Source organism: Frankia sp. Mgl5 (assembly GCF_023242985.1).
GTDB lineage: Bacteria > Actinomycetota > Actinomycetes > Frankiales > Frankiaceae > Parafrankia > Parafrankia soli.
This window is the reverse complement of the sequence record NZ_JALKFY010000811.1, coordinates 1-57671: the sequence shown is the minus strand read 5'-3', so window position 1 is coordinate 57671 and position 57671 is coordinate 1. Positions and strand designations below refer to the sequence as shown.

General features: G+C 73.2%; 29 protein-coding genes. 9 read left to right on the top strand and 20 right to left on the bottom strand.

What is annotated here, in order from left to right; all coding sequences use genetic code 11:
- Positions 1-262 precede the first annotated feature (262 nt).
- Positions 263-1033 (top strand): BTAD domain-containing putative transcriptional regulator, encoded by a 771-nt coding sequence (locus tag MXD62_RS31220; RefSeq protein ID WP_368862479.1) that lies wholly within the window; start codon positions 263-265, stop codon positions 1031-1033.
- Positions 1034-1093: 60 nt separating this feature from the next.
- On the opposite strand, the gene MXD62_RS31215 is transcribed toward MXD62_RS31220, so the two are convergent.
- The 7 genes from MXD62_RS31215 to MXD62_RS31190 all read right to left on the bottom strand — a co-directional run bounded on the left by MXD62_RS31215 (position 1094) and on the right by MXD62_RS31190 (position 12270).
- Positions 1094-4111, bottom strand: a complete 3018-nt coding sequence (locus MXD62_RS31215) for a LuxR family transcriptional regulator (protein ID WP_248832954.1) — start codon at positions 4109-4111, stop codon at positions 1094-1096.
- A complete protein-coding gene (locus MXD62_RS31210) occupies positions 4108-6117 on the bottom strand; it encodes an ABC transporter ATP-binding protein (protein WP_248832953.1) in 2010 nt (669 codons plus the stop codon). Before MXD62_RS31210 ends, MXD62_RS31215 begins: the two co-directional genes overlap by 4 nt.
- Positions 6114-6998, bottom strand: coding sequence for an ABC transporter permease (locus tag MXD62_RS31205; protein WP_248832952.1), 885 nt, complete (start codon positions 6996-6998; stop codon positions 6114-6116). The genes MXD62_RS31210 and MXD62_RS31205 overlap by 4 nt, the downstream gene beginning before the upstream one ends.
- 81 nt (positions 6999-7079) lie before the next feature.
- On the bottom strand, positions 7080-8126 hold the full coding sequence (locus MXD62_RS31200) for an ABC transporter permease (RefSeq protein ID WP_285224259.1): 1047 nt from the start codon (positions 8124-8126) through the stop codon (positions 7080-7082).
- A gap of 2 nt (positions 8127-8128) precedes the next feature.
- Positions 8129-9787 carry an ABC transporter substrate-binding protein gene (locus tag MXD62_RS31195; protein WP_248832951.1) on the bottom strand — a complete coding sequence of 553 codons (1659 nt, stop codon included), beginning with the start codon at positions 9785-9787 and terminating at the stop codon, positions 8129-8131.
- 439 nt (positions 9788-10226) lie between these two features.
- Positions 10227-10355, bottom strand: coding sequence for a putative leader peptide (locus MXD62_RS41075; protein ID WP_368862478.1), 129 nt, complete (start codon positions 10353-10355; stop codon positions 10227-10229).
- 382 nt (positions 10356-10737) lie between these two features.
- Positions 10738-12270 carry an MFS transporter gene (locus tag MXD62_RS31190; protein ID WP_248832950.1) on the bottom strand — a complete coding sequence of 511 codons (1533 nt, stop codon included), beginning with the start codon at positions 12268-12270 and terminating at the stop codon, positions 10738-10740.
- Positions 12271-12457: 187 nt separating this feature from the next.
- Here MXD62_RS31190 and MXD62_RS31185 point away from each other — a divergent pair, with 187 nt between their 5' ends.
- A complete protein-coding gene (locus MXD62_RS31185) occupies positions 12458-13300 on the top strand; it encodes a TetR/AcrR family transcriptional regulator (protein WP_248832949.1) in 843 nt (280 codons plus the stop codon).
- Here MXD62_RS31185 and MXD62_RS31180 read toward each other — a convergent pair.
- From MXD62_RS31180 to MXD62_RS31155, 5 genes are all read right to left on the bottom strand, one after another.
- Entirely contained in the window at positions 13225-13680 is a 456-nt protein-coding gene (locus tag MXD62_RS31180; protein ID WP_248832948.1) for a nuclear transport factor 2 family protein, read from the bottom strand. The genes MXD62_RS31185 and MXD62_RS31180 overlap by 76 nt on opposite strands.
- A gap of 31 nt (positions 13681-13711) precedes the next feature.
- Positions 13712-14125, bottom strand: a complete 414-nt coding sequence (locus MXD62_RS31175; RefSeq protein ID WP_248832947.1) for an ester cyclase — start codon at positions 14123-14125, stop codon at positions 13712-13714.
- A 91-nt stretch (positions 14126-14216) separates the two neighbouring features.
- Positions 14217-14993, bottom strand: a complete 777-nt coding sequence (locus MXD62_RS31170; RefSeq protein ID WP_248832946.1) for an SDR family oxidoreductase — start codon at positions 14991-14993, stop codon at positions 14217-14219.
- Positions 14994-15299: 306 nt separating this feature from the next.
- Complete coding sequence (locus MXD62_RS31160) at positions 15300-27434, bottom strand: type I polyketide synthase (RefSeq protein ID WP_285224258.1); 12135 nt, start codon at positions 27432-27434, stop codon at positions 15300-15302.
- A gap of 101 nt (positions 27435-27535) precedes the next feature.
- On the bottom strand, positions 27536-37711 hold the full coding sequence (locus MXD62_RS31155; protein WP_248832945.1) for a type I polyketide synthase: 10176 nt from the start codon (positions 37709-37711) through the stop codon (positions 27536-27538).
- 404 nt (positions 37712-38115) lie between these two features.
- Here MXD62_RS31155 and MXD62_RS31150 point away from each other — a divergent pair, with 404 nt between their 5' ends.
- Together MXD62_RS31150 and MXD62_RS31145 are read left to right on the top strand one after the other, a co-directional pair.
- Positions 38116-39276: an LLM class flavin-dependent oxidoreductase gene (locus MXD62_RS31150; RefSeq protein ID WP_248832944.1), complete on the top strand. Its 1161-nt coding sequence runs from the start codon at positions 38116-38118 to the stop codon at positions 39274-39276.
- Positions 39273-40130, top strand: coding sequence for an alpha/beta fold hydrolase (locus MXD62_RS31145; protein ID WP_248832943.1), 858 nt, complete (start codon positions 39273-39275; stop codon positions 40128-40130). The genes MXD62_RS31150 and MXD62_RS31145 overlap by 4 nt, the downstream gene beginning before the upstream one ends.
- Positions 40131-40329: 199 nt before the next feature.
- On the opposite strand, the gene MXD62_RS31140 is transcribed toward MXD62_RS31145, so the two are convergent.
- On the bottom strand, positions 40330-41790 hold the full coding sequence (locus MXD62_RS31140) for a carboxyl transferase domain-containing protein (RefSeq protein WP_248832942.1): 1461 nt from the start codon (positions 41788-41790) through the stop codon (positions 40330-40332).
- 234 nt (positions 41791-42024) lie between these two features.
- Positions 42025-42699, bottom strand: coding sequence for a TetR/AcrR family transcriptional regulator (locus MXD62_RS31135; RefSeq protein WP_248832941.1), 675 nt, complete (start codon positions 42697-42699; stop codon positions 42025-42027).
- A gap of 120 nt (positions 42700-42819) precedes the next feature.
- On the opposite strand from MXD62_RS31135, the gene MXD62_RS31130 reads away from it, so the two are divergent.
- Positions 42820-44352, top strand: coding sequence for a DHA2 family efflux MFS transporter permease subunit (locus tag MXD62_RS31130; protein WP_248832940.1), 1533 nt, complete (start codon positions 42820-42822; stop codon positions 44350-44352).
- The gene (locus MXD62_RS31125; RefSeq protein ID WP_248832939.1) at positions 44349-45209 is read left to right on the top strand and encodes an SDR family NAD(P)-dependent oxidoreductase; all 861 of its coding nucleotides are present in this window, start codon (positions 44349-44351) and stop codon (positions 45207-45209) included. Before MXD62_RS31130 ends, MXD62_RS31125 begins: the two co-directional genes overlap by 4 nt.
- Before the next feature lie 58 nt (positions 45210-45267).
- Here MXD62_RS31125 and MXD62_RS31120 read toward each other — a convergent pair whose 3' ends face one another.
- Positions 45268-46809, bottom strand: coding sequence for an MFS transporter (locus MXD62_RS31120; protein WP_248832938.1), 1542 nt, complete (start codon positions 46807-46809; stop codon positions 45268-45270).
- A gap of 130 nt (positions 46810-46939) precedes the next feature.
- Between MXD62_RS31120 and MXD62_RS31115 the strand changes: the two genes are divergently transcribed.
- The gene (locus MXD62_RS31115) at positions 46940-47377 is read left to right on the top strand and encodes a MarR family winged helix-turn-helix transcriptional regulator (protein ID WP_248832937.1); all 438 of its coding nucleotides are present in this window, start codon (positions 46940-46942) and stop codon (positions 47375-47377) included.
- Between the two features lie 345 nt (positions 47378-47722).
- Here MXD62_RS31115 and MXD62_RS31110 read toward each other — a convergent pair whose 3' ends face one another.
- From MXD62_RS31110 to MXD62_RS31100, 3 genes are all read right to left on the bottom strand, one after another.
- Entirely contained in the window at positions 47723-49348 is a 1626-nt protein-coding gene (locus tag MXD62_RS31110; RefSeq protein ID WP_248832936.1) for an SPFH domain-containing protein, read from the bottom strand.
- Positions 49345-50316: a TIR domain-containing protein gene (locus MXD62_RS31105; RefSeq protein WP_248832935.1), complete on the bottom strand. Its 972-nt coding sequence runs from the start codon at positions 50314-50316 to the stop codon at positions 49345-49347. The genes MXD62_RS31110 and MXD62_RS31105 overlap by 4 nt, the downstream gene beginning before the upstream one ends.
- A 401-nt stretch (positions 50317-50717) precedes the next feature.
- Complete coding sequence (locus MXD62_RS31100) at positions 50718-52604, bottom strand: BTAD domain-containing putative transcriptional regulator (RefSeq protein WP_248832934.1); 1887 nt, start codon at positions 52602-52604, stop codon at positions 50718-50720.
- A gap of 128 nt (positions 52605-52732) precedes the next feature.
- Between MXD62_RS31100 and MXD62_RS31095 the strand changes: the two genes are divergently transcribed.
- Positions 52733-53611, top strand: coding sequence for an alpha/beta fold hydrolase (locus MXD62_RS31095; RefSeq protein ID WP_248832933.1), 879 nt, complete (start codon positions 52733-52735; stop codon positions 53609-53611).
- Between the two features lie 245 nt (positions 53612-53856).
- Entirely contained in the window at positions 53857-54660 is an 804-nt protein-coding gene (locus MXD62_RS31090) for a hotdog domain-containing protein (RefSeq protein ID WP_248832932.1), read from the top strand.
- A 26-nt stretch (positions 54661-54686) separates the two neighbouring features.
- On the opposite strand, the gene helR is transcribed toward MXD62_RS31090, so the two are convergent.
- Positions 54687-56834 (bottom strand): RNA polymerase recycling motor ATPase HelR, encoded by a 2148-nt coding sequence (gene helR, locus MXD62_RS31085; protein ID WP_248832931.1) that lies wholly within the window; start codon positions 56832-56834, stop codon positions 54687-54689.
- A 366-nt stretch (positions 56835-57200) separates the two neighbouring features.
- Positions 57201-57671 (bottom strand): TCP-1/cpn60 chaperonin family protein (locus tag MXD62_RS31080; protein ID WP_285224257.1); only part of this gene is annotated, 471 nt, incomplete at its 5' end.

Below are 57671 nucleotides of genomic sequence, written 5' to 3'. Positions count from 1 at the left end.
GGATCTCATCCGGACCGGAGCCGCCCGTCCGTCCGTTACTCGCCTGTGTCTGGTCGGCGCGTTGGACGTGCGAACTACGAGAATCTTCGCATATGCAGAACCGGCCGGGAGTGAGACGGTTCTGGTGTGCCCACCCCACCCCGGGCAGCCGGGGCCGGGGCGGGGCTGTCCGGCCGCCGGATGCGGCCGAGGCGCGGACGTCCGGTGCAGTCGGGCCAGGCCGTCCGCGTTGTCACGTCTACTCAGTCTGTGGGGCGTGCTCGTGCGGTACGAAATCCTTGGCCCTCTCCGGGTGATGAACGGCGATCAACGGGTGAACCTGAGCGCTCCCAAGGTGACAGTGCTGCTGGCTGCCTTACTGGCTCGCCCCCGGCAGGTGGTCGCCAGCGACCTGCTGATCACGGAGATCTGGAAGGACGATCCCCCGCGGCGCGCGACGGCGACGTTGCAGGTCTACGTCTCCCAACTCCGCAAGCTGCTCACCTGCCCGCTGAGCCGGGAGTGCCCGATCATCACCCGTTCGCCGGGCTATCTGCTGCTCGTCGAGCCCGAGGCCGTCGATCTGCACCTGTTCGAGCGGAGGATGGCGGACGGGCGCCAGCATGCCCGCGCCGGTCACCACCGGCAGGCGGCCGATCTGTTCGCGTCCGCCCTCACGGTCTGGCGCGGCAACGCGCTCGGCGACCTGCGTGAGGGCCCGATCGTGGACGCGTTCGTCACCCGGCTGGAGGAGTCACGGCTGGAGTGCATCGAGATGATGATGGAGGCGGGCCTGCGTAGCGGCTGCCATCGGGAGCTCGTGGGCCAGCTGTTCGAGCTGACCCTGGAACATCCGATGCGGGAGTCCTTCTACCGGCAGCTCATGATCGCTCTCTACCGGTCGGAACGGCAGGCCGACGCGCTGCGTGTCTACCAGCGAGCCCGTCAGATCCTCGCGGACGAGCTCGGTATCGAGCCCGGGCGGCCGCTGCGGGAGATCCAACGCGGGATCCTGGCCGACGACGACCGCTTCGTACTGTCCTCCACCGGCTGACCGGCTGACCGGACGCGGGCGGCGCGTACGTGCCGCCCGCGCGCCGGGCAACGGGTCCGGTCAGCGTGGACCGGCCCCGTTCACCAGCATCATCAGCGCCATCCGGGAGGACACTCCGAGCTTGCGGTAGATCCGAGTCAGGTGCGCGTCGATGGTGCGCGGGCTCAGATGCAGGTCGTAGGCGATCTGACGGCTCGTCTTCCCGCCGACCGCCGCCGTCGCGATCTCGCGTTCGCGTGGGGTGAGGCCGCCGAGCACATTGCCGGTGCCGGTGGACGTGTGTTCGTCCAGCCTGCGCAGTTCGGCGAGAGCCTGTCGGCCGAGGCGGTTCGCGCCGCACCGGCGGGCCAGCTCCGTCGCGGCGGTGAACAGTCGGCCGGCGTCCTCGTGCCGGCCGGCCGCCGCCAGGCACCTGCCGGCCTGGAACAGCAGGTAGGTGCGCAGCGAGAGCATGCCCGCGTCGGCGAACAGGTCGGCCGCCTGCTCGTACAGCCGCCCCGCGGACGCGGGGTCAGCGGTCCCGCGCAGTACGTGGGCCCGGGCCGCCACCGCGTGCCCGCGCTGGTAGCCCAGTCCCAGGCGATCGGCGGCGAGCTCGGCCCTGGTCGCCCACCGCTGGGCGGCCGGGCCGTCCCCGAGCCGCTCGGCGGCGGCGGTGAGCGCCTCGAACGCCATGGGATGGAGGACAGGCGACAGCAGGTCGAGCGCCGGCCCGCCGCCCGTGTCGAGGATGAGGGCGGTGGTGCGGCGCGGATCGGCGCCGTCGGTCGCGGCGGCGTACGCGGTCCAGATCGCCGCCACGTCGCCCCACCAGGAGCGGCGCGGCGGCGGCTGGGCGGTGGCCCGTTCGACGGCCGCCGCCTCCGCGAGCGCGGCGGCCCGGCGGCTGCCGTGGCCGTCGATCCAGACTCCGGCCAGCGCCTCGAGGGCCTCGGCGAGGCTCGTGTGGTGGCCGCGGCTGGTGTTGCGGATGAGGTGCTGCATCTCGGCCGCCGTCCGGCGAGCCTCCGGCAGTCGGCCGACTCGCTGGTAGACCGCGCTGAGCCCACCGAGCAGCAGTGGCAGGGCGTCGCCTCGCCCGGAGCCGCGGGCGAGCGCGGTCCCGCGGCTGAAGTGGCGCTCGGCGTCGAGCTGGCGGCCGAGGATCGAGTCCGCCCAGCCGAGCAGGGCCAGATGCTCGGGATGGCCAGCGAGGGCGGCGTCCGGCAGCCTGTCGGCCATCGCGATGCAGCGGGTCACCGTGACCGCGGCCGCCTCCACATCGCCGCCGAACGCCTCGACGACCCCGCGCAACGCCAACGCCCCCACCTCGGCGGTGCGGTCGCCCTGCTCGTGGGTGAGCCGCAGCAGCGGGCCCATGTCCTCCGGGCTGGGCGGCGTGCCGTCGAGCAGCCCCAGCATGGCCCGGGTGAGCAGCAGCGTGATGACGGCCGGCCGGGCCTGCGGCCGGACCAGCCGGTCGACGGAGGGCATCGGCCCGGCGGTGGACGGTGGCGGGCCTCCGATCGCCGCGTCGATCTCCGTGGTCAGGATCGCCCGGCCGTCGGCGTGGCGGCCGATGGCATAGGCCAGCATCGCGCAGCGGCTGGCGACGTTCGCCCGGTCCGTCGGTGGCCGGGCGACGGCCAGCCGCAGGGTCCGGTGGATCTGGGCGAGGCTGTCGGAGAGCATGCCCGCCGCGCCGAACGCCCGGGCCAGACTGAGCGACAGCTCGCCGCGCAGGACGTCGACCTGGTCCGGATCGCCGGCGTCGGCGAGGGCGAGGATGCGCAGCGCCAGCCGCAGCCAGCGCACCGCGTCGCGCGGCGAGGACGCCGCCGACTCCTTCGCCGCCAGCGCGAGCAGATGCACCTCGTCCAGCCCGGAGTCCTGCGGGTAGCGCTCGATGTGCGTGGCCAGGACGGCCGGCGGCGCGCCGGACAGGCCCAGGACGGAGGCCGCCCTGCGATGCGCCTCCCGCCGCCAGCCCGGGTCCAGCGTCGGGTACAGCAGGCGGGCGAGCAGCGGGTGGCGCAGGCGGTACGCGGCGGCACCGTCACTGGTCGGCCGGAGCAGATCGTGCGCGGTGAGCGTCGCGACCGCGGTGGCGGCCGCGTCGATCTCCAGCGCGGCGACGGCCGCGAGCGTGTCGACGTCGAACGGCTCGCCGAGCACCACGGCCGCCCAGCTGACACGGCGGCAGTCATCGCCCAGGCCGGCGAGCTCCGCCAGCACCGGGCCGACGAGCTCGCGGGGCGGGTCGTCGTGGTCCGAGGCCTGGTCGGTGTCGGTGGCGTGGTCCGCGTCCGCGTCCGCGCCGGCACCGGTGCTGCCGGCGGCCGGCGGCAGCGGTGGCCGATCCGCCGGCCGGACCTGGCGGGCAAGGCCCACCAGGTAGTGCGGATTACCCTCGCTCGCCCGGTACAGCTCCCGCAGCAGGCTGTCGTCCGCGGCCAGCCCGGTGAGGCGTGCCGCCTGGTCGAGGGTGAGGGGCGGGAGCGTGATGCGTTCGACCGTCCCCAGCGTCACGCCGTTGGCCAGCGTGTCGAGGAGCCGGGGCGGGCTCTGCCGCGGCCGGTGTGCCACCACGAGGAGCAGGCGGGCGTCCACCGGCCACCGGATCAGATGGTCGACGAGAGCGAGGGACGACTCGTCCGCCCAGTGCAGGTCGTCGACGACCAGGACGAGACCGTCCCCGGCGGCCCGCCCGAGCAGCAGCCGGGCCGCGTCGAGCAGCGCGCCGTCGACGGTCGGCGCGTCGGCGAGCAGCGCCGCCAGCAGCGCGCCGGGTGGGCGGCCCTCGTCGTCGCGCGCTGACGCCGCCAGCCTGGCGGACGTCAGCAGCTTGCTGAACACGCCGAAACCCGTCATGCGGCCGGCGTTGGCGCAGCGGCCCGTCGCCACCGGCAGCCCGCGCCGCGACGCCTGCCGGGTCAGCTCGCCGAGCAGGCGCGTCTTGCCCATGCCCGGTTCGCCGCGGATCTCGATGACACGCCCGTGTCCCTCCGCCAGAGCGTCGAGAGCCGCCAGCAGCCGGCGTCGTTCCTTCGGACGGACCGTCGGAGGTCGGCGGCTGGAGGTCGGCGGTGTGCCGGTCAACGGAGATCGGGCCGTGGAACCGCGGCGAGCAGGGCCCGGGTGTAGTCGTGCTCGGGGTGGGAGAAGACCCGCTCGACCGGGCCGGTCTCGACCACGTCGCCGTCCTTCATCACGATCAGCCGGTCACTGCTGTGGTGGATCACTCCGAGGTCATGGGAGATGAACAGCAGCGCGACCCCCAACCCGCGCTGAAGATCGGCGAGCAGGTCGAGGATCTGTGCCTGGACGGAGACGTCGAGCGCGGAGACCGGCTCGTCGCAGACGAGCAGCGCCGGCCCGGGGGCCAGTGCCCGCGCGATGGCGACCCGCTGGCGCTGCCCGCCGGAGAGCTCCAGCGGGCGGCGCCGGAGCAGAGCGGCGTCCAGGCCGACCCGTTCGAGCAGGTCGACGACCCGGTCCCGGCGCCCGCGCCCGCGGGGCACGCCGGCCGCCCCCAACGCCTCCGAGATGATCCGCTCGGTGGTGAACCGGGGGTCGAAGGATCCCAGCGGGTCCTGGTAGATGGCCTGGATGCGCAGCCGCCGGGCCCGCCGGGCCCGTTCGGGCAACCCGCTCCAGGGCTCGCCCGCGAAGCGCACTTCGCCCTCGTCGGGCGCCAGCATGCCGAGCACGATCCGGGCCACGGTGGTCTTCCCGGAGCCGGACTCGCCGACCACGCCGACGGACTCCCCGGCGAACAGGCTGAACGAGACGTCCCGGACCGCGTGCCGCCAGGTGCCGTCGGGGGAGCGGAACCGCTTGTGGACCGACCTCACCTCGAGGAGCGCCGCGGCTTCGCCGTCGCCTCCGGACGTTGCCGGGGTCGCGTGGGCGGGTGTCTCCGTCGTGGGCGGTGCCACCGGTGCCACCGGTACCACCGGCTTCCCGGGGATCTCCCGGGGAGCCGCCCGGACAACGTCGCCCGCCCGGGCGGATGGACCCGGGTACCAGCACAGCGTCCGGTGGCCGGGCCCGGCCACCGGCGCGGGCGGCAGCTCGGCGCGGCAGCGCTCGTCGCTGCGCGGGCAGCGCGCCGCGTACGGGCAGCCGCCGGTGGCCGGTGGCCGGTCGGCCGACGCGATCGACAGCCTGGTCCCCTTGGCGTGCAGCGCGGGCACCGCGGCGAGCAGCGCCTGGGTGTAGGGGTGACGTGGATCGCCCAGCACCGCGGCGGTCGGGCCCTGCTCGACGACCAGCCCGCCGTACATCACCGCGATCTGGTCGGCGAGTCCGGCGACGACCGCCAGGTCGTGACTGATGAGCAGCAGCGACATGCCGCTGGTGGTGAGCTGGCGGAGCAGGCTGAGTACCTGCGCCTGCACGGTGACGTCGAGTGCCGTGGTCGGTTCGTCGGCCACCAGCAGCTCCGGGCCGGCGGCCAGGGCCGACGCGATCAGTGCGCGCTGGCGCAGGCCCCCGGACAGCTGGTGGGGATACTGCGCGGCGCGTCGCTCGGGCTCGGGCACCCCCACGTCGGTGAGCAGGCTCAGGACGCGGGATCGGAGCTGGGCCCGGCCGACGACCCGATGCGTGCGCAGCGGCTCGGCGATCTCCGCCCCGGCGGTGCGCAGCGGGTCGAGGGACACCAGCGCGTCCTGCAGCACCAGCCCGATGTGGCGGCCGCGGATCCGCTGCCAGGACGATTCGCGCAGCGCGGTCAGGTCCCGCCCGTCAAACCGCAGGCGGCGAGCGGTGACCGTCGCGTGTGCTCCGGTCAGGCCGACCAGGGTCCGGGCGGTGACGCTCTTGCCGGAGCCGGACTCCCCGACGATGGCGAGGCTCTCGCCGCGGGCCAGGGTGAACGACACGTCCCGCACGGCTCGGACCGGCCGGGACGCCCGGTCGAAGGTCACGCTGAGACCTTCGACGACCAGCAGCGGCTCGGCCGGCTCGGCCTGCTCAGCCACGGCCGCCGCCGCGTCCACGGCTGTGACGGGGGCAGCGGCGGTGGCAGAGGCGCCGGCGGTGGCAGAGGCGGCGGACGCGGGGAGCACCGACGGGACCTTCGCGCCGGAGAGGCCGCTCATCGACTGGTTCTCCTCGTGTAACGCGCCTGGACGTGGCGGCCGACCACGTTCACGGCGATCACCGTGGCGGTGATCGCCGCGCCCGGGAACACAGCGATCCACCAGGCGGTGGACAGGTAGTTGCGGCCTTCGGAGAGCAGCAGTCCCCATTCCGGGGTGGGCGGCTCGGCGCCGAAGCCGAGGAAGCTCAGCCCGGACGCGGTGATGAGGGTGGTGCCGAAGCCGACAGTCGCCAGCACCAGCAGCGGGCCCAGCGTGTTGGGCAGGATGTGCCGCCCGATCAGCAGCCAGCGGCGCAGGCCCAGCCCGACGGCCGCCTCGACGTACCCGGAGCGGCGCACCACCAGCGCCTCCGCGCGCACCATCCGCGCGTACCCGGGCACGGTGGAGATCGCGACGGCCAGGGTCAGGTTCAGCGTGCCGCTGCCCAGCACGGTCATCACCAGCAGGGCCAGCAACAGCGGCGGCAGCGCCAGCAGGATGTCGGCCAGCCGCATCAGCGTCGAGTCGGCCGCCCGGCCGCCGAGCGCCGCGGCCAGCCCGAGCACCGCGCCGCCGAGGATGCCGAGTGTCGTCGCGCTCACGCCGAGCCACAGCGAGCGGCCGGCGCCGTGGGCCACCCGGGTGAACACGTCCCGCCCGAGCTGGTCGGTGCCGAACCAGTGCGCCCCGCCCGGGCCGCTCAACGCGTCCGCCGACGCGATCTCGGTCGGGGATCCGCCGGCGAACAGGCCCGGCACGACCGCGATCGCGACGATGAGAACCAGCGTGACCACCGCGAGTACCAGCCCGACCCGTGGCGGGCGCCGTCCACGGATGACGCTCCGGCGGCCGGCGGCGACACCGGCACCGACACCGACCGCGGCGTCGACTGCCGTCATGGTTCAGGGCTCCTCACTGGCTACCGGCTCAACCGGTCCGTGGTCGGGGTGTCGGCCGCGGGGTTTCGGGCCGTCGAGAGGTCAGTCGGTGCGCAGGCGCGGGTCGATGGCCAGGTACAGCAGGTCCACGGCCGTGGAGATGATCACGAAGACCAGCGCCGAGAGCAGCACCACACCCATCACGACCGGCATGTCCCGGCTGCTGACCGCCTGCAGGGTCAGCGCGCCGATGCCCGGCCGGGCGAAGACCTTCTCCACGAACACCGCGCCGCCGAGCAGCGTGCCGGTGAGCCAGCCCGACAGGGTCACCAGCGGCACCGCCGCGTGCCGCAGCGCGTGCCGCAACCGGACCGCGGTCTGGCTCAGCCCGCGGGCCCGCGCCGTGGTCACGAAGGGCTGTTCGAGCGCCGCCTCCAGCCCCTCCCGCAGCACCTGGCCCAGGATCCCGGCCACCGGCAGAGCCAGGGTGAACGCCGGCAGCACCAGCGCGGAGAATCCCTCGTCGCCGGCCACCGGGAAGATCCTGATCCGGAAGGACAGCGCGGTGAGCAGCAGGATGCCCAGCCAGAACGACGGCATGGACACCGTGACCAGCTCCCAGACGTTGGCCACCGCACGCAGGGCGCGATTGCGCCCCGCGGTCACCACCGCGGAGGCCACCGCGAGCACCACCGCCACGACGATCGCGGCCAGCGCGAGCTGCACGGTCGGCATGAGCTGGTCGCCGATCAGTGCCGACACCGGCTGCTGGAGCTGGTAGGACTCGCCGAGGTCGCCCTGCAGCAGCCGGCCCAGGTAGCTCAGATAGCGCACCACCACCGGCTCGTCCAGGCCCAGGTCGGTTCGGATCTGGGCCCGTACCTCGGCCGACGCCATCGTCGACGGGCCGAGAACGATAGCCACCGGGTCGCCGGGCAGGAGCTGTAGCGCGACGAACGCCGTCGTGGCCGCGCCCAGCATGACCGCCGCCGCGGCCGCCAACCGCCGCCCGACGGCGGCGGCGATCTTCCGGGGCCCGATGGTACGGACCCGGGCGGGTCCACCGAACCCGCCCGGGCGCACCGCGACCAGCCGGCTCTCACCCCGGCGCCAGGACCGGCGTCCGGTGGTCGCGGGTGTGGTCGTCATGCCTAGCTGCGCCACACGTCGTAGAGCAGCGGCTTGCCGTTCGGGTCGACCTTCAGGTCCTGCACGTCCTTGGCGACGGCGACGAGCTTGGTGGGGACGTAGAGGGGCAGCACGGCGGCGTCCTCCTCGACGACCTGGTGCTGCACCTTGGCGTACAGCTCGTCCCGCTTGGCCTGGTCAAGCGTGGCCGCGGCGGTCTCGGTCCACTCGTCCACCTCGGGGTTGTCGAGGTTGGCGGCGTTCTGGCCGCCGGTCGAGGGAGAGCTCGCCGAGTTGAAGAACCCGCGCAGGATGTCCGGCTCGAACCGGGTCCACGAGAAGTCGTACAGGTGGTACTCCCCGTTGAGCGCCAGGGTCACGTAGGCGCCGATGTCGAGGGACTGCCGGGTGACCTCCACGCCGATCTTCTTCAGGTCGGCCTGGATGGCCTGGGCGAGAACCTCCCGCTGCTCACGGGTGTGCGGCGGGTTCCACGGCCAGTCGATCTTCAGCCGGGTTCCGTCCTTCGTCCGGTACCCCTCGCCGTCGCGTCCCGTCCAGCCCGCCTCGTCGAGCAGCTTGTTGGCCGCCGCCGGGTCGAACTCGATGCTGTTCTCCAGCGTCGCGTCGTAGGACGGGGTGGACGGGGTCAGCGGGCTCCACGCCCGCTCGTACCTGCCGAAGTAGACCGTCTCGACAGCCTTGCTGACGTCCGCCCCGAGCTGGACGGCCCGCCGGACCCGCACGTCGTTCAGCGGCGCGCGCGCGGTGTTCAGGAAGACCGAGTAGGCGCCGCCCGGGTCCTGGATCGTCTCGATCCCCAGGCTGTCGTCCGCCTCGACACCCTGGATGTCCGACGGCGGGATGCTCGTGGCGATGTCGACCTGACCGCTGGTCGCGGCGCCGACCCGCACCGCGTCCTCGGTCAGGAACCGGAAGGTCACCTCGTCCAGGTAGGCCGCGCCGGTGTGGGCGGCCTGGTCCTGCGGTGCCCAGTTGTAGTCCGGGTTCCGCTTCAGGACGACGCTCTGGCCCTTGGTGTAGTTGGAGAAGACAAACGGGCCGGTGCCGATGATGGCGGTTCCGCCGGCGCACAGGGCGTCGGCGCCCTTGGTCAGCGACTTCGGCGAGTAGAAGCCGAGGTTGGGTGTGCTCGCGCCCTGCAGGAACGGGGCGAACGACTTGCTGAAGTTCACCTTCACCGTGTGCGCGTCGACGACGTCGGTACCGGTGTAGGGACCGAGCAGCGTGGCAGCGTACTGCGACTTCGTCTCCTTGGCGATGATGCGGTCGAAGTTCGCCTTGACCGCGGCCGCGTCGAACGGTGTGCCGTCGGTGAACTTCACGTCGCTACGGAGCTTGAACGTGTAGCTTTTCAGGTCGGGTGCGGCTTCCCAGGAGGTCGCCAGCCACGGGTGGAACTTGCCGTTCTTGTCGACGGCCACGAGCGAGTCGACCACGCCGCGCTCGATGTCACCGGTGACACCCTGAGGATTGACCTGGAGATCGAAGCAGGTCGGTTCGACATCAAGGGCATAGGTCAGCGACCCGCCGGCCTTGGGGCTCCCCGCGTCGGTCTCGGATGATGCGTTCGTCGAGTCCGAGCCACAGGCGGCCAGGGAAACTGCGGTGACCGCCGCCACAGCGATTAAAATGGTGCGGGCGGGTCTGGTGAGACGCATGCTTTTGCTCCGGGAGTATGGGAAAGAATACACAGGTGGTGCGCGCTCCGTATGCCACGGACAGTGTGTGCGGTGTTCGGGGCGCGCGGATACGGACGGGTGGTCGGCATCCGCTTTCTCGTCGACCGTGGGCCACCTTGTGAGTGCCCGAGGGTCGAACGCTGTCCGAGGACGTCGGCATGCCGGAATGAAGTTTGGTGAGAAACCGCTGGCAGCGTGCCGTGCTGCACGGAGCCGTGGCGAGGCCTGCGCGGTGGCTGAGCTGATGACCGCGCCGGGGCCGGGGCACGGTGGCCGGCGACCACGCCTCCAGGCGGGTTCCGGTGGCTTTTTGCTACCGTTGCGTCGCTGAGCCGGCGCCAATACGCCGCGGGTTCTCCCGGATTCGGCGTCGGCGGCCGAGGAGCGCCTGCCTGCCGACCGCGACGGCGCGTGGGAACTACGGTCGCGGTGCAGCTGCCCGGGGACAGCTCGCGCTCGAAACCCGGAGCAGGTCGACATGGCGCCGCACGGTGAGAAACGCCCGCGTGGGGGTACAGGTGATCTCTGGCAGGACTTGGTTCGGCATGTGTGAGATCACCCCCCCGGGTTTCATCTACGTGTTCGGCGGCGTTTCCGTGAGATCGGAGGCCGCAGCCTTTCGTTAACGAAATTTATCCTAAGGTGACTCCTTGTTGACAGGTAGGCGATGGTGGTGTGAAAAGTGTCACGTGGCGGTGTCCTGAAATCGACGGCCTCGTCGGCCGTGGCGGCTTCGTGGTTCTCCAGGCGGCGTTCCGCCCTCGTGTCCACGCCCGTCGTCACGCCGGTGGAGCCGGCGGGCTTTGTTACCGGGAGAATGCACGGATACGGTGTCCGGCCCAGTCCGGCCGAGTGGGTTCGGGGTCGGGGAACCCACTCGGCCCGCCATTTCGTCCGGCCGCCCCGCCCGGACGTCCTCCGGGAGGGCGTCAGGAACGGGGTGCGGGAATTTCCTCGCGGTCGCCGGGACGCGGCAGGCCGGGCCCGGCCGGAGCCGGAGCCGGGGCGGGTGCGGGCGCCTGGGCCGGCACCGGCACCGGCACCCCGGTGGACGGTCGGTCACGCAGGACCAGGGCGATGAACACGCCGATCGTCGCGGCCGTGATGGCGGAGACCAACCCGCCGGCTCGCAGCCCGTCGACCACGTCCGCGGCGCTCGGGACGGCTCCGCCGCCGAGGTCGAGGCCGGAGTTCGCCACCGCCACGATCACCGCCAGGCCCACCGCGCTGCCGATCTGCTGCGAGGTGGAGGCGACCGCGTTGGCGACGCCCTGCTCCTCGACCGCGACGCCGTGCCCGGCCGCCGAGAAGCACACCGTGAAGGCGATGCCGCCGCCGATGCCCCACACCGCGATGCCGGGCAGCAACGCCGGGTAGGAACCGTCCGGTGACATCGCCGGGACGAGTAGTCCGATGCCGACGCCGCACAGGAACAGCGCGATGCCCAGAGTCGCCCCGAAGCCGAGTCTGCCCACCGCGGCGGTGGCCAGCGGGCCGGCCCCCGCCATGGAGATCAGCGTCAGCGGGAGGAACGCCAACCCGGCCTCCAGCGGGCTGTAGCCGAGCACGTTCTGCAGGTAGGTGGTGAACAGGAAGTACTCGCCCGCGAGGGTGCCCGAGAAGACGAACACCGCCAGCACGGCGGTGGCCAGGCTCCGGTACCGCAACAGCCGGGGCGGCAGCAACGGGTTGCGCAGGCGCAGCTCGAGAACGGCGAACGCCACGCTGAGAACCACCCCGAGCGCGATCGCGCCGGTCGCCCGTACCGAGAGCCAGCCGGCGTCGGGCCCGCTGACCAGCCCGAACACGATCAGGGCGACACCCGCGGTGGCCAACAGACCGCCCGTGAGGTCGAAGCCGGCGTACCTGTCGTCGCGAAGTGTGTCCGGCGGGAGCAGCCTCGGTGTGACGGCGATGATGAGCGCCGCGACGGGAACGTTGACGAAGAAGACCCACTCCCAGCCGAGGTAGTTCGTGAGCACGCCGCCGAGCAGCGCGCCGGCTGCCAGCCCACCGCCGCCCGCGGCGCCCCACGTGGCCAGGGCTCGGGTGCGCTCGGCGCCGGCCGGGAAGATGATATTGATCAGGGTGAGGATTGTCGGGAAGAGCAGCGCGCCCCCGACGCCCTGCGCCGTCCGTGCCGTGATCAGCAGCCATGGCTCACTCGCGAGCCCGCCGACCAGCGAGGACACGCCGTAGACGCCCACGGCCGAAATGAAGATCCGCCGCGGCCCGAGGCGGTCCGCCGTCCGGCCGCCGAGCAGGAGCAAGCCGCCGAACGTGACGGCGTAGGCGCTGACGACCCACTGCAGTGACTGGGCGGAGAAGTCGAGCTCTCGTCCGATGTCCGGAAGCGCGACGTAAACGATGTTGTAGTCAATAGCGATCATGAACTCGGCGAACGCCAGGAGCGCGAGCACCAGCCCGAGACCTGGCCGCGGTCGGGGCACTGAAGCAGTCACTGGAGCTGCTCTTTCTGTCGTGGACGTCGGTCACCTGTCGGTGTGTCGCACGGACGCCAGAGGGCAGCGGGTGCGATCCGGGTGGCTGCAGTCTACACGCCGTTCGATTAGTCATCGCCACTTTATATTTGAACGGCAGGTTCATAATTGATCGGTGTGTAGTAACTGGGCGTTGTAACGTACCCCCGTGGACGGAGTGAAGCTGAGCCGGCGGGAGCGCCTCCGGGCCGAGACCGTGCGGGACATCAAGGAGATCGCGCTCCGGCACATGGCCGAGGGCGGCGCCGCGGCCCTGTCGCTGCGGGCCATCGCCCGCGAGATGGGGATGACCGCCGGTGCCCTCTACAGCTACTACGACACCCGCAACGACCTGATCACCGCTCTGATCGTCGAGGTGTACGAGTCGCTCGCCCGCTCGCTGGAGACCGCCCGCGCCGGCTGGCCCGGCGACCCGGCCGGCCAGATGCTGGCGGTCGGTCTCACCTACCGGGAGTGGGCGATCACGAACCCCCCCGAGTTCCAGCTGGTGTACGGCAATCCGATCCCCGGGTACCAGGTGCCCGAGGACGGCGCCGAGCTCGCGGCCGAACACCGCGCCTGCGGTGTGCTGATCAGGATCGTCGCCGCGGCCTGGCCGGTGATCCTGGCCGGCCGGGCGGCCTGCCCGTCACCGGCTCGGGACGATCGGCCGCTCCATCCGGACACCGGGCCGTACGCGTGGTCGGACTTCCGGCCGGACTTCGCGCTCATGGCCCGCGAGTCCTTTCCCGACCTGTCGCCCGACGCCGCCGCGCTGTCCCTGCGCATCTGGGGCCGGCTGCACGGTCTCGTCACGCTGGAGGTCTACGGCCATCTGCGGCCCCAGGTGACCGACCCGGCCCGGCTGTACCGCCACGAGCTGCGAGACCTCTGCGCCGGTCTCGGCCTCGGCCACGGCCCGACCGATCCGGGCGCTCATGACAGCCTGACGACGGAGGGCGGCCAGGCCGGGTCGCGCCGCGGTGCCGGGTCCGCGGCCACGCGGGGGTAGCGGGCCACGATCCGCCGGGACCGGATCCGCCACCCGTCATCCGCCCGCACCAGAACGTCCTCGTAGTCGCCGTTGGTGACCGCCCCGTCCGCGCCGACGGAGATGTAGCGGCTCAACGCCCGTGCCGTGCCGTCCTCGTCGATCAGGACCGCGGTGTTCACGGTCTGGTGGTCGGCGGCGTCCGGGGGCAGCCGCAGCAGGAACGCCGCGATCTCGTCGAAACCGCGCAGCAGCGTGCCGCTGCGCTCGAAGCTGACGGACGCGTCCTCGGTGAACACGAGCCCGAGGTCGTCCGTCTGCCTGTTGTCGACCACGTGCGCGAACAGGGCGAGGGTCTGGGTGATCTCGGCGAGGTCGGCGGGGGACGGTCTGGCGGTCATCTTCTTCCCTCCCGCTGGCGGCTGGGACCGCTCAGGCGGCGACGGCGCCGAGCTGGCTGAGGATGGTCAGCCGGTCGGGCAGCACCGAGTAGTTGACGATCTGGTTGTCGTGAAAGGTGATCAGGCTGACGCTGGTGGCGTCGATGGTCCGGCCGGTGGCGGGAACGCCCCACAGCTCGCCCTGGTGCGTGCCCTGGATCCGCCAGAAGACCACGACCCGGTCGTCCTCGGCGACGAGGTCGGTGACCGTCGCGCGGACGTCCGGCAGCGACTTGCGCAGCCCTTCGAGGTGGTCGCGGAAACCCTGGCGGCCACTGGCCCAGGCGGCCCGCGGGCCGTCGGTGCTCTCCTCGGCGACGAAGGTGTCCAGCAGCTCCGCCCTGCCCTCGGTGACCACCTCCTCGTAGAGCCGGCGGGCGATGTCCTTGTGGATGTCGACGCTCATCTTCAGTCCCTCCTGGTGCGTTCAGGCCTCGTGGAAACCGCTCGTGGAAGTGCGACGGCCACCGCGCGGGCGGCCACCGGCTCCGCGGCCTTTACTGGGGTGGCTCGCCGGAATAGGTGGGGGGCAGCAGGATTCCGTTCGAGGCGGTGACCCCGCCGTCCACGGGCAGCGTGACGCCGGTGATGTACGACGCCGCGGGTGAGGCCAGGAACCAGATGGCCTCCGCCTGCTCGCGCGGCTCGGCCCAGCGCCCCAACGGGATCCGGCGGGTCAGCGTCTTGGAGAACACCGGATCGGCGCGCTGACCGGCGGTGCGGGGGGTGGCGGTGAGCCCGGGGGCGACCGCGTTGATCCGGATGCCCTCGAAGGCGTAGTCCAGCGCGGCCGAGCGGACCAGGTTGTTCGCGGCGGCCTTCGTGGTGTTGTAGGCCCAGGTGTAGGGGTCGCCCCGCAGGCCCGCGCCGGACGACGTCACGACGATCGACCCGCCGCCGGCCTCCCGCAGGGCCGGAGCGGCCGCACGGATGCCCAGTACAAGGCCCCGCACGTTCACCGCGTAGATCGCGTCAAGACTTTCGACGGCCCCGGCGGCCTCGATCGGCGGGGCACCTCCGAGGCCGGCGTTGAGCACGGCCGCGTCCAGCCGGCCGAACCGTTCCACGGCCAGGGCCACCATGGCGTCGTTGGTCTCCGCGGTCGCCACGTCGCCCACCAGGGGCACGACATCCGGGTGCTCGTCGAGCTCGCCCAGCCCCTCCTTGGAGACGTCGACGGCGACGACGCCGAACCCGCGTTCAGCGAACAGCTCGACGCATGCCTTGCCGATGCCGGCCGCGGCGCCGGTGACGACGACTGATCCGCTGGGCATGCCGCTCCTCTTCTCGTAACATTCGGGTAGTGATCGAGCAACAAATTCGCCGGATGGGTCCCGCGTGCTATTCCCGCCGGCAGTAGAGGTCGGCGGGTGTGTCGATGATGTTTCCTGACTCTACAAGGGGACCCATTGGCGTCGCGCGGCTTTTCGCGCTTCTTTCCTCCGCTACCGGACAACAGGGAACGGGCAGGTCAGGCCGTTCGTCCGGGCTGGCGACGGGAGAACAACAACGAATGGTCGGGAACGGGCTACGTACATCTACCTAGCCCGGGTAGATGTACGTAGCCCGGTGTTTTCTGTTCAGTCGAGGGAGTCGAGGAAGCGCCGGATCGCCTCCAGCGTGGTGGGCGAGTGCTCCTCCAGGACGGAGAAGTGCTCGCCGGGTACGTCGACGGCCTCGTGCGGCGTCGGCCAGTACGCCTGCCAGCCGGTCGGGTCGTCCGGGTCGATGATCGTTCGCTTCAGCGGGTCCGCCGCGCGGATGAGGATCGTGGGGGTCGCCACCGGCTTCGGCTGCCAGCCGTGGAAGATCTTCACGTAGGCGCCCATCGTGGTCAGGCTCGCGTCGCTCCAGACCATCTGGTACCGGGCGACCCGCTCGATCATCCCGGTGATCATCGCGGTCAGCCACCAGTCGGCCATCCCCTCCCGCACGGCGCTCTCCGGCGGGTAGCTGTCCACGAGTACCAGCCCGGACGGCGCGATCCCGGCGTTCTCCAGCTCGGCGGCCACCGCGTGCGCGGCGACCCCGCCCATCGACCGGCCGACGAGGACGAACGGCCGGTCCTCGACGATGCGGACCACTTCGCGCACGTGCATCCCGATGTAGGTCGGTTCGTCGACGGGCAGGTGGTCGCTTTCGGCGTAGCCCGGCGACGGCAGGACGAACACGTCGCGCTCGCCGCGCAGCAGAGTCCCGAGCCGGGCGTACTCGTGCGGGCCCGAGATCGCGCTCATCGCCGGCAGGCAGATCAGGATGTGCCGGGCGGGGCCCTCGGCGAGCTGGAGGGTCGGCACGGTGTGCCGCTCGCTCGCCGCGGCGTCGAAGGTGGGCCGCAGATACGAGGCGACGACCAGCAGCTGCGCCGCCGCCGCGAACTGGTCCTGCGCGCACAGCGCCAGGTACAGCTCGGACAGCGGGCCCTCCCGCGGGCCGACCGCCCGCACCTCGGCCGCGGCCGAGGTGCCGTTCGCCGGCGCGGGCACCGTCGCGAACTGCTCGGCGACGAAGGCGGCGATGGCCGCCGGGGTCGGGTGGTCGAAGGTGAGGGTGGCCGGTAGCCGCAGGCCGGTGGCCGCGTTCAGCCGGTTGCGCAGCTCGACAGCGGTGAGGGAGTCCAGGCCGAGTTCGCCGAGGTCCCGCTCGGGCCCGACGGCGTCCGCGTCCTGGTGGCCCAGCACATTCGCCACCTCCCGGCGGACGTACTCCAGCAGGATCGACTCCCGCTCCTCGGCGGGCGCCGCCGCGAGCCGGCCGCGCACGGCTGCTCCGTCGCCACCGCCCGCCGCGCCACCGCGGGCGGCGCCACGGCGCGCCGGACGGACGAGCTCGCGCAGCAGCGGCGGGACCGGCTGGTCCCCCGTCGCGGCCCTGGTGCGGACGGGCGCCAGATCGAGAGCGGCGGGGATGACGAGGGGCTGGTCGAGCCGGCCGGCGGCGTCGAACAGGGTGAGGCCGTCGGCGGCGGACAGCGGCCGCAGCCCGCTCTGGCCGATGCGGCGGCGGTCCGCCGCACTGAGCTGTTCGGTGAAGGCACTCGCGTCTTCCCAGAGCCCCCAGGCGAGGCTGGTGGCGGGCAGCCCCTCCGCGCGGCGGTGCTGGGCGAGCGCGTCGAGGAAGCTGTTCGCCGCGGTGTAGCTGCCCTGCCCGGGCCCGCCGGCGATGCCGGCGACGGAGGAGTAGAGGACGAACGCGCGCAGGGGGTGCTCGCGGGTGAGGCGGTGCAGGTTCCAGGCGCCGTCGATCTTGGGGATGAGGACGCTTTCGAGGCGCTCGGGGGTGAGATTGACCAGGGCGGCGTCGTCGCTCGTGCCGGCGGTGTGGATGACGGCGGTGAGCGGGTGCTCCGGCGGGACGGTGGCGATCAGGCGCGCCACGGCGTCGGCCTCGGCGGTGTCGGTCGCCGTGATGGTGACGGTGGCGCCGAGCTCCTCCAGTTCGCCGCGCAGCGCCTCGGCGCGGGGGTGGCCGGGCCCCTGACGGCTGGTGAGAAGCAGATGGCGGACGTGGTGGCGCGTGACGAGATGGCGGGCGAGGTGCCCGGCAAGGGCGCCGAGGCCACCGGTGACGAGGACGGTGCCGTCGGGGTCGAGATTCCAGGGGCCCGCATCGGCCGGGTTGGTCGGATCGGTCGTGCCGGTGCCGGTGCCGGTGCCGGTGCCGGTGGCGGTGGCGGGGGTGGGGGTGGCGGTGGGGGTGGCGGTGACGAGCCGTGGTGCGTGGGCGGTGCCGCCCCGCAGCGCCGCCTGGTGCTCGCCGGTGGCCAGAGCGGTGGCGACGACGGCGGGGAGCACCCCGGTCGAGCCGGGATCGTGATCGGTGTCGACCAGGACGATGCGGCCGGGGTACTCCGCCTGAGCGGTGCGCAACAGGCCCCACAGCCCGGCGGCGCGCAGCTCGGGGGCCTCGCCGCCGACGCTGACCGCGTTCGAGGTGACCACGGCGAGCCTGCTCGCCTCCAGCCGGGCGTCGGACACGAACGACCGCAGCAGTTCCACCACCTGCGCCGTGAGGGCGCGGGCGGCACCCGCCACGTCCTGGCTGTCGTGGTCGTCCTGGCTGTCCTGGTCGGGTCGGTCCGTCGCCGGACGTCCGGTCGGGGCCGGGCCGACGGTGACCACGACGACGTCCGGCGCGTCCTCGCCCGCCTCGACCGCGGCGCCGAGCGAGGCGAGGTTGGGATGCTCTGCCACGGCGCCGCCACCGCCACCGCCACCGGGCCCGGTCAGTGTCGCCGCGATGTCAGCGGTGCCGGCGATGTCGGCCGTGCTGGCGGTGCCGGCCCCGATCACGGCCCACCTGGAAGGCACCGGGGCGGTGTCCACCAGCGTCAGTCGCGGCCAGGAGAGCTGGTAGAGAGAGTCCTGCCCGCCTGCCCGCGACGCGGCGAGCTGGGCCGCGGAGACGACGCGGGCCAGCAGCGAGTCCACCGTGATGACGGGAGCCCCGGTGGCGTCGGCGGCCCGCAGCGAGATCTCGTCGGTTCCGTGGATGGTGAGGTGGACGCGCAGGGTGGTGGGGCCGGTGGCGTGCAGGCGGACGCCGTTCCAGGCGAAGGGCAGCCGGCTGTGGCCCGCCGGGACGTCCGGCAGTCGGCTCAGCGCGGCGGCGTGCAGCGCGGCGTCGAGCAGCGCGGGGTGGACGCCGAAGGCGCCGGCCTGGTCGGTCTCGGTGTCGGGCAGGGTGACCTCGGCGTAGAGGTCGTCGCCGTCGCGCCAGGCGGCGCGCAGGCCCTGGAAGGTGGGCCCGTAGGCGAGCCCGGACGCGGCCAGCGCGTCGTAGACGCCCTCGACCGGCACCTGCTCGGCTCCCGGCGGCGGCCATGCGGTCAGCGCCTCCGGCTCCGCCGTGCCCTCGTTGTCGGCGGCGGCGAAGATCCCGCTCGCGTGGCGGATCCATCCGCCGTCGGGCTCGTCCTCGCGCTGCGGGCGCGAGTGGATGCTGACGGGGCGGCGACCGGCGTCGTCCGGGGCGGCGACGGTGACCTGGAGGGCGACCGCGCCGCGCTCGGGAAGGATGAGAGGGGTCTCGAAGACCAGCTCGTCGAGCTCACCCACGCCGAGCGTGTCCCCGGCGCGCAGCGCTAGGTCGATGAAGGCGGTGCCCGGGACGAGGACGTTGCCCTGCACGGCGTGGTCGGCGAGCCACGGGTGGGTTGTCAGGGAGATCCGCCCGGAGAGCACGATCCCGTCCTGGTCGGCCAGCCCGATCGCCGCGCCGAGCAGCGGATGGTCGGCGCCGACGAGGCCGAGCTCCGCGGCGCTGCGCCCGCCCGTCGACGCCTCCTCCAGCCAGTAGCGCTGGCGCTGGAAGGGGTAGGTGGGCAGGGCGGCGGCGAGGTGGTGGGGATCGCTGCCGGTGTCGCTGGTGGTGGTGGCCTTGCTGGTGGTGGCCTGGCTGGTGGGGGTGAGGGTGGTTGCGGTGGGGGTGTGGCCGTGGGTGTGGAGGGTGGCGAGGGCGGTGGGGATGGTGGTGGTGGGGGGTCGGTTGCGTCGGAGGGTGGGGATGACGACGGGCGTGCTGTCGCTGTCGTCGGTGGTGAGGGTTTGGGTGGTGAGGGTGGTGAGGGTGGTGTCGGGTCCGAGTTCGAGGTAGGTGGTGACGCCGGTGTGGTGGAGGGTGGTGATGCCGTTGGTGTAGCGGACGGTGTGGCGGATGTGGCGGGTCCAGTAGTCGGGGTTGGTGAGTTCTTCTGGGGTGGCGAGCTTGCCGGTGAGGTTGGAGATGAGGGGGATGGTGGGTGGCTGGTAGGTGAGGCTGGTGGCGATGTCGCGGAAGGGTTCGAGGATGGGTTCGGTGAGGGGGCTGTGGAAGGCGTGGCTGACGGTGAGTCGGCGGGTTTTCACGCCGTTTTGTGCTGCTGTGTCGGCGATGGTGTTGAGGTCGTGGGTGGGTCCGGCGAGGACGGTGTTGGTGGGGCTGTTGAGGGCGGCGATGTCGACCTGGGGATAGCCGTCGAGGAATACCCGTGCGGTGTGTTCGTCGGTGTTGAGGGTGAGCATTCCGCCGCCGGGGGGGAGGGATTGGAGGAGGTGTGCGCGGGCGGCGACGAGGTGGGCGGCGTCGTGGAGGGTGAGGATGCCGGCGAGGTGGGCGGCGGTGATTTCGCCGAGGCTGTGGCCGATGAGGTAGTCGGGGGTGATGCCGTGGAAGGCGAGGAGGCGGTGGAGGGCGATTTGGAGGGCGAAGAGGGTGGGTTGGGTCCAGGCGGTTTGGTGGATGAGGTCGGCGTGGGGGCTGTCGGGGTCGGCGTGCAGAACTGTGAGGAGGGGTTGGTCGAGGTGGGGGTCGAGGGCGGCGGCGACTTCGTTGAGGGCGGCGGTGTAGACGGGGTGGGTGGTGTAGAGGTCGCGGCCCATGGCGGGGTGTTGGCTGCCCTGGCCGCTGAGGAGGAACGCGAGTGGTCCGCTGCTCGCGGTGCCGGTGACGACGTGGGGGGATGAGCGGTTGTCGGCGAGTGCGTCCAGGCCGGTGAGTAGTTCGGATTTGTTCCTGGCGAGGATGACGGCCCGGTGGTTGAACACGGTGCGGGTGGCGAGGGCGGCGGCCAGGTCGTCCACGGAGAGAACACCGCCACCGGCCCCGCCGTCGGTGTCGGCACCGGTCTCGCGCAGGTGTGTGGCCAGGCGGCGGCCCTGTTCGCGGACCGCCGCGTCGCTGCGCGCTGACAACGGCACCAGAACAGGGGTGACTGTCGTGACCGGCGGGGGAGCCGGCTCGCCCGGCTCGTCGGCCGCGTCGGCACCGGGAGCCTCTTCGAGGATGACGTGGGCGTTGGTGCCACTGATCCCGAAGGCGGAGACGGCGGCGCGGCGGGGATGGCCGTTGCGGTGCCACGGCTGTGATTCGGTGAGCAGCCTGACCGTGCCGTCGGACCAGTCGACGTGCCCGGTCGGGCGCTCGACGTGCAGCGTCGCCGGGAGGGTCTCGTTGCGGAGGGCGAGCACCGTCTTGATGACGCCGGCGGCACCGGCGGCGGCCTGGGTGTGGCCGATGTTGGACTTGAGGCTGCCGAGCCACAGCGGCTGGTCGGCGGGGCGGTCCTGGCCGTAGGTGGCGAGGACGGCCTGCGCCTCGATGGGGTCGCCGAGGGTGGTGCCGGTGCCGTGGGCCTCGACCGCGTCGACGTCGGCCGGGCTCAGTCGGGCGTTCGCCAGGGCGGCGCGGATGACGCGTTGTTGGGCGGGTCCGTTGGGTGCGGTGAGGCCGTTGGAGGCGCCGTCCTGGTTGATGGCGGTGCCGCGGATGACGGCGAGGATGGGGTGGTTGTTGGCGTGGGCGTCGCTGAGGCGTTCGACGAGGAGCATGGTGGCGCCTTCGGCCCAGCCGGTGCCGTCGGCGGTGGCGGAGAAGGCTTTGCAGCGTCCGTCGGGGGCGAGGCCGCGCTGGCGGGAGAACTCGACGAACTCGGTGGGCGTCGCCATCACGGCCACCCCGCCGGCCAGGGCGAGATCGGCCTCGCCGCTGCGCAGCGCCTGCGCGGCGAGATGCAACGTGACCAGTGAGGACGAGCAGGCGGTGTCGACGGTGACCGACGGTCCCTCGAGACCGAACGTGTACGAGACGCGGCCTGACGCGACGCTGCCGGCGCTACCCGTCCCCAGATAACCCTCGAGGTCCGGCGGGACGGTGCGCAGCCGCGTCGAGTAGTCGTGGTACATGACGCCGGCGAAGACGCCGGTGGTGGTGCCGCGCAGGGTGGTGGGGTCGATGCCGGCGCGTTCGATGGCTTCCCAGGCGGTTTCGAGCAGCAGGCGTTGCTGGGGGTCGGTGGCGAGGGCTTCGCGGGGGGAGATGCCGAAGAACTCGGCGTCGAAGTCGGCGGCGTCGTGCAGGAAGCCGCCGTGGCGGGTGTAGGACTTCCCGGTCGCGTCCGGGTCGGGGTCGAACAGGTCGTCGACGTCCCAGCCGCGGTTGACGGGGAACTCGCTGATCGCGTCGGTGCCGGTGGAGACGAGCTCCCACAGCTGTTCGGGGGTGCTGACCCCGCCGGGCAGGCGGCAGGCCATCCCCACGATCGCGATCGGCTCGTCCACCGGGCCGGTCGCGCCGCCGTGCCCCGCACCGCCGCGCTCCAGGCCGCCGCGCCCGGGCGTTCGCGGGCCGGCGCCGGCGCCGGAGCGCTGCGCGAGCGCGGCGTCCAGGTGGTCGGCGAGCGCGCCCGGACTGGGATGGTCGAAGGTGAGGGTGGCCGGCAGCTTCAGTCCGGTGGCCGTGCTCAGCCGGTTGCGCAGTTCCACCGCGGTCAGCGAGTCCAGGCCGATGGTCGTGAACGCCCGCTCCTCGGCGATGCCGTCCGCGTCGGCGTGCCCGAGCACGGCGGCGATCTCGGCGCGCACCAGCGTGAGCACCGCGGCCCGCCGGTCGGCCGGCGGCAGGCCCGCCAGTCGCTGGGCGAGGGCCGGACCGGCGGTGTCACCTGGGCTGGCAGCCCCGCCCGCGAGCCGGCGGACCGGTCGGACGAGCCCGCGGAACAGCGGCGGCACCCCGTCACGGGCCGCCCGGGCGCGGATGGTGGCCAGGTCGAAGCCCGCGGGGACGACTAGGGGCCGGTCGAGCGTGCCGGCGGCGTCGAACAGGGCGAGGCCGTCGGTGGCGGACAGCGGCCGCAGCCCTCCCGCGCTCAGCCGCGCCCGGTCGGCGGTGCTGAGCTGTTCGGTGAGGGTGCTGGTGTCGTCCCAGAGCCCCCAGGCGAGGCTGGTGGCGGGGAGCCCCTGGGTGCGGCGGTGGTGGGCGAGGGCGTCGAGGAAGGTGTTCGCCGCGGCGTAGTTGGCCTGGCCGGCGTTGCCGGTGATGCCGGCGATGGAGGAGTAGAGGACGAAGGCGCGCAGGGGCTGGTCGCGGGTGAGGCGGTGCAGGTTCCAGGCGCCGTCGATCTTGGGTGTGAGGACGCCTTCGAGGCGGTCGGCGGTGAGGTTGGTGAGCGTGGTGTCGTCGAGGGTGCCGGCGGTGTGGATGACGGCGGTGAGGCGGTGTTCGGCGGGGAGGGCGCCGAGCAGCCGCGCGACGGCGTCGGGGTCGGCGGTGTCGGTGGCGCTGATGGTCACGGTGGCGCCGAGGTTCCCCAGCTCGCCGCGCAGCGCCTCGGCCCGGGGGTGATCCGGGCCCTGGCGGCTGGTGAGGAGCAGGTGCCGGATCCGGTGGTGGGTGACGAGGTGGCGGGCGAGGTGGCGGGCGAGGGTGCCGAGGCCGCCGGTGATGAGGACGGTCCCGTCCGGGTCGAGGTCCCAGGCGTCCGGGTCGGCTGGGTTGGCTGGGTCGGCCGGGGTGCCGGAGGCGGCGGTGTCGAGCCGCGGGGCGTGGGCGGTGCCGCGGCGCAGCGCCGTCTGGTGTTCGCCGGTGGCCAGGGCGGTGGCGATGAGGGCGGGGAGCGCCTCGGTCGATCCGGGGTCGTGATCGGTGTCGATCAGGAGGAAGCGGCCGGGCTGTTCGCTCTGCGCGGTGCGGAGCAGGCCCCACAACGGCGCGGCGACGAGGTCGACGTCCTCGCCGGCGACGCTGACCGCCCCGGAGGTGAGCACGACGAGGGCGGTGTCGGCCCACCGCGGGTCCCTGAGCCAGCTCTGCAGGAACACGAGGGTCTCGGCGGCGGCCGCCCGCGCCGGCGCCGGGATCTCGCCCGGGTCGATGTCGGCCCGGGCGGCGACCGGTGCGGCGAGAACCAGGCTCGGTACCGGGTCGCCCACGTCGACGCGGGCGACGAGCTCGTCGAGGCCGGCGACGCTCTGGTCACCGTGACCGGCCGAGCGCAGGACGGCGGCGAGGGCCGCCAGGTTGGGGTCGCCCGGCCCGCCCACCAGCGCCCACGTGCCGTCGGCGGCGGTGCCCTCGGTGGCCGCGGTGGAGCCGGCAGCGGTGGACGTCGGGCCGGCCACGAGGAGTTCCGGCCAGGCCAGCGTGAACAGCGGGCCGGTGCGGGGGCTGCCGGCTGAGCGCACCTGCTCGGCCGTGACGGAACGCAACGCCAGCCCGTCGATGGACACGACCTGGGCGCCGACGCCGTCCACCGCGGTGAGGGAGATCTGGTCGGGGCTGTCGGCCCGCAGCCGCACCCGCAGCGTGGTGGCGCCCGAGGCGTGCAGCCGGACCCCGCGCCACGCGAACGGCAGCCGGGTGTCGGACGACGTCCCGGCCAGGCCGGTCAGGTGCAGCGCGGCGTCGAGCAGTGCCGGGTGCAGGCCGAAGGCGCCCGCCTGCGCCGCGGCGTCCGCCGGCAGGGCGACCTCGGCGAACAGCTCCTCGCCCCGCCGCCAGGCGGCACGCAGCCCCTGGAAGGTCGGCCCGTAGGCCAGCCCGGAGGCGGCGAAGGCGTCGTAGAGGTGCTCGGTGCCGAGCTGGACGGCGCCCTCGGGCGGCCACTGCGCGAACGCCTCGACGCCGTCCGATCCGGCTGACCCGCCGGTGTCCGCGTCCAGGCCCCGCTCACCGGGCGAGCCGGGCTCGACGAGCAGGACGCCGTGCGCGTGCCGGGTCCAGTCCGCGTCGTCGGGCAGGTCATCGGGTGCGTCGCCGGAGGCGGCGTCGGGCCGGCTGTGCACGCTGACGGGTCGGCCGCCGGTGGCGTCGGCGGCGCCGACGGTGACCTGCACCTGGACCCCGCCGCGTTCCGGCAGGACCAGCGGGGCCTCGATGACCAGCTCGTCGAGGGCCTGCGCGCCGATCTCGTCGCCCGCGCGGATCGCGAGCTCCACCAGGGCCGTGCCGGGAACCACGACTGACCCGAACACCACGTGGTCGGCCAGCCACGGATGGGTGCGCAGCGAGAGCAGGCCGGTGAACAGCGACCCGTCGGAGTCCGCGAGCCGCACGGTCGCCCCGAGCAGCGGGTGACCGGCCGGGCGCAGCCCCAGCCCGGAGACCTCACCACTGGGCGCGGTGGACGAGCCGTCCAGCCAGAACCGCCGGCGCGCGAAGGCGTAGGTGGGCAGGTCGACCCGCTGGCCGGAACGACCGGCGTAGACGGCTTCGGCGTCGAACCGGGCACCGCGGACGTGCGCCTGCGCCAGCGAGGTGTGGAACCGGATCAGCCCGCCGTCGCCGCGACGCAGCGTCTCCACGAGGGCGACCGGCCCGGACGTCTCACCGACGGCGTCGAGGGTTTCGGCGAGGGCGGTGGTGAGGACGGGGTGGGGGCTGATTTCGAGGAACAGGTCGTGGCCGGTGTCGAGGAGGGTGCGGGTGGCGTGGTCGAACAGGACGGGTTGGCGCAGGTTGGTGTACCAGTAGTCGGCGGTGAGGGTGGTGGGGTCGATCCAGTCGGCGGTGACGGTGGACAGGATCGGGATGGTGGCGGGTTGCGGGCGGATGGGGGCGAGGGCGGCGAGCAGCTCGTCGCGGACGGCCTCCATCCGCGGGGAGTGCGAGGCGTAGCCCACTGGGACGTCCCGCACGGGAACGCCCTCGGCGCGCAGACCCGTGGTGAACTCGTCGAGCGCCTCCCGCGGGCCGGCGAGCGCGGCGCTGGTCGGGCTGTTGTGGACGGCGATGGTCACGCCGCCGGCGCCGTCCCGGAAGCGGGCCAGCCGCTCGCGGATCCGCTCGACGGGCAGCTTCACCGACACCACCGCGCCGGGTTCGGGCAGGGAGCCGAGGATCCGGGCGCGCCGGGCACTGACCAGTGCGGCGTCGGCCAGGGTGAGGGCGCCGGCGATGTGGGCGGCGGCGATCTCGCCCTGGCTGTGGCCGACGACGGCCTGCGGGTGCACGCCGTGGTGCTGCCAGAGCCGGGCCAGGGCGACGAGCACCGCGAACACCGCGGGCTGGGAGACCTCGACGCGGTCGAGGCTCGCGGCGCCGGGGGCCTCGTTGAGGACGTCCAGCAGGTTCCAGTCGACGTGCGGGGCGAGGGCCGCGGCGACGGCGTGGATGTGCTCGGCGAAGACCGGGCTGGTGGCGAGCAGCTCACGGGCCATCCCCGGCCACAGGCTGCCCGCGCCGGGGAAGACGAACACGGTGGTGGCGGTGGTGTCGGCGGTGCCGCGCACGATTCGCGCGCCGGGCGTTCCCGGTGTGTCGGCCCGGTCGGGTGCCCCGGCGGCGAGGGCCGCGAGCCCCGCCTGGAACCCCGCCCGGTCCGCGGCGACGACCACGGCGCGGTGCTCCAGTGCGCCCCGCGTGGTGACGAGCGCGTGGCCGACGTCGGCGGGCGTGAGCTCCGGCCGGGCCTCGACGAACGCGGCCAGCCGGGCGGCCTGCCCGCCGAGGGCCTCGGGGGTGCGTGCCGACACCACCCAGGGCAGCGCGGTGCCGCGGCCGGCCGCAGCGTCCGGCGCGGGCTGCCCGGTCTGCCCGTTCGTGTCGTGGCCGGTCTCGCCGGTCTCGCCAGCCGGAGCCTCCTCGAGGATGAGGTGGGCGTTGGTGCCGCTGATGCCGAAGGCGGAGACGGCGGCGCGGCGCGGCCGGTCGGGGGTGGCCGGCCAGTCGACGGGTTCGCTGAGCAGCGTGACGGCGCCGGCCGACCAGTCGACGTGTGGGCTCGGCGCGTCGACGTGCAGCGTCGCGGGCAACCGGCTGTTGGCCAGCGCGCCGGCCAGTTTGATGATGCCGGCGACGCCGGCGGCGGCCTGGGTGTGGCCGATGTTGGACTTCAGGCTGCCCAGGTGCAGCGGCCGGTCGGCGGGCCGGTTCTGGCCGTAGGTGGCGAGGAGGGCCTGGGCCTCGATGGGGTCGCCGAGGGTGGTGCCGGTGCCGTGGGCCTCGACGGCGTCGACGTCCGCGGGGGTGAGCTGGGCGTTGGCCAGGGCGGCGCGGATGACCCGCTGCTGGGACGGGCCGTTCGGCGCGGTGAGCTGGCTGGACGTCCCGTCCGAGTTCACGGCGCTGCCGCGGATCACGGCGTGGATGTGGTGGCCGAGCCGCCGGGCGTCGGACAGCTTCTCCAGGACGAGCAGGCCGACGCCCTCACCCCAGGCGGTGCCGTCGGCGGCGGCGGCGAACGGCTTGCACCGCCCGTCCGGGGCGAGCCCGCGCTGCCGGGAGAACTCCACGAACATGCCGGGGGAGGACATGACCGTCACCCCGCCGGCCAGCGCCAGGCCGCACTCCCCGCCGCGCAGCGCCTGCACGGCGAGGTGGATCGCGACCAGCGAGGACGAGCAGGCGGTGTCGACGGTCACCGCCGGGCCCTCCAGGCCGAGGGCGTAGGCGATCCGTCCGGAGGCGACCGAGGTGGTGCTCCCCGTCAGCACGTACCCGTCGACGCGCTCGGGGGTCGTCTGGTGCAGGCGCGGGGTGTACTCCTGGGCGATCACGCCCGCGAACACGCCGGTGGACGTCCCGCGCAGCGAGATCGGGTCGATGCCCGCCCGCTCCACGGCCTCCCAGGCCGTCTCCAGCAGCAGGCGCTGCTGCGGGTCGGTGGCGAGGGCCTCCCGGGGCGAGATGCCGAAGAACTCCGCGTCGAACTCGGGGGCGTCGAGCAGGAACCCGCCCTCGCGGGCGTAGGTCCGCCCGGGGCGGTCCGGGTCGGCGTCGTAGAGCCCCTCGACGTCCCACCCGCGGTTCGCCGGGAACGGGGTGATCACGTCCCGCCCGTCGGCGACGAGGCGCCACAGGTCCTCCGGGGAGGCCACCCCGCCCGGATAGCGGCAGCTCATCCCGACGATCGCGATCGGCTCGTGCCGGGCGGCCTCGCTCTCCCGCAGCTTCTGCCGGGTCTGGTGCAGATCGGCGGCCACCCGGTTCAGGTAGTCGCGGAGCTTCTCTTCGTTCGCCATGTGCGGTGTCAGCCTTCTCGATGCGCCCGGTGCGGGCGGACCACGATGTGAAGCCGGGGGAGGACGTCGGGGGGACGTCGGTGCGTCGGGACGCGGGGCCGTCAGGAGATGCCGAGTTCCCGGTCGATGAAGTCGAAGATCTCGTCGTCGGTCGCGCCGACGATCTGTTCGGTGATGTGCGCCGGCTCGTCCGCCGAACCGCCGGGCTCGGCCGCCGCCGCGCCGCCGCGTTCGGTCGACGCAGTGCCGCCGCGTTCGGCCGCCGGTGCGCGTGCCTGGTCCGGCACCGTCGCCAGCAGGGCCCGCAGCCGCGCCACCGCCTCGGCGCCCTGCGCCGTGGCCGCGGCCGGGCCGGCCAGTGCCGCCTCCAGCCTGGAGATCTCGGCTTCGAGGTCGACCTCGGCCGGCGTCCCGCCCAGCGTGGGTGGTTCGTCGCCCACCAGCGTGTCCCGCAGGTGGGCGGCCAGGGCGACCGGCGTCGGATGGTCGAACAGCAGCGTCGTCGGCAGGTGGACGCCGGTCTGGCGGGCCAGTCGGTTGCGCAGCTCGATGGCGCTCAGCGAGTCGAACGCCGCCTCCAGGAAGCCGCGGTCCGGGCGGATCGCCGCCGCCGTGGCGTGGCCGAGGATCTCGGCCGCGGTGGTCCGTACCAGCGTGAGCAACGTCCGGCGCTGCTCGTCCGCGGGGCGTCCGCGCAGCCGCTCGACGAGCGTCGCGGGACGGTCCGGCGCGCCCGCGCCGCCGGCGCCACCCGCGGTGGCCGCCGGCCCTGATCCGCCGGCCGGATCCGTCGGCCCGTCGGTGCCACCCGCCAGCTGTCCGACCGGCCCGGTGCCGCGGCGCAGCGGGTCACGGGCCAGCCCCCGCAGCAACCCGACCCGGCCGGCCGCGGCCCGCTCCAGTCGGGCTGGCACCAGCAGCGGCTCCGCCCCCGCCGGTGCGCCGGCGAGCGCGGCGGCTCCGCCGAGGGCGAGGTCGAGCAGCGCGAGGCCGCGGGCGTTCGACATCGGGGCGATCCCGGTGCGGGCCATCCGGGCCAGGTCGGCGGCGGACAGCTGCCCCGCCATCCCGCCGGCCTGTGCCCAGTGGCCCCAGGCCAGCGACACGGCCGGCAGCCCGTTCGCGCGGCGGTGGTACGCCAGCGCGTCGAGGAACGCGTTCGCCGCCGCGTAGTTCGCCTGGCCGGCGTTGCCGAGCAGCCCGGCCACCGAGGAGAACAGCACGAACGCCGCCAGATCCAGCCCGGCGGTCGCCTGGTGCAGCAGCCACCCGCCGTCCACCTTCGGTCGCAGCACCGCGTCGAGCGCCGCGTCGTCGAGCGAGGTGACCACCCCGTCCGCGAGCACCCCGGCGGTGTGCACGACCGCGGTGAGCGGATGCTCGGCGGGGACCGCCGCGAGCAGCCCGCGCACGTCGTCCGGGTCGGTGACGTCGGCCGCGACGATCGTGACCGACGCCGCGCCCGCCGCGGCGAGCTCGGCCCGCACGGCGTCGGCGCCCGGTGCGCCGGGGCCGCCGCGGCTGGCCAACAGCAGGTGGCGTACCCCGTGATGGGTGACCAGCCGGCGGGCGGTGAGCACGCCCAGGCTGCCCGTCCCGCCGGTCACCAGCACCGTGCCCGCCGGGTCGAGCGGCGCGGGCAGCGTCAGTACCAGCTTGCCGGTGTGCCGGGCGAGGCTGAGCTGGCGCAGCGCGCGGGGGGCGTGGCGGACGTCCCAGCTCGTCGTCGGCAGCGGCCGCAGCGCGCCGGCGGCGAACAGCGGCGTGAGGTCGGCGATGATCTCACCGATCCGCGCCGGGTCGACGTCGAACAGATCGAACGCCTGGTAGGTGGCGCCGGCGTGCTCCGCGGCGACCAGGTCCGGGTCCCGCTGGTCGGTCTTGCCCATCTCGACGAACCGCCCGCCGGGCGCCAGCAGGTTCAGCGAGGCGTCGGTGAACTCGCCGGCCAGCGAGTTGAGGACGGCGTCGACCCCGCGCCCACCGGTGGCGGTGCGGAACCGGTCGGCGAAGTCCAGGGTGCGCGACGAGGCGATGTGGGTGTCGTCGAGCCCCTGCGCGCGCAGCACCGGCCACTTGGCCGGGCTCGCCGTGCCGAACACCTCGACCCCGAGATGCCGGGCGAGCTGGACGGCGGCCTGCCCCACCCCGCCGGTGGCGGCGTGCACCAGCAGCGACTCCCCGGCGCGCAGGCCGGCGAGATCCACCAGGCCGTAGTAGGCGGTGAGGAACGCCACCGGGACGCCGGCGGCCTGGCTGAACGACCAGCCCGCCGGGATCTGGGCCAGCAGCCGCCGGTCGGTGACCGCCAGCGGGCCGAGCGTGCCCTGGACCAGGCCCATCACCCGCTGGCCGGGTACCAGGTCGGTGACCGCCGCGCCGACCTCGACAACCACGCCGGCGCCCTCCGCGCCGATCCGCGCCCCGCCCGGGTACATCCCGAGGCTGATCAGGACGTCCCGGAAGTTCAGACCGGCGGCGCGCAGTGCGACGCGCACCTCACCGGGCGCCAGCGGCCGCTGCGCCTCCGGTTCGGGCAGCAGGGCGAGGTTCTCCAGCGAGCCGGCGGTGGTGACGTCGAGCCGCCAGGCGTCGGTGGCCGCCGGGGGGGCCAGCGCCGACCGCCCCCCGAGCGGTGCCAGCAGCGGGCCGCGGATCTCACCGTCGCGCACCGCGAGCTCCACCAGCTCGGCCGGTTCGGCCGGTTCGCCGTGCCCGGCCGCGGCGAGCAGGGCGAGCGCGCCGGTGACGGCGGCCCGCGAGGTCTCCCGGCCGTCGATGTCGAGCAGCGCCACCCGGCCGGGGTGTTCGGTGTGGGCGCTGCGGACGAGGGCCCTGGCCGCGGCCGCGGGCAGATCCTCGACGTCCTCGCCGGGACTGGTGGCCACCGCCCGCTCGGTGAGGATCACCAGGCGTGACCCGGCGAACCGCTCGTCGGTGAGCCACTCCCGCAGCAGGTGCAGTGTGGCCCGCGTGGTGGCGTGCGCCGCCGGCACCGGGTCGGAGCCGGCGCCTCCGCCCGGGGCCGGCCCAGGCGGCGCGTCGGGCGCGTCGGGTGCGTCCGGTGCCCTGAGCAGGCGGTGGACGGCCAGCGCGGGCACCTGGCCACCGGCGTCGACGGCCGCGCGCAGGGCGTCCAGGTCCGCGCGGACCTGGAATCCCGCGTCCACGAACTCAGAGTCCAGGTCTGCCGTCGGGCCGTCGCCGAGGAGGACCCAGTCGGGCCCGGCCGCCGCGTCGGCCCCGGCGGCGCCCACGGCCGTGTCCACGGCCGCGGCATCCACCACCGGCCAGTCCAGGCGGAACAGCCCGTCGTCGGTGGAGCCGCCGGCCCGCAGGCTGGCCTCGACCAGAGCCTCGGTCGCCACTGGGCGCAGCGTGAGGCCGCCGATCGTCGCGACCGGCGCGCCGGTGGGGTCGGCCACTTCCAGCCTGACCGTGTCCGCCGCCCCGGCCGGGGTGACGCGGACCCGCAGCGAGGTGGCGCCGGTGCCGGTCAGCACGACGTCCTGCCAGGTGAAGGGCAGTCGCGTCCGGCTCCGGCCGCCGTTCCCGTTCCCGTTCTCGTCGCCGGTGTCGCCGGCCGCGGGCAGCAGGCCGACGACGGCGTGCAGGGCCGCGTCCAGCAGCGCCGGGTGGACGCCGAAGCGGTCGGCCCGCCCGCCCGCGGCCTCGGGCAGGGTGACCTCGGCGAGGATGTCGTCGCCGTGCCGCCAGGCCGCGCGCAGGCCGCGGAAGGCCGGCCCGTACTGGTAGCCGTCCTCGGCCAGGCGCGGATAGAGGTCGGTGACGTCGAGCGCGGTCGCGCCGGGCGGTGGCCAGGTGCCGGCCAGCCCGCCCCCGGGGGCACTCGTGTCCGCGGGGGAGTTCCCGGTGCGCAGGAAGCCGGTCGCGTGCCGGTTCCACGGCGCCGGCTGGCCGGTCCGGCCGGCGGCCGGGCGGGAGTACACGGTCACCGCGCGCCGCTCGACGCCGTCCGCCGCCCGGCCGCCGGCCGGGTCCGCCGCAGCCACCAGAACCTGGAGGTCGACCGCACCGGACGGGGGCAGCACCAGCGGCGCGGTGAGCGCGAGCTCGTCGAGCACCGGTACCCCGGCCCGCTCCCCGGCGACCAGCGCGGCGTCCACGAACGCGGTGCCCGGCAGCAGGACGGTGTCGCGCACCGCGTGGTCGGCGAGCCATCCCATGTCGGCCTGGTCCAGCCGGCCGGTCAGCGCGAGGCCGCCGTCGGCCAGCTCGACCGCGCCGGTCAGCAGCGGATGCTCCAACGCGCTCACGCCCGCCGCGGTGGCTCCGGACGCGTCGACGGGCCTCGATGATCCGTCCAACCAGTGCCGCTGGCGCTGGAACGGGTAGGTGGGCAGGGCCGTGCGCCGCACCTCGCGTCCGGCGAACGCCGCCGACCAGTCGAGCCCGGCGGCGGCGCCCTCGACATGCAGGCGGGCCAGGGCGGTGGTGACGGAGCGGACCTCGGGGCGCTTCGCCCGCAGCAACGGGACGACGACCGCCTCGGCCTCGGTTCCCTCGGCCTGGGGTTGCTCGGCAAGGGCCGTCTCGGTCAGAGCGGAGAGCACCGCGTCCGGTCCCAGCTCGACGTAGGTGGTGACGCCGAGGCCCGCCAGCGTGCGCAGGCCGTCGTGGAAGCGGACCGTGCCCCGCAGGTGGCGCACCCAGTAGTCGGGGTCGGTCAGCTCGGTGTCGTGTGCCACCCGCCCGGTGACGTTCGAGATCACCGGGATCGTCGGCGGCCGCAGCGTCACCGCCGCGACGACCGTACGGAACTCGGCGAGAACCGGGTCCAGGTGCCCGGAGTGGAAGGCGTGGCTGACGCGCAGCCCGCGGGCCCGTCGGCCGCTCTCGCGCCAGCGGCCGGCGATCTCCTCGACGAGGTCGCGGTCGCCGGAGATCACGACCGAGCGGGCCCCGTTCACCGCGGCGATGCCGACGGTGCCCGCGGTATCGGTGCCCGCCGCCTCGGCGAGCAGGTGGGTGATCTCCTCCTCGGTGCCCTCCAGCGCGGCCATCGCCCCGTTCGCGGGCACGCTCTGCATGAGCCGGCCGCGCGCCGCCACCAGGGCCGCCGCGTCGGGCAGGGTGAGCACCCCGGCGATGTGCGCGGCGGCCAGCTCGCCGACGGAGTGGCCGATGAGATGGTCGGGCCGCAGGCCGTACGACTCCACCAGTCGGTACAGCGCGACCTCGAGGGCGAACAGCGCCGGCTGGGTGAAGGCGGTCGCGTCCAGCTCGGCGGCCGCCGCCGACCCGGGCTCGGCGAACAGCAGCTCCCGGACGGACCGGCCGACCGCGACGTCGAGCTGGGCGGTGACCTCGTCGAGCGCGGCGGCGAAGACGGGGGACGCCGCGTACAGCTCCCGGCCCGCCCCGGCGCGCTGGCTGCCCTGCCCGGTGAACAGGAAGGCCGTGCGGCCCGCGCCAGCCGGGCCGGCGGCGCCGGACACGACGTGCGGCGAGGTGTCCCCGACGGCGATCGCCCGGAGCCCGCCGAGGTACTCCTCGGGTCCCTGGCCGACGACGACCGCCCGGTGTTCCAGCAGGGCGCGGGTCGTGGCCAGGGCATGGCCGACGTCCGCGGCGGAGCGACCGGCGGGCAGGGACCCGTCGGCACCGACGTGCTCGGCGAGCTCGGCGGCCTGGGCCCGTAGCGCCGCCGCCGAATGCGCGGAGAGTATCCAGGGCAGCACGCCCGGATCACGGTCGGCGTCCGCCGTCGGCTCCTCCTGCTCGTCCGGAGCCTCCTCGAGGATGAGGTGGGCGTTGGTGCCGCTGATGCCGAAGGCGGAGACGGCGGCGCGGCGCGGCCGGTCGGGGGTGGCCGGCCAGTCGACGGGTTCGCTGAGCAGCGTGACGGCGCCGGCCGACCAGTCGACGTGTGGGCTCGGCGCGTCGACGTGCAGCGTCGCGGGCAACCGGCTGTTGGCCAGCGCGCCGGCCAGTTTGATGATGCCGGCGACGCCGGCGGCGGCCTGGGTGTGGCCGATGTTGGACTTCAGGCTGCCCAGGTGCAGCGGCCGGTCGGCGGGCCGGTTCTGGCCGTAGGTGGCGAGGAGGGCCTGGGCCTCGATGGGGTCGCCGAGGGTGGTGCCGGTGCCGTGGGCCTCGACGGCGTCGACGTCCGCGGGGGTGAGCTGGGCGTTGGCCAGGGCGGCGCGGATGACCCGCTGCTGGGACGGGCCGTTCGGCGCGGTGAGGCCGTTGCTGGCACCGTCGGAGTTGATGGCGCTGCCGCGGATCACCGCGAGGACGGGGTGGTTGTTGCGGCGCGCGTCGCTGAGGCGTTCCAGCAGCACCACGCCCACCCCCTCGGCCCAGGCGGTGCCGTCGGCGGCGGCGGCGAACGGCTTGCAACGCCCGTCCGGGGCGAGCCCCCGCTGGCGGGAGAACTCGGTGAACATGCCCGGTGTGGGCATCACGGTGACTCCGCCGGCCAGGGCAAGGCCGGTCTCCCCGCCGCGCAGCGCCTGGACGGCCAGATGGATCGCGACCAGCGAGGACGAGCAGGCGGTGTCGATGGTCACCGCCGGGCCCTCCAGCCCGAGGGTGTAGGCGACCCGCCCGGAGGCGACCGAGGCCAGGCTGCCGGTCAGCACGTACCCGCCGTAGCCCTCCGGTGCCTCGGCCAGCCGCGGGCCGTAGTCGTGCGGGGTCACCCCGGCGAACACCCCGGTGGACGTCCCGCGCAGCGACGCCGGGTCGATGCCGGCCCGCTCCAGCGTCTCCCAGGCGGTCTCCAGCAGCAGCCGCTGCTGGGGGTCCATCGCGGCCGCCTCCCGCGGGGAGATCCCGAAGAACTCGGCGTCGAAGGTGTCGGCGTCGTGCAGGAACCCGCCGTGGCGGGTGTAGGAGGTGCCCGGCCGGGTGAGCTCGGGGTCGTGCAGCGCGTCGAGGTCCCAGCCGCGGTTGGTCGGGAACGGCCCGATCGCGTCCACCCGCGCCGCGAGCAGCTCCCAGAGCTGTTCGGGGGAGCGCGCCCCGCCCGGCCAGCGCCCGGCGGTGGCCACGATCGCGATCGGCTCGTCCACGGACCGGGGACCGCCGGCGCCGGTTCCCCTCGCCCGGCCCGTGCCGGTGCCCGCGTCGAGGGCGCCGGCGCCGAGGTCGCCGGCCAGGGCGGCACGCAGGTAGCCGGCCAGCTTGCGGGGCGTCGGGTAGTCGAAGGTCACCGAGGAGGGCAGCGCGATTCCCGCCGCGGCTCCGACCCGGTCGCGGAACTCCACCGCGCTCACCGAGTCGAACCCGAGGTCGGAGAAGGTCCGGTCCGGCCGCACGGCGCCGGGGGCGTGGCCCAGCACGATCGCGAGACTCGTGCCGATCACCTCCAGCAGCACCCGCTCGGCCTCCGCGGCGGGCAGCCCGGTCAGCCGCCGCGCCAGCGCCGACCCGGCGGCAACCGGCTCGGTCACCGCGCCGGCCGCGCCGGCCGCGCCGGTCACGCCGGTCACGCGATGCGCGGCGCCAGGCGCGCCGGCAGCCGCCTGCGTCGCCGGATCGCCTGTCGCGGTGTGGAGGGGGATGTCCACCTGGAACGGGCGGCGCTGGAACGGGTAGGTGGGCAGCCGCACCCGACGGGCCCCGGCGGGGAACGCCGCCGACCAGTCCACCGCGCCGCCGGCCACGTGCACCTCGGCGACCGACCGCAGGAACCGGTGCGCGTCGCCGTCGTCGCGGCGCAGTGTCCCGACGACGAGGGCCGGTGCCGCCCCACCGGCGGCGTCGGCCTCGATGATCGCCCGGATCCCGCCGGTCAGCACCGGATGGGGGCTGGCCTCGATGAACACCCGGTGGCCAGCGGCCAGCGCGGTGCGCACGGCCGCCTCGAAGCGCACGGTCCGGCGCAGATTGGTGTACCAGTAGTCGGCGTCGAGTCGGGACGTGTCCAGCGCCTCGCCGGTCACGGTCGAGTAGAAGGCGACGTCCCCCTGCCGGGGGCTGATGCCGGCGAGCAGCTCCAGCAGCGGGTCGCGAACCGCCTCCACCTGCGGCGAGTGCGAGGCGTAGTCCACCGGGACCCGCCGCGCGTCCACCCCCTCGGCGGCGTAGCCGGCGAGCAGGGCGTCCAGCGCGCCGGGGTCGCCGGAGACGATGGTCGACGACGGCCCGTTGACCGCCGCCACCGCCAGCGGGCCGTCCGGTCCGCCCAGCCGCTCGACGACGGTGGCCGCCGGCAGCGGGATCGAGGCCATCCCGCCCGCCCCGGCGAGCCGCGCGAGCACCCGGCTGCGCAGGGCGACGACCGCTGCCGCGTCGGCGAGGGACAGCGCACCGGCCAGGTAGGCGGCGGCGATCTCACCCTGGGAGTGCCCGATCACCGCGTCGGGCCGCACCCCGAACGACCGCCACAGCGCCGCCAGCGACGTCATCACCGCGAACAGCGCCGGCTGCACCACGTCCACCCGGTCGAGCGGGGGCGCGCCGGGTGCCCCGGCGAGCACGTCGGGCAGCGACCACTCGACGTGCGGGGCGAGCGCCGCGGCGCAGGCGGCGATGTGCTCGGCGAACACCGGCGACGTCGCCAGCAGCTCACGGGCCATGCCCGCCCACTGCGACCCCTGCCCGGGTAGGACGAGGACGACCCCGCCCCGCTCCGTGACGTCATGCCGGGGCCCGGTGACGAGCCCGGCGGCCTGACCGCCGTCGCGCAGTTCCCGCAGCGAGGTCAGGAAGTCGGCGGTGTGGGTGCCGACGACCACAGCCCGCCGCTCGAAGGCGGTGCGGGTCGTGGCGAGGGAGAAACCGACGTCCACCGGGTCGGGCACCGCCGGGCCGGGCACAGCGGAACTGAGCGCAGCCGGGCCGGCGGCGGTCAGCAGGTCGTGCAGGCGGCCGGCCTGCGCGCGCAGCGCCGCCTCGTCGCGGCCCGAGAGCAGCCACGGCACCGCGGGCGACGAGCCGGCGGCGAGGGCGGGGGCGACGGGCACTGCGGGGGCTGTCGCGATGGGTACGGCGGGGGTGTCGGTGTCCCGTGGCGGCTCGGCCACCACCAGGTGGCAGTTCGTCCCGCCCATCCCGAAGGAGCTGACGCCCGCGATCAGGGGCCGGTCCGGAGCCGGCCAGGCGCCGTGCGCCGTGCGTACCCGCAGCCGCAGCGCGTCGAAGGCGATGTCGGGATTGGGGGTGACGAAGTTCAGGCTCGGCGGGAGCTCGCGGTGCGCGACCGCGAGGATCGTCTTGAGTAGGCCGACGATCCCACTGGCGCCCTCCAGGTGCCCGACGTTCGACTTGGCCGAGCCGACCAGCAGCGGCGCGTCGGCGGCCCGCCCGGCACCGAACGCGCGGCCCAGCGCCGCGGCCTCGATCGGGTCGCCGACCCGGGTGCCCGTCCCGTGCAGCTCCACGTACTGGATCTCGTGCGGGTCGACGCCCGCCGCCCGCGCGGCCTCCCGCAGGACCTGGCCCTGGGAGTCCGCGCTGGGCAGGGTCAGCCCGTCGGTCGCGCCGTCGCTGTTGACCGCCCCGCCGCGGATCACCGCGAGCACCGGGTCGCCGTCCGCCCGGGCGTCGGCGAGCCGCTTGAGCAGCACGATCCCGCCGCCCTCACCACGGACGTACCCGTTGGCGCGCGCGTCGAAGGTGTAGCACCGGCCGTCGGGGGACAGCGCGCCGAACCGGCCGGCGGTGACGGTGCTCTCCGGCGCCAGGTTGAGCTGCACCCCGCCGGCGAACGCGAGGTCGGACTCGCCGCGGCGCAGGCTCTCCACCGCCAGATACACGGCGACCAGAGACGACGCCTGCGCGGCGTCCACCGTCAGGCTGGGCCCGCGCAGGTCGAGCGTGTAAGAGACCCGGTTCGCGATGATCCCGCGGTTCTGCCCGGTCAGCGTGTGCCGGGTGACCGCGTCGGTGCCGCCGCGCAGCAGGTGGGTGGCGTAGTCGTTCGCGATCGCGCCGACGAACACCCCGGTCCGGCTGCCGGCCAGGGTCGCCGGGCGCAGGCCGGCGTTCTCCGCGGCCTCCCAGGCGAGCTCGAGGACGAGACGCTGCTGCGGATCCGTCTGCTCGGCCTCCAGCGGCGAGATGCCGAAGAACTCGGGGTCGAACCCGTAGACGTCGTCTAGGTGGGCGCCGAAGCGCGCGCCGAGGCGGCCGGGCACCGACGGGCCGCGGTCGACCGCGTCGCCGCCGCCGCGCAGCAGCGTCCAGAACGCGGCCGGGTCGGGCGCGCAGGGGAGCCGACAGGCGACCGCCACGACCGCCACCGGGTCACCGGCGGACCGCGGCGATTCATTCCCGCCCGTGGTCACGGCTGATCCACTGCTCATCGCTGTGTCGCTCCTCGTCGTGAACGATCCGAGTCGTGAACGGTCTGGTCGACGTCGCTCCCCGAACGGCACACCTCCCGGGACGTCTGTCCGCAGCGTAAGGGGGGGTTCTGTTGATTCACTTTAGATCTTCTAAAGGCCCTGGAATTTGTTGCCGCTGGATTTCCCGTTCTTTGCTGTCGGACGGAACTGGCTCGCGGGCGGAGCGAAATGCTACGGTCTACAGGCTCTCGGAGACGATCACTGGAAGGCGCTCAGAACAAGGCCGTTGCCGTCGTCGTTGGCGTCGCTGTTGGCGTCGCCCCCGCGGTGCGGTCTCGGTGTGTGCCGGCCCGTGTGGGACGTCTCGGTCCGCCCGTCCACTCATCCGTCCGGCCGTCGGCGGCCGGATTCCCGGAGGACGCATGGAGATTTTCTCGTTCCATCTGATGCCGTGGCCGCACCTACCGGCCGACTACACCGGATCAGCATGGATCACGCCCCCGAACGAGTTCTACGACCCGACCCTCGGCCACGGCCTTTACAACCGCTATCTCGACGAGCTCGAATATGCCGAGCAGGTCGGTTTCGACGGCCTGGTACTCAACGAGCACCATCAGACCGCCTACGGATCGATGCCGAGCCCCAACCTCTTCGCCGCGATGCTCGCCCGGCGGACATCCCGGGCCAAGATCGCGGTGATCGGTAACGCGTTGCCGCTGTACAACCCGCCGACCAGGGTCGCCGAGGAGTTCGCCATCCTCGATGTCGTCAGCGGCGGCCGGCTCATCGCGGGCATGGTCGTCGGCGGCGGCCCGGAGTACTACGCCTCAGGGGTGAACCCGGCCCACGCCCGGGCCCGGTTCGCCGAGGCGCTCGACCTCGTCGTCGAGTCCTGGACCCGGCCCGGCCCGTTCGAGTTCAACGGCGAGTACTACAAGATCCCGCACGTAAATCCCTGGCCGCGACCGCTGCAGCAGCCGCATCCACCGGTCTGGATTCCGGGGCTGGGGTCGTTGGAGACGATGGAGCTCGTCGCGGCCCGCGGGTTCTCCTACATCGGCCTTCCTTTCTTCCACTCCTCGGTTTTCGAGCGTAATTACGCGACGTTCCGGCGGGTCTGGCTGGAGGCCGGCCGCTCCCCGGCGCCGGAGAACCTCGGCCTGCTGCTGCCGATATACGTGGCCGAGACGGACGAGGCGGCCCGGGAGGAATACGAGGAGCACTTCTGGTACTTCGCCCGCCGGCTGCTCAACGGGGTGCAGATCGTGCCACCGGGATACCAGAGCATCTCCGCGGCGCTGCGATTGATGGAGAACGCTCCGAGCTATCTGCTCGGTGTTCCGGACTGGGAGACCGTGGTGGCCGGGTCCTACGCGATCGTCGGCAGCCCGGAGACAGTGACCGAGAAACTCGTCGGCCACATCCGTCGGCTCGGCGTGGGTAATCTGCTCGGCCTGTTCCAGATCGGCACCCTCCCGCCGGAACTGACGAAGGCGAACCTCACCCTCTTCGCCGAGCAGGTGATCCCCCGGCTGTGCGCCGAGTTCACCACCCCCCCGACCTGGCCGGAGGTGACCGCGTGACCGCGAACGTGACCGCGAACGTGACCGCGAACGTGGCTGCGGAGAACGTGACCGTGCCGGCGCTGCGGCGTATCGAGGTCGACGGCGCCCGGATCCGCTACGTCCGGCTGGGGGAGGGCATCCCGCTGGTCTACCTGCACTCGCCGTTCGGCGAGGTCGGCGTGCTGCCGCTGTTCACCGACCTGGCGGCGGCGGGCTTCGAGGTCATCGCGCCCGAGATCCCCGGTTTCGGCCGGTCGGACGCGATCACCACCTGGCACGGCATCGCGGATGTCGTGTTCACCCTCCGGCGGATCCTGGACAGTCTCGAGGTGGACCGGGCCGTCCTGGTCGGCAGCTCGCTCGGCGGCTGGCTGGCGGCGGAGATCGCGGTCTGGTTCCCGGAGCGGGCCCGGGCGCTGGCCCTGCTCAGCCCACTGGGGCTGCGGGTGGACGACGCCCCCGTCTTCCAGATCTTCGGTGCCGAGGACGACGTCCTGCTGCCCAAGCTGCTGGCACGGCCGCAGGATCTGGTCGGCCATCTCAGCCCGGCGCTCGCCGAGGATGCCGCCGACCCCCACGCGCTGCCGGTGCACCTGTACCGGGCACTGGAGGCGACCGCGCGGATCGGCTGGAACCCGCACCTGCACAACCCCAGGCTGCAGGGCCGGCTGGCCCTGATCGGGGCGCCAACCCTGGTGGTGCGCGGGGAGCGGGACGGCATCCTGCCCGCCGCGCACCCCGCCGCCTACGCGGCGTCGATCCCGTCCGCGCGGCTGGTGGAACTCGCCGACTGCGCCCACCTGCCGGCCCTGGAACGCCCCGCCGAGGTCGCCGGCCTGATCACCGCGCTGGCCGTGAAGACCGCCACGTAGACCCCGAGGTTGTCGCCGCCGTTGGCCAAGTGGCGGCGGCGACCTCCAGCACAACCTTGATCGCTGGCTGGAGTCGTCGGGCTGGACGTTCCCGATGTCGATCAAAGAAGGGAGAGCTGGGTGCTCTTTCACGACACAGCGCGGGCGATCACGGAGATCGACGGTCTGCTCGCTCCCTGACCGGTAGTTCCACAGCGGACTACAGGGGAATGTTTCCGTGACTGCCGTGGCGGGCTGGGGCGTCGGCGAGGGCCTCGGCGATGCGGCGGCGGGTGTCGGCCGGGGTGATGACGGAGTCGATGACGCCGAGGGCCAGGCCGCGGTCCACGCCGCCGGCGGTGCGGGTGTGCTCCTCGACGAGCTGGGCGAGCACGGCCGGCCGCTCCTCCTCGGCCGCGGCGGCCAGCTTGCGCCGGTGCAGGATGCCGACCGCCGCCTCGGCGCCCATGACGGCGACCTCGGCCTCCGGCCAGGCGAGCACGGCGGTCGCGCCCAGCGACCGGGAGTTCATCGCGATGTACGCCCCGCCGAACGACTTCCGGGTGACCAACGTGACCCTGGGTACCGTGGCCTCGGCGAAGGCGTAGAGCAGCTTGGCGCCGCGGCGCACCACGCCCTCCCACTCCTGGCGGACGCCGGGCAGATACCCGGGGACGTCCACGAGCACCACCAGCGGAACGCCGAACGAGTCGCACATCCGGACGAACCGCGAGATCTTCTCCGCGCTCAGCGAGTCCAGGCAGCCACCCTTGCGGATCGGGTTGTTCGCGACCACCCCCACGGGCTGGCCGTACAGGCGGCCCAGGCCGACCACGGCGTTCGGGGCCCAGCGCGGCTGGAGCTCCTCGAACGGATTCTGATCATCATCGAGCAGCCGCAGGATCAGCGGGTGGACGTCGTAGGCCCGCCGGGGCCGCTCCGGCAGCAGCGCACGCGGGTCCGGCCGCAGGTGCTCGTTCGCGTCCACCTCCGCGGTGATGGCGGGGTCGAGCACGAACGGGCCCGACCCGGCGAGCAGCGTGGTGATCCGCCGCGCCCGCTGGTAGGCGTCGCCCTCCGAGGACGCCTGTACGTGGACGACGCCGGACCTGCGGCCGTGCGCGTCGGCGCCGCCGAGGCCCTCCATGTCGATCTGCTCGCCGGTCACGCTGCGGACGACGTCCGGGCCCGTCACGAAGACCCGGCCGGCCGGTGCCATGATGACGACGTCGGTCAGCGCCGGCCCGTACGCCGCGCCGCCGGCGGCCGGCCCCAGCACCACCGACACCTGCGGGATCCGGCCGGAGGCGTGGATCATCGCGGCGAAGATGCGCCCGATTCCGTCGAGGGACTGCACGCCCTCGGTGAGGTTCGCGCCACCGGAGTGCCACAGGCCGATGACGGGACGTCCGAGGCGCAGGGCCTCCTCGATGGCGGAGACGATCTGCGCGGCGCCGTCGGCTCCGATCGCCCCGCCCATCCGGGTCCCGTCGGTGCAGAAGGCGATGGCCACCTCACCGTCGATCCGGCCGCGGCCGGCGAGCACACGGCTGCCGGCAACCCCGGGGAAGGGTGCGAACGAACCCGCGTCGAACAACTGGGTCAGCCTGCGATGGGGGCCTCGTCCATCCTCCTGCTCCGGGATGAGCACCCGTACCCGATCGCCCGCAACCTCTGTCATGTAGTTCCTCCCCAGCTTCGGTAGCCACCGGAAGGCGCATTCACGGCACCGGCGGATGACGCTCACCGCACGCGGGGCCTGGCGGTCGCACCGGGCACGTCGCGTCCACTGACCCGATGATGACCACGGGTGCTTTCGGCTCCCTATAGCGGGGCTCAAGCCGAGAAGTCACAGTTCCCGCCGGCCGGCCGATCACGTGGCCGGATCCGTACTCGTACTCGTACCTGCCCCGCGTCAGGCGGGTGGTGCGCCCTGGGGCCCGAAGGCGTGCAGGAACGTGTCGACGGCGGCCCGTGCCACCGCGCGCATCTCGTCATCGGAGAGCACCCTGGTGCCGAACCGGGCCCGGGCCTCCAACGACCCGGTCAGCAGCGCGGCGAGCTGCTCCGCCGCCGCGGACGGGTCGCCGGCCCGCAGCTTCCCCGCCAGCGTCAGCCGGGCCAACCGGTCGGCGAGCGCCTCGGTGACCGGATTCGCCGCACGTCCCTGGATGATGTCGAGCAGATCGGGAAACTGGTTGATCTCCGCGTAGAGCAGTCGGCGCAGCGCCCAGCCCCGCTCGTCGCAGAAGCACTGGATCAGTCGGTGGCCGACGTCCTCCAACGCGGCCCGTAGGTCGCCGTGCAGGTCGCGGAGCCGGTCGACGGCGGCCAGGTTCTTCGCCAGCGCGTGGTCGGCCTCGGCGGCGAGCGCCGCCCGCAGCAGGGTCTGCTTGTCGCCGAAGTGGTTGTAGATCGTGTGCTTGGCGACCTGCGCCTCGGCGGCGATGACATCCAGCGCCGCCTGGGCGTACCCCTCCCGGGCGAACACCGTGAACGCGGTGCCGAGGATCGCTTCCCTCTTGTCCGGGCGGCCGCGCGAGCCCGGTCGCCCGCCGGCCGTCCGCCCGCCGCCCGAGATCGCGTTCACCGCATCACGGTACCGCCGCACCGTAGCTGCCGGCCGCCGTCGGTCTCCCGCTGCCGTGGGAACGGCTACGATCGCTAAACTGCACTCGCAGGTGCAAAACTCCAGACACTCGGAGGCATTATGTCGGCCGAAGCTCGGGACGCGGACCGGCTCGACCCGCCGCTGCGTCGCCTGATCGCGGTGGTTCTGCTCGGCGGGATCATGGGAATCCTCGACGGGTCCGTCGTCGCCGTCGGTGTCGACACCCTCGCCGCGCGGTTCCACACCTCGCTGAGCACGATCGGATGGGTCTCGACCGGATACCTCCTGGCCCTCACCATTGCCATCCCGATCACCACCTGGGCTGTCGACAGGGTCGGCGCGCGCTGGCTGTGGCTGACCGCCCTCGTCGTCTTCCTGTCCGCCTCCCTGGCCTCCGGTCTCGCCTGGAACATCACCAGCCTGATCGTCTTCCGGGTCATCCAGGGCCTTGCCGCCGGCGTGCTCGACCCGCTGGTGCTCACCCTGCTCGCCCGCGCCGCGGGACCACACCGCGCCGGCCGGGTCATGGGGTTGATGGGCATGGTGCTCTCGGCCGGCCCGGTGCTCGGCCTGATCGTCGGTGGGATCGTCCTGGAGAGCGCCTCCTGGCGATGGATGTTCCTGATCAACCTGCCGGTCGGGGCCGTGGCCCTGCTCGGCGCAGCCCGCGCGGTACCTGCCGACCCGCCACGCCAGGCGGCTGGTGGGCGCCTCGACGTTCTCGGCGTCGCGCTGATCGGCCCGGGGTTCGCCGCCGTGGTCCTCGCGTTGACGCAGGCGGCCGACCGCACCGCCGTCGTCGCCTGGCAGGTGCTCGTCCCGCTCGTCGCGGCGGTGACGCTGCTCGCCGGCTACGCCGTGCACGCCCTGCGCGGACGTCCGCACCGGCGCACGCCACCCCTGATCGACCTGCGCCTGTTCGCCAGTCCGGGATTCGCCGCGAGCGTGGCCGTCATGACCCTGGTGGGCCTGACGATGTTCGCGAACCTCTTCGTGCTCCCGCTCTACTACCAGCAGCACGGGCGGGGCGCGCTCGGGGCCGGGCTGCTGGTGGCACCGTTCGCGGTGGCCGCCGTCATCTGCATGCCCCTGTCCGGGCGGCTGTCCGACCGGCTCGGCCCCCGGGCCCTCGTCCGGGGCGGGGCGGTCGTCGCGGTACTCGGCCAACTGGCGTTCACCGGGATCGGCGCGCACACCAACGAGGTGTGGCCCGCGCTCGCCGCGTTCGTGGTCGGCGCGGGGCTGAGCTTCGTCGGCGCGCCTACCATGGGATCCCTGTACCGGACGCTGCCTCCGGAGTCCGTGTCCCAGGGCAGCTCCGTGCTCTACATCCTCAACCAGCTCGGCGCGGCCATCGGCATCGCCGTCGTCACCCTGATCCTGACGACCGTTGGGCCGGAGAACACCCGCGGGATGGCGGGGTTCCACGGCGTCCACTGGTTCGCGCTGGCGGCCGTCGCCGTCATCCTCGCCATGAGCGCGTTCCTCCCCCGGCGAGACGCGACCACCGAGGCGGCGGTCCCGGCCGCGGGTGCCGCGACCGCGACCGCGACCGCGACTGCGACCACGTCAACGTCCGGGACGGTCCCGCCAGCCCTGTCCGCCGCGACCGCCCAGGAGGGCACCCGATGAGGACCATCGTGATCACCGGAGGGACCGACGGGATCGGCCAGGCCCTCGCCCGCACCCTCCTGGGCCGTGGCGACCAGGTCGTGGTCGTCGGCCGCAACGCCGCCAAGGGAACGGCCTTCCTCGACGCGGCCAACCGGGCCGGCGCTGGCGGCAGGGCGTTCTTCCTCCAGGCGGAGCTGAGCCTCGTCAGCGAGAACGAGAGGGTCGTCGCGTCTGTCACGGAACGGTTCGCCGCGATAGACGGGCTCGTGCTGGGAGCGCGCCACTACCGTTCCGCCCGCCGCGAGACCTCGGAGGGGTTCGAGGAGAACTTCGCGCTGTTCTACCTCAGCCGGTACGTCCTCGGTCACGGCCTCACCAGCCTGCTGGAGAAGGGCGCCAACCCGGTGATCGTGAACATTGCGGGCCCCGGGGCGGACATCTCCGTCGTCCGCTGGGACGACCTGCAACTACGGCGCTTCTACCACGGCGGCGCCGCGCTCGGACAGGGCGGCAAGCTCAACGACCTTCTCGGGGTCGCCTTCGTGGCCGCCCACGAACACGGCGCCGTCCGATACGTTCTTGTCCACCCAGGCATCGTGGCAACCAGCTTCTCCGGCGACTACGACGAGGCGGCCGCCGCCGCGGTCGCCGACCTGAAAAAAGCCGGGAAGACGGTCGACGAAAGCGTCCGGCAGATTCTCCCTCTCCTTGACGCGCCGCCCCCCGACCCACTGAGCGCCTTTGTCGAAGGACGCCGCATCAGCGTGGACGGCCCGTCGTTCAGCGGCTCGGCGGCATCCCGCATGGAAGGCATCACCCGGCGGCTGCTGGCCCGCGAACCCACCGGCGGACGTCGGCGCGCTGTCGCCGAGTAGGCGGGCACCCTGGCGGCGTGCTCGGCGGTGGCCACGTCGGCCGGGGTGGTCGTGCGGCTCAGGACTTGTGGGGGACCGCCTCCACCCGGGGCTCAGGATGCTCGCGGGGGGTGGGCAGCTCCGCGGATTCGGCTGTCGCCGCCGCTGCCGCCCGCGTCGCCGCGAACGCCGCCCGGGCCGGAGCGCGCAGGACGACGAGCGTCGTGACGAGCCCGAGCAGGGCACAGCCGGTACCGACCAGGAAGGCCAGGTGATAGCCGCTGACCAGGGCGGCAACGGCGGAGTGCCCGTGGCCGGTGAGGGTTTTCGTGCGGCTGGCGGCGAGGCTGGAGAGGACGGCGAGGCCGACCGAGGAGCTGAGCCAGAGCGAGACGTTGACGATTCCCGAGGCCAGCCCGGCGTCGGCCGGGGGGACGTCCGCCATGGCGATCGACAGCAGCGGGACCATCGCGGCGCCCATGCCGAGACCGAGGATCAGTAGCCCCGGGAGCAGGCCGGCGGCGTAGCTGGTGTGCTCGTCCACCCGGGTCAGCAGGAACAGGCCGACGATCACCGCGACCAGTCCGGGGACGAGCACGTTCATCGCTCCGAAGCGGATGAGCAGCCGGCTGACGATGCCCATCGACAGGGCCGCGACGACGAGGGACATCGGCAGGAACGCGAGCCCGGTGCGCAGCGGACTGTAGCCGCGGACCTGCTCGAGGTAGAGCGCACCGAAGAAGAAGACGGCGTACATCGCGATGAACAGGCATCCGCGCACCACGCTGGAGCCGACCAGGCTGCGTACCCGCAGGATCCGCAACGGCATGATCGGATTGCTCCGCCGGGCCTCGACCAGGAAGAACGCGGCCAGGAGCACAACCCCGACGGCCCCGTACCCGAGTGTCTGGGCCGAGGCCCAGCCGTGGGTGGCCGCCGTGACGATCGCGTAGATGCCGAGCAGCAGCGCCGCGGTGACCAGCAGGGAACCGGTGACGTCCACTCCTCGGCCCACCCCGAGACCGACGTTCTCCTCGATCAGGACGGCCCCGAGGGCGAAGGTCGCGACCCCGATCGGGACGTTGATGAGGAAGATCCAGTGCCAGCTCACGGCCTGGGTGAGCACTCCGCCGGCCACGAGCCCCAGTGACCCGCCCCCGACGGCGACGAGCATGTAGGCGCTCATCGCCCGGGCCCGCTCCGTCGCGTTCGGGAACTCGGTGACGATGATCGCGATGATCACCGACGAGGAGACGGCGCCGCCGAGCCCCTGGGCGAAGCGGGCCACGATCAGCGTGCCCTGGTTGGGGGAGACGGCGCACAGCGCCGAGGCGGCGGTGAACAGCGCGACCCCGGTGAGGAACACCCGCTTGCGGCCGACCAGGTCGCCGAGGCGCCCGGCGAGCAGCAGGAAACTGCCGAAGGCGATCAGGTAGGCGTCGACGACCCAGGTGAGGTTGGACTGGCTGAAGTGCAGGTCGCCCTGGATCGACGGCAACGCCACGTTGACGATCGACGAGTCGAGCGCGTTCATCAGCATGGCCAGGCACACGACCACGAGGGCGATCCACCGGCGCCGGTCGGCTCCGCCGGTAACTGCGGCCAGCGTGGGGTCAGACATCGACTGCTTCGGTCATCGAGTGGATCTCCTCCGGGGGGAGTCGGATCATGGTTGGTCATCGGGCATCGATAATCACGTCGGGTTAATCATCACGGATCAGTGATGATGTCGATGCCGCTACTATAGTTCGATGCCGGAAGCCACCTCAACCACGGGGCCGATCGTGCTGCTGACCCGCCTGTCGCGGCTCGTCCACCGGGCCAGCACGCCCGACCTGCTCGGGATCAGCCTCAAGGACATGGCGGCCCTGGCCTACCTGCGCGATCACGCCGGCACCACCCAGCAGGCCCTGACCGAAGGCCTGTGCATCGACGCCAACTACTGCGTCCTGCTGCTCAACGACCTGGAAGCCGCCGGCCTGGCGGAGCGGCGCCGTGACCCGGCCGACCGCCGCCGGCATCTCGTGACGATGACCGAGACCGGCCGCGAGGCGCTCGAACGGGCCGAGCATGCTCAGGAGAGCGTCGAGGACGAGATCCTCGCCGGCCTCAGCCGGGAGGAACGGGCCACCCTCGCCCGCCTGCTGGGCCAGGCACTCGACGGCGCCATCCGCCGGCCCAACCTGTAGAAGCCCTCCGGGGCGGCCCTCGTGCGCCGTGGACGTCGGCCGTCCACGCCGAGCCGGCCTCGGGACGAACCGGCCTCGGGACGATCCGGGCTCGCGGGCTCCGCCGATACAGGCACTGGCAGGTCCTGCCTGGCAGCGGGTACGGCACCTAACGTGGGCGGCTGAGATCGGCTATCCCCGCGCCCTCAACGGGCTGCGCGCCCTGGACGAGGTCACCGCCGCCGCGCGACCGTGACACTTCGAACGTCAGCGTGACCTCGCCGCCTCCACCGACTACCCGCCCAACGAGTAAAAGCGCGCCGCGGATGACGCGGGCGCACGGCCTGATTCATCAGCCGGGGAGCCTCAGATCGGACCGGTACCGGCTGCCAGTTCGCTGGCGGCGCCGTCGTCGGGTGGGCCGGGACGCGGCGGCGCGCCAGCCATCTCCTTCTGCTGGACGCGGGCGATCGCATTGTTGATCATTTCGCGTGCGGCTTCCAGGGGCATGTGCTGTAGCAGCGCGGTCGCGTCGCCGCCGACATAGGTCGGCACGTTCATTTTCGAGAGCTGTGCCAGGAGGAGCTCCATCGCCACGACATCCTGGCCCAGAAGCTGGATCCTCGCCTCAAGCTCCGCCGCCGCCAGCTTCTGGATGTGCTCCGCCTCCGCTGTGCTCCGGATTCCTTTGGCGACGGCTTCGCTCTCCGCCTGGACCCGGACGATCTCCGCCTTGATTCTCGCGTTCTCCAGCTCGTGCCGGTGGATACGCGCGTGCTCCCGCTCGCTGGCGATCGCCCGGCGGATCTCGTCAAGGTTCGCGGGTGGTTCGAACTCGCCGAGGGTGGTGCGGACCGCCTCGATATCCCATTCGTCAAGCGCCTGGCGGACTTTTTGCTCGACCTCCAGCCGAACCTCGTTGTGACTGTTCAGGAAGTCGAGCACCGTGTACTCGCTGGCCGTACTCAGAAAATATCCCTCGGCGGTCGTCCCCAGCACACGCTCGACGAACCGGCGCACCGGGGCGGGTCTCGTCACGTCGTCGTCCGGCTCGACCGGATGTTTCTCCTGCTCGCCGAACTGGCTCACCAGCCGCGGCGCCGCTCTGGCCGGAATCTGGATGGTCTGCTGCATGTCGAACCGGATCGGGAATCCTCCGACGTTGACCACGATCTGGTCGAGCGCCGAGTCGAAGCGGCTCTCCTCCTGCCGCTTCCTGCTCCACTCCAGGACGAGGACCCGGGTGGGGATGAGGACCACCCGGGCGAACCACGGATTGATCTGATAACTTCCCCCGCCGGGGAGCGTCTCCTCCTGTACCCCCTGGCAACCACCGTTCTCGAGGAAAGCCCAGGGGTACTGGAAACTGCGATGGTGGGGTACCCGCGGCGCGACCGCGGCGTTGCTGTCGTCGTACATCTGTCCGACGCGGACGATCACGACTCCGGCGGTTCCGACCTGAACGTCGATCTCTCTCAGGTCGTTCTCGGTGAGGCCGTACCGGCCAGACCCGATCGTCTCCACCGTCACGACGTCGAACAGCTCCGGGTTGATGTCGTACTCGCCGACCGGCAGCACCGCGGGCTGCCTTCCCTTCTGGCCCCGGTTGCGGAGGAAGGCGCGCCCGTCCTGAAAGGAGTCGCATTCGACGTGCCTCGAAAGCGCCTCGTGCACCGGAGCCGTCTCCCCGTCCCTCGCCACGACCACGCCGATCGTTCCCGGCGGGACCCTGGTCCTTTCCCGACGGCTGATCTGGTACAGCACCGGCGGCCGGAAGTAGAGCCAGTCGGCCTTCAGTAGCTCCGCCTGCACCCCTGGCGAGCCATGCACCTTCACCCGCCGGCGTGCGTCGTCCGGGTGGCTCGGGGCGAACCGTACCCGGACGACTCCCACCTGGCCTGGCGGTACCTTTATCAGCCCGATGAAGAGAAGATACCCACCACCGCCGAGAAAAATGACCAGCAGCAGCCACCCGTACCAGGGCACGATCATCCCCCGCCTTTCAGTAGCCGTAAATGCACGGCCATGACTGTCTGCACCCACTGGTCATGCCAGCTCTGATATCGCTCCATCTGCGGATTACGTAGAGTCGGGAAGAATCCGTTTCCGCGGCCGGCGGCCCCGACGAAGGCTCCGTAGCGTGGATTCGTGTCCCCGCGGCCGCTCGTCCACCCCAGCGCCTGTGCCAGCTGGACGAAATCCCGCTCGGTGTCGACGCGCAGGCCCATGTGTCGGGCCATCTGGGCGCGAAATCCCTGCTTTCCCTCGGAGGTGTCCTCCCACAGTGAGTCGATCCGGGCCAGCAGGTCGATGGGCAGTCGTTCGCCGTCAGCCCGGCGCCGCATCCAGCCGGCCTCCAGCCGCTGCACCGACTCGAGCAGCAGCGACGATGTCAGGATGTCCGCATGCTCCAGCTCTCCCTCCTGGAAGAGCGAGCCGAGCTTCTCCAACGATCTTTCCCTGGAGAGGTGCACCGTCGACGCCCGTTGGTGCGGCGGCCGCAGCAGGAGCGTCGGGGTGTCTCCGCCGGCGGTGCCCGTGCTCCTGCAGACCGCCTGCAACTGCGCGATCTCCCGCTTGCCTGGCAACGAGCCGTCCTGGGCGTCGAAGTAGTGCCGCGTCGCGAGCAGGAACAGTCGGCTTCCCTCGATCAGGATGGGGAAGAACTCCCGGTCGTGCCGTTGCCCTTCCAGGATCTCCCGTTCGACCCACTCCGACTTCTCCGCCGCGGGGGACATCACGACGATGACGGCGAGGGCGTTCCTGATCCGTAGCCGGATCTCCTGGGTGAATCGAGCGCCCCACCCCAGGCTGTCGTCGTACCAGACGGGCAGGCCGAAGCCGTCCAGGCACCGCGCGAGCCGTTCGACGTACATGGCGTCCGCATGCGCGTACGAGATAAACAGCGAGGGCTCGTTCAGCGTGCTGCTTCCCACATAAGGCGACTCCGCGGCCAGCATCCCTCGTCCTTGCCCTGAACTCATCGCTGCCAGCGTCGGGTCGTGCGGTTCCAGTCCTGGTCACATGCCGGACAGATGGCGGCGTCCCGGCTGTCGGCGCCCGGCGCGGGCACTGTCGGCAGGACGAGCTCGCCGGCGCTCCAACGGATCACCTCAGCTCGGAGCGCTGGTCGAGCCAGACCGGTAAACCCGTCATTTTTCGGCCTTGCCCGACCCGAGGACATACCCAGACTGATCGCGACCCCCAGCGTTCCCGGCTATCGAGGATTAAGAATGGACATATTAGCTCTATAATCCGCTCTGAAGTAGAAGTCAGTGTGCCCACATCGGCCCGGTGGGGCATGGAAGGTCCGGCCTGCCGGTCTGAGTAACACCGCTGTCCCTACCGCGACCGCCGGCGCCTAGTCGCGGTAGCGCGCCACCGGGCCGAGTGTGAGCATGCCGCTGGCGGCGCCGGCGTGTTCGGTGCGGGCGGGCCGCAGGGCCGCCGCGGCCCGCCCGGCGATCGCGTGCTCGCCGAGCTGGGCGGCGGCGTGGGCGGTGAGGCACCAGAGCGCCTCCTGGAGGTGGTCGTGCGGCGGTTCGGGCGTCGCGGCGAGGGCGGCTCGCGCCTGTTCTCGACGGTCCTGCGCGAGGAGCACGAGCGGTGCCGCCCACGGCGTGTACGGGCCCCAGTCCAGCCGCGGGTCGATCGGGGCGGGGCGGTCGTGCAGCAGACGGAGCCCGAGCAGGGCGAGCGGTAGCAGGCCGCGGTGCAGGCCCGGCATTCCGGCCTGTTCGAGCGCGGTGTCGGCGGTGCGGTAGGCGGCCGCGGCCTGGGCGGCGGACGGCCCGCCGGGCGCGGCGCTGCGGGCCGCGATGACGAGCGCCCGGAACCACCCGGTGAGCACCGGCACGAGCGGCGACTCGTGCTCGGCGGCGAGCCGCTCGGCCGCGGCCGCGTGCTGGGAGCCAGCGTCGAGATCACCGCGGGCCGACGCCGACTGCAGGCGTACGAGATGGCCGAGAATCGCGAAGGTGGGCAGTCCGTGCCGGGTGGACACCGCGACGAGTTCCGCGCCGATGTCGTCGCGCCGCGGCGCAAGTCCCGGCCGGGAGAAGGACTGCAGAAAGACGCCGTTGAGCGCGAAGGCGAGCAGGGCGGGATCACCGAGAGACCGTGCCAGCGCCTCAGCCTCCCGTGCCGGCCCGGTGGCGTCCTCGGCGCGGCTCTCGACGGCGATCGTGGCGAAGAGCCGGGCCCGCAGGTCGGCGGGCGCGGCGGGGCCGAGCGTGGCGAGCGTGCGTTCGGCCGCGGCGACGACGGCGCGGGCCTGTTCCGGGTCATCGGCACGGTTCCAGATCGCGGGCACGTCGTAGGCACCGATGACGCGGGCGGTCAGCGTGACATCGCCTGTTCGTTCGGCGGCGAGCGCGGCGGCGAGCCGGTCGCGCCGGGAGGACACGAGCGCGTCGCCGCCCGCGAGGGCCAGGGCGCGGGCGACGTCGACGGTCGTGCGCGGGCCGATACGGGCGGTGATGGTCGGCCATTCGGAGACTCGCGGTTCGAGGGCGGGCGACTGGGTGAGCATGTCCGCTTCAAGCCGGCGCAGTGCGCGGCTCGGGTCGAGCCCGAGCTGGTCGACGAGCATCGCGCGGGCGCGCCGGAGCGTGGCGAGCGCGTCGGCCTGGCGCCCGGCGCGATAGAGGGCGCGGGCGAGCAGTCCCCACGCCGGCTCGCGCCACGGATGCTCGGTGACGTGCGCGCCGAGCTCGGCGACGAGATCGGCCCCGTGGCCGCGATCGAGCAGGATGGCCGCCCGCAGCTCCGCGCCCTGCAGCCGCAGCTCCTCGAGCCGGCGGCGCTCGCCGCGCACCCACCCGGCGTCGGGCAGGTCGGCGTAGGCCGGTCCGCGCCACGCGGCGAGCGCCACGCCGAGCGGCGCGAACGCGTCGGACGAGCGCCGGGCGGCGGCGAGCGCGTCCTCGAAGCGGTGGGCGTCGACGTCCGCCCGCGGTAGCCGCAGCGCGTAGCCGGTCCCCTCGGTCACCAGCACGCGGGGTGGCGTCCGGGGTGGGCGCTCGGGCTCGAGGGCGCGGCGCAGGGCGGCGACGAACGTGCGGAGGGCTCCGACGGCGCCGGCCGGCGGGTTGGGCCACAGGTCGGCGACGAGGGCGTCGGTGGTGACCATCCGACCGTCGGCGGCGACGAGGCGGGCGAGGACCTCACGGTGCCGGGGGCCACGCAGGTCGATGTCGGGCCCGTCCTCGCGCCGCGCCCGCACCGCGCCCAGCACCTCGATCCGCATGTCCCCATCCTCACGCCGGTGCCGCGCCCGCGGCGTGGCGCGCTGATTCGCCGCTGACCGACGCCGCGCAGCCTGGGCTCGTCCGACACGGCACCCGCTGCCGCACCCGCCACGGAAGGAAGCGCGCCATGCCCCTCACCATCCCCGGCTTCGACCACACCCGCCTGCCCGGCACGGGCGGAGTCACGCTCTCGACGGCGGTCGGCGGCACGGGCAGCCCGGTCGTGCTGCTGCACGGCTTCCCCCAGACGCACCTCATGTGGCGGCAGGTCGCCGAGCGCCTCGCCGCCGAACACACGGTCATCTGTCCTGACCTGCGCGGCTACGGAGCAAGCGACAAGCCCTCAGCCACCGGCCCCGACGTGTACGCGAAGCGGACGATGGCGGCCGACGTCGTGGCGCTTGCCGCGGCGCTCGGCCATGAGCGCTTCGCGCTGGTCGGCCACGACCGCGGAGCCCTCGTCGCCTTCCGGGCGGGGCTCGACCATCCCGAGACGATCACGCACCTGGGCATCCTGGACGTCGTGCCGACCCTCGACATGTGGAACGTGCTGCACGGGGTGTCCGGCGCGGTCGGCTTCCACCTCTATCTCATGGCGCAGCCAGAAGGCCTGCCCGAGACGATGATCGCCAACAGTGCGGACGCGTTCTTCGGCTTCTTCCTCGACGCCTGGGCGAACGATCCGGGGGCGATCCCGGCAGACGTCCGCGCCGAATACCTGCGAGCGAGCGCCGCGGCGGTGCCGTCGATCGTCGCCGACTACCGCGCGTCCGCTGGCGTCGACCTGGCGCACGACCAGGCCGACCTCGACGCCGGCTCGCAGCTCGCGATGCCCGTCTCCGTGGTGCAGCAGGACTGGGGCGCCCAGCTCGGCTTCGACGCCGCGGCGCTCTGGCGGGCCTGGGCACCCGACCTCGACCACCGCCTCACCCGCTCCGGCCACTTCATGGCCGAGGAAGCCCCCGACGAGATCGCCCAGGTGATCCGTGACCTCCTCGCCCGGTGACGCCGGCCGACAGCGCCGAGGCGTACGAGGTGCGTGGTGCGCCACACCGAGAGCCATCCTGACTTGATTCTGACGTCAATGTTGTTGAATCAGGAAGGTCCTCGGCGGTCGGCTGGGCGTCTGCCCGCGCTGTGGGCCGAGGAGTGGATCGGAGACCAGTGCTCAGCCGAAGCGGCTCCAGCCGAGGTGCGGGCCCGCGTCGTCCCGGCGAGGCAAGCCACGTCATGCCCGGGGGGGCGGCAGCGATGACCACCATCGACGAAGTCCAGTACGTCACGCACACCGACGACCACATCCTGCTCGAGCTCGGCTTCGGCCTCGACCTGGTCGGCGACGAGTGGCACGGGTCGGCACCGGTCGCCCCGGAACTGTTCGCCCCCGGGACGCGGAGCGTGCGCACGTCGATCCTGGCGATCTGGGCCGACACCGTGGCCGGGTACACGGTCATGGACCGGTTCGCCCCCCGCGTCCCCGTCACGCTCGACCTGGACGTCCAGGTCTTCGCCCCGCCGCGCGAGTCCGAGACGATCAATGTGGCCGCCCGGCTGGTCAAGGCCGGCCGGTCGGTCGGCGTCGTGGAGGTCGAGTTCACCGGCAGTGGCGGTGACCGGATCGGATTCGCCGTCACCTCGTTCATGGCCGCCCCGAACCCCGCCCTGGTCATGGCACCCGATCTGGCCGACCTGAAGACCCGGCCGCGCCGGAGCCCGGGCCGACGGCTGAGCAGGCCGCTGGCCGAGCGGGCCCGCTGCGAGATCCTCGCACCGGGCGTGGCGACGCTGCCCCGCGCCGAGGACGCGATCAACGCGTCGAACACCATCAACGGCGGGCTGCTCGCCCTGACCGCCGAGGAGGCGGCGCTCTCCCTCACCCCGGGCGAGACGCTCGCCTCCCTGGGGATCCGCTACCTGCGCCCGGCCCGGGTCGGCCCGGTCGTCGCCACCGCGCTGGTCCGCGACGGCCTCGGCCGGGTCGAGGTGCGTGACACCGGCGCCGACAACCGCCTCGCCGTCCTCGCCACCACCCGAACCTTCGGCCGGGCTCGCTGATCCCACACCGATCAGGCCCGCCGACGTCAGGGGCTCGTGAGGATGACGAGTTGCCGGGTCGCGCGGGTCATCGCGACGTAGCGGTCGACGGCTCCTTCGATGCCGGTGCCGAAGGCCTCCGGGTCGACGAGGATGACCAGGTCGAACTCGAGCCCCTTCGACAGCTCCGGGGTCAGCGACCGGACGCGCGACGTCGGCCGGAACGTGGGATCGCCGATGACGCAGGCGATCCCGTCGGCGTGCGCGGCGAGCCAGGAGCCGAGGACCGAATCCAGATCCGAGGTGGATCCGTGCCGGACGGGGATGCCGCTGCCGCGGATGGAGGTCGGCACGTTGGCGTCCGGGAGCACGGTGCGGATGACCGGCTCGGCTTCGGCCATGACCTCTTCCGGCGTCCGGTAGTTGATGCTGAGGGACGCCTGCCTGATCCGGTCGAACCCGACCCGCGCGAGCCGTTCCCGCCACGACTCGGTGAAGCCGTGGCGGGCCTGGGCGCGGTCCCCGACGACGGTGAAGCTGCGGGACGGACAACGCAGCAGCAGCATCTGCCACTCCGCGTCGGTCAGCTCCTGGGCCTCGTCCACGACGACGTGCGCGAACGGGCCGGCGAGCAGGTCCGGGTCGGTGGTGGGCAGCGCGGACTCGTCGACCAGGACGTCGCGCAGGTCCTGCCCGCGCAGCATCGTCACGAGGCCCTCACCGTCGTCGTCGGCCTCGAGCAGGTTGTCGACGACCTTGGTCATGTGTTCGCGTTCGGCGGCGACGGCGGCGTCCTGCCGACGCCTGCGCCGGGACGCCTCCGGGTCGCCGAGCCGCTGCCGGGCCGCGTCCAGGATCGGCAGGTCGGACACCGTCCAGGCCTGGGCGTCCGCGCGCTGCAGGAGCCGGACCTCGTCGGGGCTGAGCCAGGGAGCGCATTTGCGCAGGTAGGCGGGTACCGACCACAGGTCTCCGACGAGGTCGGCCGCTTCGAGTAGCGGCCACGTGCGGTTGAGGGTCGTGAGCAGCTCCCGGTTCTGCAGCAGCGACCTGCGGAGCAGGTGTGTGGAGATGTCGTCGTCGTGCTTGTCCACCAGGATGGTGACCAGCTCCTGCCAGATCTGGTCACGTGCCTCGTTGTGCGGGGTGCCGGGGTCCGGTGCCTCGAACGCCTCGGCCCAGTCGTCGGCGCTCAGCCAGACGTCCGCCCAGTGGGTCGTGATCGTCATTCCCTTGGTGGGCGGTTCCTCGTAGAACCTGACGGCCGTCTCGATCGCCTTCACCAGGTTCGCGGACGATTTCAGGCGGGCCACGTCCGGGTCGGTCTCGATCGTCGCGGTGGCTCCCTCGGCGACGAGGTCCCGCAGGTTGCAGGTCTGCACTCCCTCCTCGCCGAGGCTGGGGAGGACGTCGGCCACGTAGGCCAGGTAGGGCTGGTGCGGACCGACGAACAGCACCCCGCCGCGGCGGTGACCGAGGCGAGGGTCGGCGTAGAGCAGGTAGGCGGAGCGGTGCAGCGCGACGACGGTTTTTCCCGTGCCCGGACCGCCGTCGACGACGAGGGCGCCGTCGGATCCCGCGCGGATGATGGCGTCCTGGTCGGCCTGGATGGTGCCGAGCACGTCCCGCATCCGGGCGGAGCGGTTGCCGCCCAGGCTGGCGATGAACGCGGACTGGTCGTCGAGCGCGGCGTGCCCCTCGAACCCGTCCGGGGTGAACACCTCGTCCCAGTAGTCGCTGATCCGGCCGCGGGTCCAGCGGTACCTGCGGCGGCTCGCCAGGCCCATCGGGTTGGCGTGGGTCGCTCCGAAGAACGGCTCGGCGGCGGGCGAGCGCCAGTCGAGCAGCAGGCGACGGCCCGCGCTGTCGGTGAGCCCGAGCCGTCCGACGTATACGGGCTCGGGGTTGTCCACCCGGATGATGTACCCGAGGCACAGGTCCAGACCGAAGCGGCGCAGGGCGCGCAGGCGGGCGGTCAGCCGGTGGATCTCCAGGTCCCGGTCCATCGCCTCCTGGCCGATGCCGCCGGGCGCCCTGCGCGCGGTGTCGAGGCGGTCGGACAGCTCGGCGATCGACTGTCCGAGGCTCTCCGCGATGGCCGTGAAGTGCTGCTCGTCGCCGGCGACCAGCGTCGGGTCGGCCTTGGCGGCGAGGCGGTCGGGAAGGTCGAACGCGCTGGTGGTCAGGGGGTTCACGTCTCGGCTCCGACCTGAGGCTCGCGACCTCAGATCCAAATTCTGGCGCTCGCGGGCGCGGCTGGATTCTGCTCGGCATCTGGCCTCGGCTGGCTATTCTGCGGCACAGCCTGGGTCTTGACGCAAGCCCCCCCACGTGCTATAAGTTGAAAGCGGCGGGGAGTTGATGTTTTCCCCTGCCCATTTTCGCCCGCGATGGGCGGACAACCTCTTCGGCGAGGCCATCTGCCCGCGCCGTATTCCCAAGTTCCCAAGCGGGAGCTCTCGAACGCGGTTGCCGCGGTGCGCACAGCGTCGACGAGCGGTGGACAGTGGCGTCGGCGGGCCGACCGTGTAGGCCGGTCCGCCGACGAGCTGGTGACGCGGTTACATACCCATGTCGCCGAAGGCGGCGGCATCCGCGGACGCGGACGCCGCCGCGTCCGCCAGGCTGTTCGCCACCACGACCTCGATGGTGAGGAAGAGGCCGGTGATGGACGCGGCGTTCTGCAGCGCCGAGCGGGTGACCTTCACCGGGTCGATGATCCCGGCGGCGATCATGTCGACGTACTCGCCGGTGGCGGCGTTCAGGCCGTGCCCGGTCGGGAGACCGCGGACCTTCTCGACCACGACGCCGCCCTCGAGACCGGCGTTGGTGGCGATCTGATGCAGCGGTGCGGCGAGCGCGCGCTCGACGATCAGGGCGCCGGTGGCCTCGTCGCCGGAGAGGTCGAGCTTCTCGAAGGCGCTGGTGGAGGCCTGCAGGAGCGCGACGCCACCGCCGGCGACGATGCCCTCCTCGACCGCGGCCTTCGCGTTCGAGACGGCGTCCTCGATGCGGTGCTTCTTCTCCTTGAG

Coding starts and splice junctions, on each gene's coding strand:
- MXD62_RS31210 (WP_248832953.1), bottom strand. CDS start 6,117: ATGAGCGGCCTCTCCGGCGCGAAGGTCCCGTCGGTGCTCCCCGCGTCC.
- MXD62_RS31205 (WP_248832952.1), bottom strand. CDS start 6,998: ATGACGGCAGTCGACGCCGCGGTCGGTGTCGGTGCCGGTGTCGCCGCC.
- MXD62_RS31200 (WP_285224259.1), bottom strand. CDS start 8,126: ATGACGACCACACCCGCGACCACCGGACGCCGGTCCTGGCGCCGGGGT.
- MXD62_RS31195 (WP_248832951.1), bottom strand. CDS start 9,787: ATGCGTCTCACCAGACCCGCCCGCACCATTTTAATCGCTGTGGCGGCG.
- MXD62_RS41075 (WP_368862478.1), bottom strand. CDS start 10,355: ATGCCGAACCAAGTCCTGCCAGAGATCACCTGTACCCCCACGCGGGCG.
- MXD62_RS31180 (WP_248832948.1), bottom strand. CDS start 13,680: ATGACCGCCAGACCGTCCCCCGCCGACCTCGCCGAGATCACCCAGACC.
- MXD62_RS31175 (WP_248832947.1), bottom strand. CDS start 14,125: ATGAGCGTCGACATCCACAAGGACATCGCCCGCCGGCTCTACGAGGAG.
- MXD62_RS31170 (WP_248832946.1), bottom strand. CDS start 14,993: ATGCCCAGCGGATCAGTCGTCGTCACCGGCGCCGCGGCCGGCATCGGC.
- MXD62_RS31160 (WP_285224258.1), bottom strand. CDS start 27,434: ATGGCGAACGAAGAGAAGCTCCGCGACTACCTGAACCGGGTGGCCGCC.
- MXD62_RS31155 (WP_248832945.1), bottom strand. CDS start 37,711: ATGAGCAGTGGATCAGCCGTGACCACGGGCGGGAATGAATCGCCGCGG.
- MXD62_RS31150 (WP_248832944.1), top strand. CDS start 38,116: ATGGAGATTTTCTCGTTCCATCTGATGCCGTGGCCGCACCTACCGGCC.
- MXD62_RS31140 (WP_248832942.1), bottom strand. CDS start 41,790: ATGACAGAGGTTGCGGGCGATCGGGTACGGGTGCTCATCCCGGAGCAG.
- MXD62_RS31130 (WP_248832940.1), top strand. CDS start 42,820: ATGTCGGCCGAAGCTCGGGACGCGGACCGGCTCGACCCGCCGCTGCGT.
- MXD62_RS31125 (WP_248832939.1), top strand. CDS start 44,349: ATGAGGACCATCGTGATCACCGGAGGGACCGACGGGATCGGCCAGGCC.
- MXD62_RS31120 (WP_248832938.1), bottom strand. CDS start 46,809: ATGTCTGACCCCACGCTGGCCGCAGTTACCGGCGGAGCCGACCGGCGC.
- MXD62_RS31115 (WP_248832937.1), top strand. CDS start 46,940: ATGCCGGAAGCCACCTCAACCACGGGGCCGATCGTGCTGCTGACCCGC.
- MXD62_RS31110 (WP_248832936.1), bottom strand. CDS start 49,348: ATGATCGTGCCCTGGTACGGGTGGCTGCTGCTGGTCATTTTTCTCGGC.
- MXD62_RS31105 (WP_248832935.1), bottom strand. CDS start 50,316: ATGCTGGCCGCGGAGTCGCCTTATGTGGGAAGCAGCACGCTGAACGAG.
- MXD62_RS31100 (WP_248832934.1), bottom strand. CDS start 52,604: ATGCGGATCGAGGTGCTGGGCGCGGTGCGGGCGCGGCGCGAGGACGGG.
- MXD62_RS31095 (WP_248832933.1), top strand. CDS start 52,733: ATGCCCCTCACCATCCCCGGCTTCGACCACACCCGCCTGCCCGGCACG.
- MXD62_RS31090 (WP_248832932.1), top strand. CDS start 53,857: ATGACCACCATCGACGAAGTCCAGTACGTCACGCACACCGACGACCAC.